The sequence below is a fragment of the Pseudomonas sp. A39 genome (assembly GCF_058145955.1).
Genome location: NZ_JBYVMD010000043.1, coordinates 1 through 48,512 on the forward strand (window position 1 = coordinate 1; position 48,512 = coordinate 48,512).

Here is a 48,512-nt window from a genome sequence, read left to right on the forward strand (position 1 = left end):
CTGTCGGATTACGGGCACACCGAGCGTGAGCGAGGTGCCGAGTGTTGGGGCAAGAGCGTTTTGCTTACTTTTGCGCTTTTCAAAAGTGAGCCGCCGTAAGGGCGGAACCCCTATCAGCCATCACCTAAAAAACGGATATGTACACCCAAAAAAAGGCCCAACCCAATGAGCCTGCTCCCCTACGCCTGGGCCAAATCCCAACGCATCCTCCTGCGCCCCGGCGAGAACGGCATGCTGCTGACCGTCTGCCCCTCAACCCCCGGCTGGTCGATCAGCGAGGTGCAGCGCCAGTTCGGTCAGTCGCAGGTTGAGCAGATACGCGATGACGAACTCGACGGCCTCCTGGCCAGCGCCTACGCCGACACTGGCAGCGCCGCCGCCGTGGTGGGCGCGGCGGAAAACGAGGTGGACCTCGACCGCCTCATGCAAGACATGCCCGAAATCACCGACCTGCTCGACACCCAGGACGGCGCCCCGGTGATCCGCATGATCAACGCGTTGCTCACCCAGGCCGCCCGCGATGAGGCCAGCGACATCCACATCGAACCCTACGAAACCCACTCCGTGGTGCGCTACCGCGTCGACGGCACCCTGCGGGACGTGGTCTCACCCCGCAAGGCCTTGCATGGCGCGCTGGTGTCGCGAATCAAGATCATGGCCCAGCTCGATATCGCCGAAAAACGCCTGCCCCAGGATGGGCGTATTGCACTGCGTGTGGCCGGGCGGCCCATCGACATTCGGGTGTCGACCGTGCCCACCGGGCATGGCGAACGAGTCGTCATGCGGCTGCTGGACAAACAAGCCGGGCGCTTGCAGCTGGAAACCCTGGGCATGGAGGCGCAGTTGCTGGCGCGCCTGGATACGCTGATCCGCCAGCCCCACGGCATCGTGCTGGTCACCGGCCCTACCGGCAGCGGCAAGACCACCAGCCTGTACGCCGCCTTGGCACGGCTGGACGCGAGCACCAGCAATATCCTCACCGTGGAAGACCCGGTGGAATACGACCTGCCGGGCATCAGCCAGATCCAGGTCAACGCCAAGATCGACATGACCTTCGGCCTGGCCCTGCGCGCGATCCTGCGCCAGGACCCCGACATCATCATGATCGGTGAAATCCGTGACCTGGAGACCGCACAAATCGCCGTGCAGGCTTCGCTCACCGGTCACCTGGTGCTGGCGACCTTGCACACCAACGATGCGGTGTCGGCGGTCAATCGCTTGATCGATATGGGCGTTGAACCGTTTCTGTTGGCTTCGTCATTGCTCGGCGTGTTGGCCCAGCGCCTGGTGCGCCGCCTGTGCCCGCACTGCAAGCAGGAGGACCCTGCGGCGCCCGGCACCTGGCGCCCGGTGGGGTGTGCGCAGTGCAACCAGATCGGCTACAGCGGGCGTACCGGTATCCATGAATTGTTTTGCGTCGACGACGATGTGCGCAGCCTGATCCACCAGGGCGCCAACGAGCAGGACTTGCGCCTGGCCGCACGCCGCGCCGGGATGTTCAGCATGCGTGAAGACGGCGAACGCTGGGTGCGCAGCGGTGCCACCGCGCCCGAAGAAATCCTGCGCGTGACACGGGACGCCTGATGAATCGCTATCGCTATGAAGCCGCCGATGCCAGCGGCAAAGTCGAGGCCGGGCATGTGGAGGCCGACAGCCAGAGTGCGGCCTTCGCCAGTTTGCGCAGCCGGGGTTTGACCGCGTTGCTGGTGCAGATCGAAGGCGGCCAGCCAGCGGCGGCGGGCAGCAGCCTGTTCACTGCCAAACTCTCAGACAATGATTTGGCCTGGGCCACGCGGCAACTGGCGAGCCTGCTGGGCGCCAGCCTGCCGTTGGAGGCGGCGTTGAGCGCCACGGTGGAGCAGGCCGAGAAAAAACACATCGCCCAGACCCTCGCCGGTGTGCGCGCCGATGTGCGTGGCGGCATGCGCCTGGCGGAGGCGTTGGCGGCGCGGCCACGGGATTTTCCGTCGATCTACCGCGCGCTGATCGCGGCGGGGGAGGAGTCCGGCGACCTGGCCCAGGTGATGGAGCGCCTGGCCGATTACATCGAGGAGCGCAACAACCTGCGCGGCAAGATCCTCACCGCGTTTATTTACCCCGGTGTAGTGGGACTGGTGTCCATTGGCATTGTGATTTTCCTGTTGAGCTACGTGGTGCCCCAGGTGGTCAGCGCGTTTTCCCAGGCGCGCCAGGACCTGCCGGGGCTGACCCTGGCGATGCTCAACGCCAGTGACTTTATCCGCGCCTGGGGTTGGCTGTGTTTCGCCGGGATCGTCGGCGGTTTCTGGAGTTGGCGCCTGTATTTGCGCAACCCGGTGGCGCGTTTGAATTGGCATAGCCGCGTCTTGCGCCTGCCGCTGATTGGGCGTTTTGTGCTGGGCCTGAACACCGCGCGGTTTGCCTCGACCCTGGCGATTCTCGGCGGGGCCGGCGTGCCGCTGTTGCGTGCCCTGGAAGCGGCGCGGCAGACCCTGTCCAATGACCGCCTGAGCCAGTGCGTCAACGACGCCACCGCCAAAGTGCGCGAAGGCGTCAACCTGGCCCCGGCACTGGCGGTAGAAAAGGTGTTCCCGCCGGTGCTGATCCACCTGATCGCCAGCGGCGAAAAAACCGGCTCGCTGCCGCCCATGCTCGAGCGCGCGGCGCAGACGCTGTCGCGGGACATCGAACGCCGCGCCATGGGCATGACCGCGTTGCTGGAGCCGCTGATGATCGTGGTGATGGGCGCCGTGGTGCTGGTGATCGTCATGGCGGTGTTGTTGCCGATCATCGAGATCAACCAACTGGTCACCTGAATACACGCGGTCAAAAAAGTGTGGGAGCTGGCTTGCCTGCGATGGCCATAGGTATCTAAACAACTTTCAAAGACTGAAAAGTTTCCCTGTAGTGAGCGGGCTTGTCCCGCGCTGGGTGGCGAAGCCGCCCCAAACCCAGGCGCTGCGGTCTTTCTGAAAAACCTCGGAGGCCTTATTGGGGCGGCTTCGCCACCCAGCGCGGGACAAGCCCGCTCACTACAAAGGGGTGTAGATACCTATGGCCATCGCAGGCAAGCCAGCTCCCACATTTGGATCAGGTTTCTTCAGTTGCGTTTTCCGGTACTCGATGCCGCCACGTCCAACCTCGGGTTCCTCATTCCGTCACATCTCGCCCCCTACGCGGCCTCCAGGCCCGCAAGCTGAAACCTCGCTGTCACTTCCCTCCAAACCGCTCAAAACCATGACCAAAACACCCGAGAATCTTTTTAAAAATCAAGCCCTTCCTCCCGAGGTTTTTTCCTTTTGCTGTCATCGGAAGCTGCGAAATTTCCTACCCATGGCCTCACCCCTCGCCACCCCCGCAAACCGGCTTGGGACCGAAGCCATGGCGTCATGCAAGAGCCATCTACCCCAACGTACAAACACGACGAAAGGAGATTCTTCATGTTTAAGCGCAACGTTCTCGCGGTATCCATGACCCTCGCTGCACTGTGCTCGGCACAGGCTGCAATGGCTGACATCAACGGCGGTGGTGCCACCCTGCCACAAGCGCTGTACCAGACCTCCGGCGTGTTGACTGCCGGTTTCGCCCAGTACATTGGTGTCGGCAGCGGTAACGGCAAGGCAGCCTTCCTGAACAACGACTACACCAAGTTCCAGGCTGGCGTGACGAACAAGAACGTGCACTGGGCGGGCAGCGACTCCAAGCTGAGCGCCACTGAGTTGTCGACCTACGCTTCTGCCAAGCAACCGACCTGGGGCAAGTTGATCCAGGTGCCATCGGTGGGGACTTCGGTTGCCATTCCTTTCAATAAAAGCGGTTCCGCCGCTGTAGACCTGAGCGTTCAAGAGTTGTGCGGCGTGTTCTCGGGCCGTATCAATACCTGGGACGGTATTTCCGGTTCTGGCCGTACCGGTCCGATCGTTGTGGTTTATCGCAGCGAAAGCAGTGGTACCACTGAACTGTTCACCCGTTTCCTCAATGCCAAGTGCAACGCAGAAACAGGCAACTTCGCCGTCACCACCACCTTCGGCACCAGCTTCTCCGGTGGCTTGCCTGCCGGCGCCGTTGCTGCTACTGGCAGCCAAGGTGTAATGACTGCCCTGGCCGCCGGCGATGGCCGCATCACCTACATGAGCCCTGACTTCGCCGCCCCTACATTGGCCGGTCTGGACGACGCTACCAAAGTGGCTCGCGTGGGCAAAAACGTCGCCACTAACACCCAGGGCGTTTCGCCTGCCGCCGCCAACGTGTCTGCCGCTATCGGCGCAGTACCGGTACCGGCTGCCGCTGATCGTTCCAACCCGGACGCCTGGGTTCCAGTCTTCGGTCCGGACAACACCGCCGGTGTACAGCCTTACCCAACCTCGGGCTACCCGATCCTGGGCTTTACCAACCTGATCTTCAGCCAGTGCTACGCCGACGCGACCCAGACCACCCAAGTGCGTGATTTCTTCACCAAGCACTACGGCGCCTCCAACAACAACGATGCAGCCATCACCGCCAACGCTTTCGTTCCACTGCCAACCGCTTGGAAAGCCACCGTTCGCGCCAGTTTCCTGACCGCGAGCAACGCCCTGAGCATCGGCAACACCAACGTCTGCAACGGTATCGGTCGTCCGCTGTAACCCACGCTTTCAACGACCTGCACCCCCTGATCAGCAACGGCCCGTGCCGTTGCTGATTTTTGCGTTTGTGCGGTTTTTCGACCCGTTACCAGCCCTCTATGAACTTTGCATGACAGAAGTTCAGTCGCGCCCCTCGCCAACCGCCTAACCCTCATACGTGAGCCTGTCTTGCTCCCTGCGTGATAACAAAGAAGGAAGAACCCCGATGGTCCGCTGCAAATCACCGGTCAACCTGAAAGCCCAAGAAACCGTGCTGCGCCTCAAGCCCCTGGCTCAGGCCATTGCCTTGTTGATGGTGGCCGGTAATGCCCATGCAGCCACGGCGTTCAGTTCCAGTTGGTTTGCCGAAAAAGGCGCGACCCAGGCGGCAACGGCGGCGCGGCTCAGTGCTGGGCAGGTGCCGGGTATTCCGTCGCTGAACGAGCAAGCGCGGGTCAACCAGCAGTTGGCGCGCTCCATCAGTACGCTGAACACCAGTGTGGCGGCGATTGCCGCGCAGCAGGCCGCGCAAGCGGCGGGACGCCAGGCTGCGTTCGGCCAGGTCTCGACGATTCCGGATGGCCTGGGCAAGGGCGGCCTGCAGGTCGACAACAGCCTGACCCAGGGCTGGATCAACGCCAAGAACCCGACCCAGAGCCAGTCCGGCGGCAAGACCACGGTGACCATCGAGCAGACCGCCGACAAGGCGATCCTCAACTGGGAGACCTTCAACGTCGGGCGCAACACCACCGTGGATTTCCAGCAGCAGTCCAGCTGGGCCGTGCTCAACCGCGTCAACGACCCCAATGCGCGGCCCAGTGAGATCCAGGGCCAGATCAATGGCGCCGGTACGGTGATGATCGTGAACCGCAACGGTGTGGTCTTCAGTGGCACCAGCCAGGTCAACGTACGTAACCTGGTGGCCGCCGCCGCGAACATCACCGATGAGCAGTTCACCCAGCGCGGGATTTATGTCGATGGCACGGGCTCCCAGCCGACCTTTACCGACGCAGCGGGCAAGGTCCAGGTGCAGCGCGGTGCATTGATCCAGACCCACAACCCGGCGACCTCCACCGATTCGGGCGGCTACGCCCTGCTGCTCGGTTCGGAAGTGGAAAACGCCGGCACGATCACTACCGCCAAGGGCCAGGCCACCCTGGCAGCCGGCGACAGCTTCTACATCCGCAAGGGCGTGGGCACCACGGGCAACGACCGCTCCACCACGCGCGGCAATGAAGTGGCGACCAGCCTCAAGGCCGGCAGCAGCGCCGGCAAGGTCACCAACAGCGGCCTGATCATGGCCTCTACCGGCGACATCACCCTGACCGGGCATCAGGTGCAGCAAAACGGCGTTGCGCTGGCCAGCACGTCGGTGGACACCCGCGGCACCATTCACTTGCTCAACGCTGCCAGCGACAGCACCGGCAGCGTGACCCTGGGCGAAGGCAGCACCACCGCGATCCTGCTGGACAGCAGCGGCAGTACCGCGCTGAACAGCCAAAAGGGCAACGGCCTGATCAAGCTCGACGGCACCCCCGCCAACCTGATTACCGGCGCGTTCAACAACCTCAGCGCCGTGGCCGACCGCACCGACCAGTCGCGTATCGAGATCGTCAGCGGCGGCACCGTGGACTTCCAGAAAGGCTCGACCACCCTGGCCACGGGCGGGCAGGTGGCGGTCAGCGCGGCCGGGCGCAGCCTGGTGCGTGATGGGGCGATGATCGACGTGTCTGGTGCCATCGGCGTCAGGGTGTCGATGGAGTCCAACAACATCAAGATCAACGTGCAGGGCAACGAGCAGCGCGATGCGCCGGTCAACCGTGACGGCGGCCAGTTGATCAACAATGACGTGTGGGTCGACCTGCGTGAGCTGGTGTTTGTGCCGGCCGGTACCAACGGTTACGCAACGGACCGCTGGTACACCGCCGGCGGCTTGCTGGAGGTGGGCGGTTACCTCGGCACCCAGGGTCACTCGGTGGGCGAGTGGATGGCCCAGGGCGGCACCGTGACCTTTACCGGCAAGGATGTCGTGACCCAGCAGGGCGCGCAGATCAACCTGTCGGGCGGCACCGTGGATGTGCAGGCCGGGTATATCCAGCAGACCTGGCTCAAGGGCCCGGACGGGCGCTTGTATGAGCTGTCCAATGCGCCGGGCGATATTCTCTATTCCGGGTTCTACAAGGGCTACGAAGACACCAGCAAGCGCTGGGGCCAGACCGATTACTACTACAACCCGATGATCGCCAAGCAACGCCGTTACGAGAGCGGTTACACCGTCGGCCGTGATGCCGGCAAGCTGGTGATCGGCACCACCAGCGCAGTGCTCGAAGGCCAGGTGATCAGCGACGTGTTCCAGGGCACCCGCCAGACCCAGGCCCCGAACATCAACCTCGACGGCTACCAACAGTCGCAGAAGGCCATGGCCCAGCGCGCGCAGTTGATCATTGGCGGGTACACGCCGGTCTACAACAAGACCACCGGTACCCTGCGGTATGCCCTGACCGGCAACGCCGACCAGGTACTGATCGACAGCAACACGCAGAAAATCGCCGACGGCCTGGACCTCACCACCGCCTTGCCGGCGGATCGCCAGGGCAAGATGGTGCTCGACAGTGATCAGCTCAATGGCTATGAACTGGGCGCGATCAAGGTCGGGGCCACCCGGCAGATCACGGTCAACGGCGCGCTCCAGGTGGCGGACGGTGGTGATATCACCCTGTTCGGGCCTGGCGTCAATATCACTGCCAATCTCACCGCCCACGGCGGCAGCATCAATGCCGGTAACATCCTCAACCAGGTCGATCCGCTCAAAGGCACTGTCCTCGATGCAATCGTGGCGGGGAATGGCGGCGTCAACCTGGCCTCCGGGGTCAAGCTGGACACCACTGGGCGCTGGAGCAACCTGCTGCTGGAACCGACCAACAACAGCGGCGTGGCTTATGTGAACGCCGGCAAGGTGTCGTTGCGCAGCACCGGCAACGTGAACCTGGCGGCCGGCAGTGTGGTGGATGCATCCTCCGGCGGCATCCTCGGCCTGGATGGCAAGCTTATCGGTGGCAAGGGCGGCGATGTGACCTTGGCGTCCCTCAGTAGCCTCGGGCTGGACGGCGAGATTCGCGGCTATGGCGTCAGCGGTGGCGGTACCCTGGCGTTGCAGGCGCGCAAGGTACAGATCGGCACCCGCGCCACGGCACCTGACGCAGGCACCGTGCAACTGGCGGGCGATTTCTTCAATAAGGGCTTCTCGGCCTATGACATCACCGGCAACGAAGGGCTGCTGGTCACGGACGGCACCCAGGTGGATGTCACCACGCCGGTCTACCGCGTGGGCGAGCAGACAGTGGCTGCGTCGAGTGGCAGCGACCCCGCCACCGCACTGGAACGCTGGACGCCAGCGCTCTACCAGGAAAACCCGACCCAAGGCGTCCTGACCCAGCGTCGCGGTGCCAGCCTCACGTTGACGGCTGGCTCCAAGGACTCCACCGCCGCACAACTGGCGACCACTGCCCTGACCGTGGGCCAGGGCGCGGTGATCAATGTCGACCCCGGCCAGGGCATCAACCTGCGCAGCGTTGGCCAGTTGACCCTGAACGGCAGCCTGAATGCCTGGGGTGGCAGTGTCAGCCTGGGCGGCCTGAGCGTGTCGCCACAGGCCTGGGAACAGCCGATTGCGGCTGGCCATGACCGCTCGATCTGGGTGGGAGAAAATGCGCTGATTGACGTTGCATCGCGAGCGGTCACGGCGGTGAGCAATCGGGGCAACGTGTACGGCCAGGTCCTCAATGGCGGCAAGATCAGCATTGGCGGCGATATCAACCTCGCCACCGGCATTGCCAGTGCCGGCGATGTGTTTGTGGTGGTCCGTGAGGGCGCGCGCCTGGACGCGTCCGGTGCCCAGGCGATGCTCGACGTGCCCGGTCAGGGCCGTGTGCCGGTATCCAGCAATGGCGGCAGTATCAGCTTTGCGTCGAACAACGGCCTGTACCTGGACGGCAGCTTCGTTGCCCGTGCGGGCGGGGCGGGGGCGGCGGGCGGCAGCTTGGCCCTTGCGCTGGAAAGCCCGTATTACCTCAAGGCCGGCGTCAACGACAGTGTGCTCAACGTGCGTGAACTGGTGCTCAGCCAGACCCATCAAACCAGCCCGAACGCCAACCTGGAATACGGCCATGGCCATCTCGGGGTGGACCAGGTCACCGCCGGCGGCTTTGACAATCTTGCGCTGCTCAGCAACGGCTTGCTGAGTTTTGACGGTGATGTGTCGTTGAACATGGGCCAGAGCCTGCGCCTGTACGGTGGCAGCTATAACCTCAGTGAAAGCGCCGCGGCCAATTCACGGGTCAACCTGTCGGCGCCGTACCTGCTGTTGGCCGGCCTGCTCGCGCCCGCAGAAACCGGCAAGGAGGCCTACACCCGTGCAGTGCCGGTTTTGCCCAATCCATCAGTGCTGGCCACCACGGCGCAGTTCAACGCCAACGCCAACCTGATCGACGTGCGTGGCAATGTGGTGTTCGGCAACAAGAGCTATCTGTTGCGGCCCGACAACAGCCAGGCCAGCCTTGAACGGCGTGGGTTTGATGATGTGCAACTGACCAGCCAGGGAGACTTGCGCTTCCTGGCGGGGGCCGGTGCGGATGTGATTGCCCAGGGCATCAGCACGCAATTAGTGACCGGTGGTGACATGACCCTGCGTGCGGCGCAGTTGTATCCGGCGACTGAAGTCGGCGCCCGGGTACTGGCGGGCTATGTGAATAATGCTGCCAGCAATGGCACAGGCTTCAATTATGATCCGACACGCACCCTGACCATCGCACGCACCGCCAATAGCAATGCCGCCATGCCTTACTCGGTCTTTGGTCGTCTGCAATTGGGCGGGCCGACCATCAAGCAGGGCGGGGTGGTGCGTGCGCCCCTGGGGCTGATCGAGATCGGCAACCTGGGTTCTACAGACGTGCAACTGCTGCCGGGCAGCCTCACGTCGGTGAGTGGCAAGGGCCTGGTATTGCCTTACGGCGGGACCGTGGATGGGCAGATCTACAAGTACAACGGCAAGACAGTAACGTTTATAGGCCAAGGTGGCGGCAACGTTGCAGGCAGTCTGAACGTCGGGGTGATTCTCGGTGGCCAGGCGGTGGAGGTGCTGCCGCAGGCGACGTTGGATCTGTCCGGCGGTGGTGAACTGCTCGGGGCCGGATTTATTTCCGGGCGCGGGGGGTCTACGGATGCACGTTACAACCCACTGGTACAGTTCGGTGCGAACGGCGGGTTTGTACTGCCGGGTCTGAGCACCAACCCGATCTATGCGATTGTGCCGGGCGTGCAACCGGGCTATGCCCCGGTGGCGCCGGAAGGTGGCGCGGTCGATCCGTTGATCGGCCAGCAGATCACAATCGGCGCCGGCGTGCCGGGCCTGGCGGCCGGCACCTATACCCTGATGCCGTCCACCTATGCGTTGATGCCTGGGGCTTTCCGGCTGGAGATCAACGGCCTGGCCGGGATGGGCGCCGACGGTGCGACCCAGGCATTGCGCAATGGCTCATGGGCCACGGCAGGGCGCTTGTCCATCGCCAATACCGGTATCAGCAACAGCACGGCCAGCCAGGTGATTCTCACGTCGGCCGATATGTTGCGTCGTTACTCCCAATACAACGAAACCGGCTACGCACAGTTCGCCGTGGCCGATGCCACCAGGCTTGGTATACCTCGGGCACTGCTGCCGGTGGATGCCAAAACCCTGCAACTGGCCCTGCGGCCAGGCGCAGGTGCGGATGCCTTTTCGTTCCAGGGGATCGGCCGCTTCGAGGCCGCTGATGGCGGTTACGGCGGTACCGTATCGCTGATAAACGAAGAAAAGGGCAGCTTGGGAAGGGACATCGAAATTGTCGCGGCAGGCAACGCGGCTACCGCCAATTTCAAAGGCATTACGGTGGATGCGGACAGCCTGAATGCAATGGGCGCGGCTCGCCTGCTGATCGGTGGAATGACCTATGTCACGTACGGCCAGGGTGGCAACTACATCAACCTCCCCAGCAGTATCACCAGTTCCATCATCCTGCGCGACGGCGCGAACCTGGCGGCACCGGAGGTATTACTGGTGACCTCCACCGGAAAAATTACACTCGAACAAGGCGCCTCGATCAACACGATAGGCCAGGGCAAGGCCAGCTACGACGCACGTGACGGCTTTATCTACAACCTGAGCAATGTGCTGGCGGTGTCCAACGGTTTGCTCAACGTAGTCGCCGCGCCGTCATTGGGCGAAGTCATCAGTGGGGGCATCCATTTAGGCGTGTGCAACAGCGCGCCCTGCAGCGGCCAGACAGCCCTGTATTCCGAAGGCAGCATCGTTACCTTGACCGACAGCTCCCTGCAGATGGGCGATGAGGTGCGCTATGGCACTCGTCACCTGAACCTGGGCGTGTCCAGCATCAACGTCGGCAGTCCCGAAGCCCTGGCCGCTGCAGCCGCCAACAATCGCCTGCCGGTAGGCATGACCCTCAACCAGCAAGTGCTGGAACGCCTGCTGCGCGGTGACACCCAATTTGGCGCCCCGGCCCTGGAAACCCTGCAACTGTCAGCGCGTGACAGCTTTAACTTCTACGGCACCACCACCCTGGACACTTATGACGCCGTGACCGGCAAGTCGATGCTGAGCAACCTGATGCTCTCCACGCCGGCGATCTACGGCTCTGGCGGCTTGAACGACGTGGCGACTGTCCACACCGCCAACCTGATCTGGCAAGGTGCCGTCGCGCCGCCTGTGGCGGCGGTGACCGGCGGTGCTGGCACCGGCAGCGGGCGCCTGGACATCAATGCCGAGCGTATCGAATTCGGCTATGGGGATTTTGCCCAGCCGAGCACGACCAAGACCTTCGACCGCCTCGCCTTGGGCTTTGCCAACGTCAACCTCATTGCCAGTGAGCGCATCACCGCCAACCACAAGGGCAGCCTCTCGGTGTACCAGAGCCAGGGCGCGTTTGATGCGATCAAGGGCTTTGCCTACAGCGGCGGCAACCTGAATATTCTCACGCCGCTGATGACCGGTGAAGCCGGTTCGGTCAACCGTATTACCGCCGGTGGCGCGATTGATGTCAGCGCCTCGGCTGGCGCAGTAGGCAAGGTGGACGGTATCGGCGGCGAATTGTCACTGCAAGGCGATAGCCTTCGCCTGGCCACTGCCGTGGTACTGCCCAGCGGCAAGGTGACCTTGGGCGCGCAGGGCGACGTGGTATTGACCGATGCCGCCTCGATTGATGTGTCCGGCCGGGCCATTGCCTTCAACGACCTGACCAAATACAGCGCAGGCGGCGAGGTGTTGCTGGAAAGCCGTGCCGGCAATGTGCAGCAGGCCGCCGGTTCGACCATCGACCTGTCGGCGCAGCACAACCAGGCGGGCAAGTTGCGCGCGGTGGCGGTGGACGGCGCTGCGGGGATCGTCGACTTGGCAGGCAAGATCATCGCTGGCAGCAGCGGTGACTACGATGCCGGTGGCACGCAGGTGCCCTACCTCGCGGGTGCGGTGGAGATCCAGGCCCAGCGCCTGGGCGGCAGCGGTACGCTCAGCGACCAGTTCGCAGCGCTCAACCAACGCCTCAACCAGGGCCAGGTCTACGGTGCGCGCAGCTTTCAGCTCAAGCAGGGCGACCTGACGATCGGTAATGACGTCAAGGCCAACAGCGTCAACGTCTCGATCGACAATGGCAGCCTGCGCGTGACCGGCCTGGTGGATGCCAGCGGCGAGCGCGTGGGCAGCATCAACCTGGCGGCCAAGAACGGCCTGAGCCTGGACGGCACGGCGGTGCTCGATGCCCATGGCAGCCAACTGCGGGTGGACAGCTACGGCAAGATCATCGATTCGCCCAACCGCGCCATCGTGGTGCTGGGCTCGGGCCTGGGCCAACTGACCCTGGCCGAGGGGGCGCGCATCGACCTGCGTCACGGTACTGCTGCTGCGACCGGCAATGACGGGCGCAGCCGTGGCACGCTGGAACTCAACGCGCCGCGAGTGGGCGGCAATGACATCGCCATTGACGCCCGTGGGCAGTTGACTATCCAAGGCGCGCGTTCGATTGCGCTCAATGGCATGAGAACCTACGACGATGCCCCGACCAAAACCGACGAAACGCCCAATGGCCGCCCGTACCAAGTGATTGATCAGACCTACCTGCAGGGCGTCAATGACGCGAATACGACATTCATCGACGCTGCGCGCGTTAACGACAACTTGCTGCGCAAACTCGCCGGCTTGAACAACGCCACGTACGGCGATGTTTTCCACCTGCGCCCCGGCGTAGAGATCATCAGCAAAACCCCGGATGGCGACCTGGTAGTGCAGGGCGATCTGGACCTCTCCAGCTATCGCTACGCCAGCCTCAAATCAACGGCCAAGACCGAGTCCGGCAGCCTGACCCTGCGTGCCGGTGGCGACCTGAATATCTATGGCAGCATCAACGACGGCTTTGCCGCGCCACCGGCCACCGACGATGACAATGGCTGGGTGCTGCGCGCCGGTATCGACTACACCGGCGGCAGCGTGGTGATACCGGGCAGCGGCGTGACCCTGGAGGTGGGCACCGTGTTCCCAGCGGGTGCTGCGCTTAATTTCGATGTACTGACCAACCCCCTGTTTTTGCCGCCGGGCACCCGATTACCCGTCGCGGCTACGCTCAAACAACCGTTGGTACTCCCGGCGGGTACGGTGTTGGCGGCGGCTGTTCGGGATGCCTCGGGCAATGTGCTGTTCGCGGCGGGCACGTTGCTGACTCAGAGCCAGACCCTCGCCATCGGCAGTGTCCTGGATGCCGGCAGTTTGTTGAGCACGTCAGCCAGTGTCGACGGCTTGATCTGGCCCAAGGGCGTGCCATTGGCCACCAAGGTGACCCTGACCGCCAGCCAAGTGCTGCCCCGGGGCGCCCTGTTGCCGTCGGGGACAGACGTGAAGCTGCCGGGCGGCGTGGAGTCGGTGACGTTGCGTGACGCCGGCCATCCGGGCAAGAACTGGGCAATTGCACCCATGCTGGAGGAGGGTGCGCAGTCGTGGTCGATTCGCCTGGTCGCGGGGGCCGATACCGAGGCGGCGGACAGTCGCCTGCTGCAACCGCATCCGGTAAGCGGCAATCTGCGATTGGCGGACAGTCACTATGGGGCGTTCGGGAAAGGAGCCCAGGTCTGGACCGAGGAGGGCTCTATAGGGTGGTTCGGCGATGACAGCATGGTAGGCCAACCGGTTGATTTCGACGCAATACAATACCCAGGTGTATGTGACGACTTCCCGGAATACTGCGTTGTCAGTGGTGAGGCCTATACGCTGCTGGTGGGCGGCAGTAGTCGCTTCAGCGTAATCCGCACTGGCGCTGCAGACCTTGACCTGCTGGCCGCCGGCAACCTGAGCATGGAGTCGCTGTTCGGCGTCTACACGGCAGGCAGCTCGTCCACCGGCACCTCGACCAACGATCCGTATAACCTCAAGCGAGCCCTGGGCAGCAATGGCAAGGTATTGGCTAACGCCGGGGGCAACGAAAAGCTGGTCAACGCAGACACCGGCAGTCTGTACCGTGCCTGGTACCCGGATACGGGCGGCAACTTGCTGCTTAAAGTGGGCGGCAACCTGACGGGTAATATCACCAGCCCGGCGCAGAATGGCGTTGGTCGTCCGGTACCGAGCGACCAGGGTCAGGATTCAGCCAACGTCGGCAACTGGCTGTGGCGTCAGGGCAATGGGCTCAGTGGGAGCCAGGCGCAAGCCACCGCCTGGTGGATCAATTTTGGTTCCTACGTCGCTACCGACCGGGCGGACCAGATGGTCGGGTTCACCGGGTTTGGCACCCTGGGAGGCGGCAACCTTAATGTTGATGTGGGTGGCGATGCAGGACTCATCAGCCCTGTCTCGTCAACAGCTCTGAACGTCAGTCGGCGCAGCCAAGGCCTGGTACTGGCAGTCGGCAGTACCGGTCGGGTCGGGGCCGATGGCAGTGTGCAACTGACGGGTGGCGGTGATCTGAACCTGCGGGTCGGCGGAGCGGTTAACCCCGCCAGCCAGACCTTTGTAGAGCACCTCAATGGTGCACTGGTGAGCCTGCGTGGGCACGTGCAATTGACCGGCGGCGCCCTGGGCAGTCTGACGCTGCGGTATGGCAATCAACGCAAAGACCAGAGTCCCAGTGAGGTACGCGCCTATGATCCGTTGCGCGCCACTTCGGCCTTTGCTGCGGGAGGTTTGAGCCTATTGCCGGGCGACGCCACTTTCAGCCTGTCCACCCGTGGCGACCTGGTGTTGCAGGACGTCGCCGACCCAGGGCGCGCGCCGCAGATGAACGCCTTGACCTACGTCAATAAGGGGGTCAACGGGATTGGGCAAAGCTGGTTCAGCCTGTGGACCGACCGCACAGCAGTGGACCTGTTCTCTGCCGGGGGCAACCTCACGCCCCTGACCCAGACCCTGGAAACCGATATGGCGGCGGTCTATCCCGCGACATTGCGTGCGGTTGCTGCTAACGGCAGTCTCTATTACGGCAGCGCCTCGACCAGTAATCCTGGCGACGTGCAGCCGCTCAGGGCGTTGGTACTCGCACCTTCGTCCAATGGGCAACTGGAATTGCTGGCCGGTGATTCGATCTCAGGCGGCGATCTGACGATCAGCCGCTCCAGTGCGGCACCCAATAGCCTGGCGACTATTCTGCGTCCGGCCTTCGCCGGTTTCCTGACTGATCAAAAAACGGCAATAGTGGGCAGTGGCAATCTTTCCAGCGATGGCAACATTGCAACCTTAACGGTTTCTCCACTGTTTGCCTTTGGCCCCAACACCGCCAGCATGGCTTGGGGTGATGCCCTGGAGCCCGCGCGTTTCTATGCACTGAGTGGGGACCTGCTGGGCGTCAACAGTGGGCGCGCCCTCACGATCACGGGGGTGGGTGACGCTCGGTTCGGGCAAACCTTTTACGAAGGCGCAGGCCCGGTATGGATGCAAGCCGGACGCGATATTGTCGGCAGCGGCACGCGCTTGAGCGGTGCCAGCGCAGGTGTCACGGATACGGGTCAATACACCTTTACCGGCAACCTGTTCGTGCACAACAGCCCCACCGATATCTCCATCGCCAGCGCTGGCCGCGACATCCTCTACAGCAGCTTTAACGTTGCCGGCCCCGGTACCCTGGAGCTGACGGCGGGGCGCAACATTCAGATGGAAGACAAAGTCGCGGTGAACAGTCTGGGCGCTGTCGCGGCCGGCGACAGCCGCCCTGGCGCAAGCATCGTCATGCAAGCCGGCATGGGCCCCAACGGCCCGGACTACCGCCGCTTCGTCGAGGCCTACCTGAACCCCGCCAACCTGGCGCAACCGGGTGAGTCGTTGCAGGGCAGCAAAGTCGCCAAGACCTACGAGAATGAACTGGTGTCCTGGCTCACCGAACGCTTCGGCTTCGCCGGCGACAGCGAACAGGCCCGTACCTACTACGCCGCACTGCCCGCCGAACAACAACGGATCTTCGCCCGTGACGTGTACTTCGCCGAACTCAAGGCCGCCGGCCGTGAGTACAACCAGGACGGCAGTGTGCGCCAGGGCAGCTATGTGCGTGGCCGTACGGCGATTGCCCGGTTGTTCCCCGAGACCGACGTGGCCGGCAACCCGATCACCTACAAAGGCGACATCACGATGTTCGGCGGCGCGGGCGTGCACACCAACTTCGGTGGCTCGATCCAGATGCTCACGCCGGGTGGCCGCCAGACGTTCGGCATCGAAGGCGCTGCGCCACCGTCGACGGCTGGCGTGATCACTCAGGGCGCAGGCGATATCCAGTTGTATTCGCTCGGCAGCATCCTGCTTGGGCAGAGCCGCATCATGACCACCTTCGGCGGCTCGATCATGGGCTGGACCAGCGAGGGCGACATCAACGCCGGGCGCGGTTCCAAGACTACCGTGGTGTACACGCCGCCCAAGCGCGTCTATGACCACTGGGGCAACGTGGGCCTGTCGCCGTCGGTACCGAGTACCGGTGCGGGGATCGCCACGCTGAACCCGATTCCGGAAGTGCCGGCGGGGGATATCGACCTGATCGCACCGATGGGCACCATCGACGCGGGGGAGGCGGGGATTCGGGTGTCGGGTAACGTCAACATCGCTGCCTTGCGGGTGGTGAACGCGGCGAACATCCAGAGCCAGGGCAAGTCGTCCGGGGTACCGGTGTCGGCCACCGTTAACACCGGGGCCATGAGTTCGGCCAGCGCGGCGGGGGCGGCGGCGTCCCAGGCGGCGGAAGATGCGGCGCGCAGTCAGCAGGCGGCGGCCAAGCAGGGTCGGCCGTCGATCATGACGGTTGAGGTGTTGAGCCTGGGCAGTGAGCCGTTGCCGCGTGAGCCGGAGCCGGCGCAGAAAACCTCCGGGTACAACCCCAGCAGCCCGGTGCAGGTGCTGGGCGCGGGGCCGCTGAGTGAGCAGGCGCGGGCGCGGTTGACGGATGAGGAGCGTCAGCAGATCAGTTTGTAAGGCTTTGGAAAGGACCTCTCGATGTACCGTTTGGGGCGATCAATGATCGCCCTGTTTTTTTGCGGTAGTGTTCGGTCTTGAGTTGGATAAAGACAGCAATGGTATTGATCGCAGGATGTGCTCTTTTGTCGACGTTGGTGGTGTGGGTGGGGTACATATCCGTTGTTTAGGTAACGGCTGAAATGGGTTCCGCCCTTACGGCGGGTCACTTTTGGAAGAGCGCCAAAAGTAACCAAAAACGCTTCGCCCCAACACTCGGCACCTCGCCTAGGCTCGGTGTGCCCTCACTCCGGCTTGAATCCGTGGGCCGCCGCCACGCGCCATCCATGGCGCGGGGCGGCTAACCCGGCGTCCTGCCGGGTTACCCACGGATTCAAGCCTGCGTTCGGCCAGCGTGTTTGACGGGGCGCCCCAGATCAAGATCAAAAGCAAGAGCACGGCGGCCTGGTAGCCGACCTGAGTGGTGTAGAGCAAAAGCAGATCTGAGTGATCCCTCGGCCCAGAGCAGCGGCCTGGAGCCGGCCGGGTTCTTACTGTCGATCTCGGTTAAGTGTGGGAGGGAGCAAGTCCCCTCCCACAGTTTGATCTCCATGCATCAGGTAGATATCAGCCTGCTTTTGATCTGGCTTGTGATCTTGATCTTAGGCGCCCAGCGTGTTTGACGGGGCGCCTAAGATCAAGATCAAAAGCAAGAGCACGGCGGCCTGGTAGCCGACCTGAGTGGTGTGGAGCAAAGGCAGGGCTGGTTGATTCCTCAGCCGAGAGTGGCGGCCTTAGAGCCGGCCGGGTTCTTACTGTCGATCTCGGTTAAGTGTGGGAGGGGGCTTGCCCCCGATGGCGGTGGGGCAGTCACAGATGCATGAGCTGACACACTGCTATCGGGAGCAAGCCCCCTCCCACAGTTTGATCTCCATGCATCAGGTAGATATCAGCCTGCTTTTGATCTGGCTTGTGATCTTGATCTTAGGCGCCCAGCGTGTTTGACGGGGCGCCTAAGATCAAGATCAAAAGCAAGAGCACGGCGGCCTGGTAGCCGACCTGAGTGGTGTGGAGCAAAGGCAGGGCTGGTTGATTCCTCAGCCGAGAGTGGCGGCCTTAGAGCCGGCCGGGTTCTTACTGTCGATCTCGGTTAAGTGTGGGAGGGGGCTTGCCCCCGATGGCGGTGGGGCAGTCACAGATGCATGAGCTGACACCCTGCTATCGGGAGCAAGCCCCCTCCCACAGTTTGATCTCCATGCATCAGGTGGATGCCCCGGTGTCAGGGCGGAACCCATACCAGTCACCCCCCAAATAACGGATATAGACACCACAAAAAATTGCCCCCCACCCAATCCAAAATGAAGCTTTCATGACAAAAGTTCGGTAGTCCCCAGCCACTCCCGTCTCTCCTGTGTAACGCGCTTGAGCCCACCAGAAAGGTGGGCTTTTCAGCCGCAAGCAGGATGCCAGGAGTGGGGCGATGGGAACTATGGAACGTTACTCGAAAGTGGGCATGCAGGAGCTCGACCAGCGCCTGTCGAAGATCGTCGAAGCGGCGCGCAAGAAGCCGGTGTCGGTCTATCGCTACGGCGCGCCTTGGGTATGGATCGTCTCCCAGGACGATTGGCAGGGCACCCGCAAGGAAGTCTCCAGCTACATCCCGGCCAGCCATTCCCTGGTGTTGCTGCGCCCGCAGATCGATGAAGTGCTCGACCAGCACCGCGACTGGCTGGTGGCCGAAGCCCCGATGTCGATCGCCCCGCAGACCGTGCTGCAGATTCTGCTGCTGCAATTGCTGTATTCGGTACCCAGCGAGCAGCAACTGCATGAACAGCTGAACTACAACCTGCTGTTCCGCTGGTTCGTCGGCCTGGACCTCAACCAGAAGGTCTGGAGCATCCAGGCACTGACCCGCGACATCGCCACGCTGCTGAACAACCCGCGTGCGGTGCAACTCATCCAGAAAATCATCGGTGACGTGTTTTGTGGCGCCTTGCTGCACATGCCGGAGTTCTCGCTGAACTTCGCCCTGTTGCACACCTGGCTGGCCCGCCACGGCAACACCTCGATCACCAGCAATTGAGCAGGCCTTGCGCCGGGCAATCGGCGGCGGCGGATAAAATCAGAATGTCAGGGGGCGGTGTGGAGCATCTGTTCAAATTAACGCTGGCGCTGTGTTGCGTGACGCTGGGGAGCGTGACGCAAATCGCGTTGGCCGAGGAAGAGGAAGCGGCGCGCAAGGTCGACGTCAACGAGTACTTCGTGCGTGGCAACACGGTGCTCGATGCGGCGACGATTGAGGAGGCGGTGTATCCGTTTCTCGGCCCGCAAAAGACCCTGGGCGATATCGAAGGCGCCCGCGATGCCTTGCAGAAGATCTACCAGTCGCGTGGCTACCAGTCGGTGTTTGTCGAGCTGCCGGAGCAGAAGGTCGATGACGGCATCGTCTACCTGCAAGTCAGCGAAACCAAGGTTGGCCGCGTGCGCGTGGTCGGCGCCAAGCACTATTCGCCGGTGGAAATCCGCGAGCAGGTGCCGGCACTGGAGGAGGGCGCGGTGCCGGACTTTGCCACGGTGCAGACCCAGCTGGCCGGGCTCAACCGCAGTGCCGGGCGCCAGGTTACGCCGCTGGTACGCGAGGGCCAGCGCCCGGGCACCATGGATGTGGACCTGCAGGTCGAAGACCAGAACCCTTGGCACGCCAGCATCGGCCTGAACAACGACTACAGCGCCGACACCGAGAAGCTGCGGTCGGTCGCGACCCTGGGCTACGACAACCTTTGGCAACTGGGCCACAGCATTTCCCTGACTTACTTCACCGCGCCCCAGGACACCGAGAATGCCAAGGTTTGGTCGGGTTCCTACACCGCACCGTTGAATGAGCGCTGGACCTTGCAGTTCTCCGGTTACCAGTCCGACAGCAACATTGCCACCATCGGCGGCAGCAACGTGTTGGGCAAGGGCCATTCCTACGGTGTGTCGGCCATCTACAACCTGCCGGCTGCCGGTAACTGGGCCAACTCATTCTCGTTCGGGATCGATTTCAAGGACTTCGACGAGGAAATGAAATTCGGCGCCAGCAGTGACCAGGTGCCGCTCAAATACGCGCCATTCACCCTGGGCTACAACGGCTATCGCTACACCGAGCAATCCCAATTGGGCCTCGGTCTGAACCTGATCGTCGGTACCCGCGCCTTCTTTGGCTACGGCAGCGATGCCGAGGCGTTCGACTACAAGCGCTACAAGGCCAGCGCCAGTTTTGCCGTGCTCAAGGGTGACCTGAATTACACCTACACCTTCGCCAACGATTGGCAGTCGGCGACCAAAGGCGGCTTCCAACTCGCCTCGGGACCGCTGGTCTCCAACGAGCAGTACTCGGCCGGCGGCGCCACGTCGGTGCGCGGCTACTTGGCGGCCGAGCGCACCGGGGACGAGGGCTACTTGCTCTCCCAGGAATTGCGCACGCCGTCCCTGGCCAAGTTTCTCGGCAGTTATGTGCAGGAGTGGCGCTTCTACGCGTTCGCTGAAGGCGCGCGCATGCGCCTGCACGACCCACTGCCCGAGCAAGAAGACGAATACAGCCTGGCCAGTGTCGGCCTGGGCACCCGCGCCAGTTTGAGCAAATGGTTGTCCGGCAGCCTGGATTGGGGTTACCCGCTGCTCGATGGACCGAACACCCAGAAACAGGACTCGCGACTGCACTTCAGTGTGCAGGCGACTTTCTGACTTTTTCTTCCGGAGACTTCACCCATGCAACGCCTATTCCTGAGCCTGTTGATCTGCCTGGGCTTCGCGCTCCCGGCCACCGCCCATGCCTGGTGGCAGGACGACTGGCACTACCGCAAACAGATCTCGGTCGACACCACCGCGCAAGGGGCCGCGATCAACCAGGCCCTGGGTCGTACCGCGCTGTTGGTGCGCCTGCACACCGGTAATTTCACCTTTGACGGGGTCAAGGATGACGGTACCGACCTGCGCTTTGTGAGTGCCGATGACAAGACCGTGTTCAACCATCAGATCGAAAGCTTCGACCCGTTGATGGGCATGGCGCTGATCTGGGTCGATGTGCCCAAGGTCGAAGGCGGCCAGCGCCAGGACCTGTGGATGTACTACGGCAACCAGAAGGCCCCGGCCACGGCCAACGGCCAGTTGACCTTCGACCCGAACTACACCGCGCTCTACCATTTTGATGGCGCCAATGGCACACCGGCCCGGGACACCACGGCTTACGCCAACACCGCGTTGAACGCCACTGGCGCCGCCATCGATGGCGTGATCGGCCGCGCCTTGCAGTTCGGCGGCCAACCCGTGATGTTGCCGGCCAGCCCGTCGCTGCAACATGCGGCAGGCGGCGCGTTCACCTTCAGCGCCTGGTTGCGCTTGGACCAAGCCAGTGGCGAGCAAGTGGTGCTGGCCCGGCGTGACGGCACCCATAGCCTGTTGCTGGGCTTGAACCAGGGCATGCCGTTTGTGGACATCGACGGCCAGCGCGCTGTCTCGACCCAGCCGCTGAACCCCGGCCAATGGCAGCACCTGGCGTTCACCGCCGAGGGTGAAAAGGTCACGCTGTATGTGAATGGCCGCGAAACCGCGACCCTCGCGGTGGCCATGCCGGCCTTTAACTCCCAGCTGGCCATCGGCGCCGACCTGCCGGAAGCGGGCAGCACGCACCTGCCATTCGCCGGGGCCATCGATGAGCTGCGCCTGTCCAAGGTGGCGCGTCCGGCCGCGCTGCTGCTGGCCGATGCCAGCGCCCAGGGCGCCGAATCGAAACTGGTGGCCTACGGGGTGGATGAAGAACAGTCCGGCTTCGGTTTCGGCAGCCTGGGCTTCTTGCTCAACGCCGTACCGGTGGATGCCTGGGTAATCATCCTGGTGCTGGTGGCGATGATGTTTCAGTCCTGGGTCATCATGCTGCGCAAGAACCGCCAGGTCAGCCGTTTAAGCAGTGCCAACGAAGTGTTCCGTGAGCACTTCGCGCAGATCGGCACACGCCTGGAGATGTACGCCGACGACGCCCAGTTGGGCGAGCGCCTGACCCATTCCTCGCTGTGGCGCCTGTACCTGGTGGCGGTCAAGGAGATCCGCACCCGTCGCGCCCAAGGCGCCGACACCTCATCGGTGTCGGCCGCGACCATCGAAGCCATCCGTTGCTCCATGGACGGCGTGCGCACCCGCGAAAACCAGGCGCTCAGTTCCAAACTCTCGACCCTGTCCAACGCCATCGCCGGCGGCCCGTACATCGGCCTGCTCGGGACGGTGCTGGGGATCATGGTGGTGTTCCTCGGCACGGCCATGGCCGGTGACGTGAACATCAACGCCATCGCCCCGGGCATGGCCGCAGCCTTGCTGGCCACGGCCATGGGCCTGTTCGTCGCGATCCCGGCGCTGTTTGGCTACAACCGCCTGATCACCCGCAACAAGGAAGTCAGTGCGGATATGCGCGTGTTTGTCGACGAGTTCATCACCCGCCTGGCGGAGATGCACGGCGAGAGCCAGCACAGTGAAGCCGCGCACCGCGCACCGCATCACGCATCGGTTCCTGCCTGAGGAGAATCGCCATGGCTTCCGTAAATGCCTCCCACGACGATGACGACGATGCCGCCGTCGACAGCATCAACATCACGCCCCTGGTGGACGTGCTGATGGTGGTGCTGGTGATGTTTATTTTGACCGCCACCGCCCAGGTCTCGGGCATCCAGATTCACCTGCCCAAGGCCAGCGCCTCGGTGTCGTTGTCGGAGGCCAAGACCAAGGCCATTTCCGTGAACGACGGCGGCCAGGTGTTCCTCGACGCCTACCCGGTCACCCTCGGCGAGCTGGAAGAGCGCCTGCGTATCGAGAAAGCGTTGAACCCGGACTTCCCGGTGATCGTGCGCGGCGACGCGATGGTGCAATACCAGAAGGTGATCGAGGTACTCGACTTGCTGCGCCGGCTGGAGCTGTCCCAGGTCGGGCTGGTCACCGGCAAACCGAGTCAGGGCTGAGTCATGACCGCACAGATCCCGATTGCGCCAATACCGGTGAAAAAGAAACCGCCGTTGCGCCCGTTGAAGTGGGGCGCCGGCCTGTTGTTGGGGGCCGTGGCGGCCTGGTTTTTGTGGCAGTGGGCCAACGACATGAGTGGCGTGCGCCGCGAAGCGCCGAAGGTGCCGACGATTATCCCGTTGCCGCCGCCACCACCGCCGCCGCCGGAAAAACCCAAGGAGCCCGAGCCCCAGGTCGAAGAAAAAGTCCCGGAGCCGGTGCCCAGCCCGGAACCCGAAGAGGTCAAGCCGGCCGAGGAAGCACCGCCTTCACCTAACGAAGACCTGGCCAACCCGATGCAGATCGACGGCGACGCCCAGTCCGGCAATGACGGTTTCAACATCGGCGCGGGTAAGGGCGGTGGCATGGCCGGCAGCGGTGGCGGCGGGCTGGGTACCGGCACGTACAAGCAGTATCTGGCCGGCACCTATCAACGGCTGATGCGCGAAGACCCGGAATTACGCAAGAAGGCTTTCTCGATACAGATAGACCTGTGGTTGGGCACCGATGGCCAAGTCACTAAAGCGCTGGTGGCCAAGTCCAGCGGTGATGCCGAGACCGACGCCCAGATGCTCGCGCTGATACGTGCACCGCGTGCCGCACAGAAGCCGCCGGCGTCACTGACGCTGCCCATGCGCCTGTCCCTCAAGGGCCGGCGCCCGGATTGACTGAACCTTTTTTAACGGATTTTTACAGGAGTTGCGTACACATGATTTCCCCCGTGAATCGACTGACCCTGGCGGTTGGCATGGTCATCGCGACCCTGGTTGGCCAGGCGGCTGCAGCCCCGGTTGCGCCTTCGGAAAACGTCACCATCAACCTGATCCGTCTGCTGGTGCAGCAAGGTGTGCTGACCCAGGCCACCGCCAATGGGCTGATCGCCCAGGCTGAAAAAGAGGCCCAGCAGGCACGCCAGGCCAATGCCGTGCCGGTAGTTGCCGCAGGACCGACCGCAGCGCCCGGCGATGTGCGTGTGCAGTATGTGCCGCAGGCAGTCAAGGATCAGATTCGCGACCAGGTCAAGGCCGAGGTCATGGCCACCGCCAAGCAGGAAAACTGGGCACAGCCCAATACCTTCCCCGATTGGATCTCGCGCATCAGCTTTGATGGCGATATTCGTTTGCGCGACGAGTCACGCTACTTTTCGGGTAATAACAGCAACAACATCACCGACTTCGCCAAGCTCAATGACACCGGGCCCTATGACGTCAACAAAAACTCCAACACTAAGTTGCCGCCCTTGCTCAACACCCGCGAGGACCGCGAGAACCTGTTCCGCCTGCGCGCACGCCTGGGCATGAAAGCGGTGATCTCGCCGGAGTGGACCGCCGGCATTCGCATCGCCACCGGGTCTGACAATAACCCGGTGTCGACCACCCAGACCCTGGGCGGCGGCTTCGGCAAAAAAGACATCTGGCTGGATCAGGGTTACCTGACCTGGAAAACCACTGACTACATGACGTTGACTGCCGGGCGCATCGGCAACCCGTTCTATTCCACCGACATGATGTATTCCAACGACCTCAACTTCGACGGCGTGGCCGCGATCTTCAACCACCGCCTCAACAGCGAGTGGGGGCTGTTCGGTACCCTCGGTGCCTTCCCGGTCGAGTACACCGCCGACACCGCCAGCACCAATGGTATCGACAAGGAAGACAGCGACACCAAATGGCTGTTTGGCGGGCAGATTGGCGCTGACTGGAAGATCAACCGCAGCAACCGTCTCAAACTTGCCGCCGCTTACTACCAGTTCCAGGACATCGAAGGCGAGCGTTCCAGCCCTTGCTCCACATGGCAGGGCGCGCCCGCCTGTGACACTGACGGCACGCGTGTTGCCTTCATGCAAAAAGGCAACTCGGTGTTCAACCTGCGCAACAACACCACCAACCCGACTGACCCGGCCAGGACGCCGGACCCTCAATTCGTCGGCCTGGCGTCCAAGTTCGATGTGCTGGACCTCAACCTGGTCTGGGACAGCGACCTGCCCAGCGATTTCAAGCTGCGCACCCAGGGCAACTTCATCCACAACCTGGCCTACGACAAGGGCGAAATGCTCAAGCGCAGCGAGGGCGAGATCGTCAACAACATCAACAGCAAGGGCCAGTTTGAAAGTGGCGGCAATGCGCTGATGGTGTCGTTCACCCTGGGCAGCGCGCTGGAGATGCGCAAGCGCGGCGACTGGAACGTGTTGGCCGGCTACAAGTACATCCAGCCCGACGCCTTGCCCGACGGCTTCAACGACTCTTCGTTTCACCTGGGCGGCACCAACGCCAAGGGTTACTTCATTGGCGCCAACTACGGCATCGACAAGAACATTTACGCCAGTGCGCGTTGGTTGAGCGCCTCCGAAGTGTATGGCCAGCCGTTCGAGGTTGATGTGATGCAACTGGAACTCAACACGCGCTTTTGATGCGCAGGGAGATGCCACATGAACATGCGAATCTGCGGGCTGTTACTGCTGCTGGTCACCACCGGCGCTGCGGCCGAAGGCATGGAGGAGCGCCTGCGCACGCAACTGCGCAGCACCACTCAGCAATTGCAGGCGCTGCAAAGCGAACAGGCCCAGGCCAGTGCCGCGCGTATTGCCGCCGAAAACCAAGCCAAGCAGGCCCAAGCGCAAATCAAGCAGCTGACGGCTGAGCTGGAGAAGACCCGTGGCGCAGCCGAGCAATTGGCCGGCCAGCAACAGAGCCTGCACAGCCAGGCGCAGGCCCAGGTGGCGGCCAGCAACGAGCAGATCGGCAAGTTCAAGAAGGCCTATGACGAACTGCTGGTGCTCGCCAAGGGCAAAGAAGCCGAGCGTGCCCGTTTGCAGGCGCAACTGAGCGAACGTGACACACAAGTGCAGCAATGTTCAGTCAAGAATCAACAGATGTACGGCGTGGCCCAGCAACTGCTCGCGGCCTACGAAAAGATCGATGTGGCCGAGGTGATGAGTATTCGCCAGCCGTTCGCCAGCAGCGCGCGGGTCAAGTTCGAGGAACTGGCCCAGGGCTTTGGCGACGATTTGTACAAGAGCCGTTTTGATGCACCCCAGACAACCGCCAATCATTGATAGACAGGGAAGAGATCACCATGAGCGAATTGATCACCAGCGTCACCACCCAGCGCCTCACCGAGTTGCTGCAGGAAGCCGGCTACCGGGTAAACCCGAGCGAACAAAATGGCGTCGTGCAATTGCTCAGCGCCAGCCAGGGCATCGGCTTTGCGGTGCGCTTCGGCAACCCGGCAGCAGAGCAGGGCAGCTATGTGGATTTCACCTACAGCTGTGCGCTGCGTATCCAGGGCGAGTTGCCCGAGGGCCTGGCCCAGGTGTGGAACGCGTCACGCCGCTTTGCGCGGTTGTCGGTGCAGGGCGAATTCCTGCTGATGGAAATGGACGTGGTGGTGGCCGGCGTCGGCGCCACACACCTGCGTAGCCAGCTGGAGTTGTGGGACCGCCTGTTGCAGGAATTTATCGTCTACCTGCGTGAATACAGCCAGCAGACCGCGCAGTTGCAGGCCGCAGCGGTGGGCGAAGAGGCACCCGTATTGTGAAAAAACCAACCCTGATGGTCGGCGCGGGTGCGCTGGCCTTGCTGGTGGTGGCGGTGGGCTTGAGTCTGCGGCCGGGCAGCGACCCGGTGGCGGCGCAGCAACCGGCGCCGGTGATCAATCCAGCCGCGAGCGGGCCGGCGGTGGCGCGCTTGGGCAACCAGCAAATCGACCTGCCTGAACTGAAAACCGTGTTGGCCAGCCTGCCGGCCGAATCCCGTGAGCAACTGCGCGGCAACCGTGGTGCGTTGGAAACCTGGATCCGCTCACGCCTGGCGCAGAAGGCCGTGCTTGAACAGGCCGACGCCCAGGGCTGGCGCCAGCGCCCTGAGGTAGAGCAACAGACCCGCGCCGCCACCGAGCAGATCGTGTTCCGCGACTACATGCTCTCGGTCAGCCAGGTGCCGGCGGATTACCCCAGCGCGGCTGAATTGCAGCAGGCCTACGACAGCGGCAAGGCGCAATGGGTAACGCCACCGTTGTACCGTGTGAGCCAGATTTTCCTCGCGGCGAATGACCCGCAAACCCTCGACACGGTACGTCGCCAGGCCCAGGAGCTGAGCCGTCGGGCCCAGGCCGCACCGGGTGATTTCGCCGCCTTGGCCACGCAGTTTTCCCAGGACACGGACTCCGCCGCACGCGGTGGCGACTCGGGCATGCAACCCCTGCAGCAACTGGTACCGGAAGTGCGCAGTGCGGTGTCGCGCCTCAAGGTCGGGGCCGTGTCGGACGTGGTGCAGAGTGCGGCGGGGTTCCATGTGCTCAAACTCACCGGCCAGCAACCGGCACGCACCGCGACCCTCGACGAACTGCGTGAGCGCCTGACCCAGGCCCTGCGCGCCCAGCGCCAGGAGCAGATCGCCAAGGCTTACCTCGAAGGCATGCTCAACACCGCGACCCTGAGTATCGACGGCGCCGAGCTGAACAAGGTGCTGGAGTAATACGCGTCAACCCGCATTGGATGCACAGACCACAAGACAGGGAGTCTCCCATGGCATTTCTAGAACCGTCTGCCCCCCAGGGGCCCGCCGCTTATCGCGCACCCGCCGAGGGCCGCAGCCGTTGGCTGGCCTTGGCCGATGAGATCGACCCGGAGGTGGCGCGCTACTTTCTGGTGAGTGCGCGCTGCGGGTGTTTCATGCAAGCGGCGCGCAGCTTGAATATCAAGGCGACGCTGCTGCGCAAGCGCCTGGCGCAGTTGGAAGAGCAGCTGCGGCATTCGCTGTTCAGCTACCAGGGCAATGGTTTGGTGCTCAGCCGTGACGGCCAGCAATTGCAGGCGCAGCTGATCGCGCTGGCCCATGAACGCCGCTTGCCGGTGACGGAGCAGCCATTGATTCGGCTGGCGGTGGCGGAGCCGATCCTGCATGACATCCTGGGTCGCGACCTGATCGCCTTGCTGCGCCGCAATGCCAGCGTGCGCCTGGAGATCATCTCCATCGACAGCCAGTTGTCCCTGCAAGCGGTGGATGTGGATGTGGTGCTGTGGTTGTCGGATGCCGACGGCCCGAGCCCCGGCCCGAGTTTTCCCACTGAACCGCCGCGAGCCCTGGCGCGCTTGCAGTATCTGCCGCATATCGCCAAGCGTTATTCGCGGTTGACGACACGCCCGGACAGTGTGGAAGACCTCGACGATTACATGCTGGTGCAATGGCAGCCCGATGCGCAGGTGGAGGCTTTGCAGGCCTGGAACCAGGTGGTGCAGCAACGCTTGGCGGCAGTGGTGCAGGTGCATGCGTATTCGCTGATGCTGGAGATGATTCGCTGCGGTGCGTGCATTGGGTTGCTGCCGCATTACATGAGCAGTTTTGACCGAGGCTTGGTGGCGTTGCCGGGGTTGTTGGAGGCGCGCATGCAGCGGCAGGTATGGTTGGCGGTGAATACGCAGGTGGAGGATGCTGAGGCGGTAAGGATGATCGTAGAGTTGATCGTGGGCACATTTGAAGGACGGCGCGAGTGGTTTGACTCCAACGCACCTACCTTGTAGTGAGCGGGCTTGCCCCGCGCTGGGTGGCGAAGCCGCCCTGAACCAGGCGCCGCTATTCCTTCTGAAGAACCGCGCTGTCCTTGTTGGGGCGGCTTCGCCACCCAGCGCGGGGCAAGCCCGCTCACTACGGTGTGCGGCGGGCCAGGCAAGGTGACAGAAAGGCAGGCGGGCCAATCCGAACTCAGCGTTGCAATGCACCCCGGAAGGTTGCGCTTAATGCGCGCAAGGTTTCCTTGGAGCGGCCATCGCTGATACGGCTGTAAAGCACCACTTCACTCACGGGTAGGGTGGGCAAGCCGTATTGCTCGCTCACGTCCACCGCGCCAGACGGTGCCACGCGGTGGGCGAGGGCGGCGACGCCGAGTCCGGCGCTGACGGCGGCGCCGACGGCCATGACGCCGCCGCCGACAAATACTTCGGTCCAGTCGATGCGCGCCGCGTCCAGTGCACGGGTCGCCAAGTGCCGCACGCCGCAGGGCGCGGCCATGGTCGCCATGCGCAGGGGCGTGCCGGGGCTGTGTTGCCAGGTGGGGGCGGCGAACCAGCCAAAACGTTCTACCGCCAATACTTCGCCGTCCTGGCGCTCGCCCTCGTTGCGCACGATCACGGCGTCCAGCTCATTGCGATCGAAGGCGGCGACCAGCTCGCGGGAGGAGGCAATGCGCACTTCGAGGATCACTAACGGGTCGTAGGCGGCCAGGCGGCTGAGCCAGGTTGGCAAGTCGGGACCGGCCACGTGGTCGCTGATACCGATCACCAGGCGGCGGAGTGCGTGGCTGGCCATATCGCCCAAGGCGCGTTCATGGGCGTTGAGCAAGGCGCGGGCGGCGACTATGAAGTGTTCGCCTTGGGGCGACAGCCGCACATGCCGGGGCGTGCGTTCGAGCAAGCGATAGCCGAGGCGTTCTTCCAGGCGCTTGAGCTTGAGGCTGATCGCCGCCTGGGAGGTGTCGAGGGCTTCGGCGGCGCGGGTGAAACTGGCGAAATCGGCCACCCGTACGAAAGCCTGGACGGTGTCGATGTCCAGCGGTTTGAGCGCGTCAGTCATATTGAATCCTTATCGCACTTATATCGGCTGATATCTTGTTGAAATCATCGCGGCTGCGCAAGCTGAATCCTCATCTTGCACAGGAGTTCTCGCATGTTTGCCAAACAGTATTCACACCGTTTGCCTGCCGACTACGACATGGGCGTGATTCGCCGCCGCGCTGCGCAATTGGGGCCATTGTGGGATAACGCCGAGGGGTTGCTGTTCAAGGCGTTTATCGCCCAGGAGCGCGGTGGCAATGTGTATTCGTCGGTCTACTTGTGGGCCGATCCGTTGCAGGCCGCTGACTTTTTACTCGGCGAGCGTTTTCAGAAAGTGCTCGACAGCTTTGGTCGCCCACATATCGAGAGTTGGTTACCGCTGGATGTGCAGTGGGGGCCGGCGCAGGGCGCGTTGAGTGTGTATCGCGAGGCGTGGCCGCTGGAGCCCGGAGCGGACCGCGCCAGCCTATTGGCTGAGGAGAAACGGCGTAATCAGCAGGTGGCGGGGCGCAGTGACACGTTCGCGGTGTGCCTGGCGCTGGATGTACAGGCTTGGCGGTTGGTTCGGTTTACGTTGTCGTCCGCAGCGCTGGACGAGGCGCGTCAAGGCACGGGTTACCACGTGCTCTACCTGGCACAAGGCGTTGCGCCCCAGCCATAACTGCGCCAGTCTTGAGGCCTTATCTTTTTGGTCTCAAGCACTCTGCAATGCACACCACTCGTTTGACGCTCATTTGCCACGCCGTCACGCCTTTGCAAAAACAGGGGCGTTTTCCTGATGACGAGGCGGTGGTGATGGATTGGCAAGGCTCGGCGTTGTCGCTGGCTGATCGCTATAAGAAAACCCGGCGCCTGTTATGTGGGCCTGAGGCCAGGACGCGGCAGACGGCAGGCTTGTTCGGCGATGACGGGGTGATCGAGTTCGCGTTGCGCGATGCTGATTTCGGGCAGTGGAAGGGCCAGGACATCGGCCAGTTGGAGAGTGACACGCTGAACACTTGGCTCACTGACGCCACGTGCGCGCCCCATGGGGGCGAGTCGGTCGAGCAGATCTGCTGGCGGGTGGGAGAGTGGATGAAAACCCTCGAATCCCAGCCCGGCCATGTCGTGGCAATCACTCATCCCTTTGTGATCCGTGCCGCGATGTGGCACGTCATGCAGTTTCCACTGTCGATGTTCTACCGGATCGACGTCGAACCGCTGTCCGCCACTGAGCTGCGTTTCAACAACCTCTGGCGCCTGCGCCTGGACACTCACGCCTAGGCGCCTGAACATGGCAAAATCCACGCCCCGCACTGAGAGCAACCCATGAAACGCATCCTGATCATCGGCATTGGCGCCGGCAACCCTGACTACATCACGATGCAGGCCGTGAAGGCGCTCAACCGCACCGACGTATTTTTCCTGATGGACAAGGGCCAGAGCAAAGACAAGTTGATCGACCTGCGCCGCGAGATCTGCGAGACCTACATCACCGAGCCGGGCTACCGCTTCGTCGAGGCCGATTGCCCCGAGCGTGTGCGCGGCGACATCGATTACACCACCGCCGTGCAGGACCTCAACCGCGACAAGCAGCAGACCTTCGAACGCATGATCAACGAAGAAATGGCTGACGGTGAAGTGGGCGCTTTCCTGGCTTGGGGCGACCCTGCGTTGTACGACAGCACCATTCGCATCCTGCAGGCGATCCTGGCCAGTGGCCGCTGCACCTTTGAGTTTGAAGTGATCCCCGGCATCACCAGCGTGCAGGCCCTGGCCGCCCAGCACAAAGTCCCGCTGAACCGCATCGGCAAGTCGGTCGAGATTACGACCGGGCGCCGTCTGGCGGCGGGGCAGGCCAGCGACGCCGACACCTTGGTGGTCATGCTCGACGCCGAAGACTCGTACCGTACGGTGGCGGCGCAGGATCTGGATATCTATTGGGGCGCCTACCTGGGCACCCCGGACGAGATACTGATCAGTGGCAAAGTGAGTGACGTGGCTGAAGAAATCGAACGGGTGCGCAAGGCGGCGCGCCTGCAAAATGGCTGGATCATGGACACTTATCTGCTCCGCAAACCCTGAGGTAACGTCCCATGCTCAAATTGTTTGCCCTGGCGCTGACCCTGGTGGCCGGTGCCGCTCATGCCGACGATACGCTGCATACCGACTTGCCGTTGTCGTACCTGGAACAGACCCAGGGCGATGCGCGCAACCAGCCGCTGGTGATCTTCCTGCACGGGTTTGGCAGCAACGAGGAAGACTTGTTCGGCATCAAGGATGCGCTGCCGTCTACCTGGACTTACCTGTCGGCCCGTGCGCCGATGCCGGTGGACCCGCACGGCTATCGCTGGTTTACCAAGACGCCCGGTGACGGCGATTACGATGGGGAGACCGCCGACCTGCAGCGCAGCGCCACGTTGATCGAGGATTTTGTCGGCAAAGCCACCACCAAGTACCACACTCAACCTGACCGGGTGTTCCTGGTCGGCTTCAGCCAGGGCGCGATCATGTCCTACGAGGTGGGCTTGCGCCGGCCGGAGCTGGTGCGTGGGATTGCGGCGTTGAGTGGCAGCGTGTTGCCGGTGCTCAAGGCTGAGCTGAAGCCGGATGAGTCACTGGGTAAATTGGCGATCTTCATCGGCCACGGCACGTTGGACCAGGCGTTGCCCTTTACCTCGGCGACCCGGGCGAATGAGGTGTTGACGGGGTTGGGGTTGAAGCCGGAGTTTCATGGTTATTCGGGAATGAACCATACCGTCAGTGCAGCGGAAGTGCAGGACCTCAAAGCCTGGCTGGAAAAAAGCCTGAATTAAACGCGGTCGAACACTGTGGGAGGGGGCTTGCTCCCACATTTGGACCGAGTTGTTGGGAAGACTGTTATTTCCCGCCGGTAATCAACTTCACCAGCGCCGCATGCCCCTTCGCATCATCCGCGCGCGAAATCGCCTGAATCACCAGCAAGTGATTGCCCGAACCGGCCAGGAACGTGGAGTTCAGCGTCTTGCCGCCGCCTTGGGTGGCGGTGCTGTCCACCTGGCGCAGGCCCAGGCCCTTGAAGGTCAGTTTTTTCTCGCCCTTTTTCTTGAAGTCAGGCAGCGCCGCGCCTTGGTCCTTGACGAAGCCGGCCACGGCGCCATCAAGGAATTTCGCGTCGTTATCCCCGATGGTTACCCCGTCGTTGCGCACGGTTTCGGCGACGATCACCACACTTTTCGTGGTCTGGTTAGCGTACATCGTGCCTTGGGTATCGGCGGTGCCATCTTCGGCTTTGCCGGCGGGCAGGGTGTCGGCAGCGTAGGCCTTGGGCAGGTTGAAGGTGAACTTGCCGCCCAAGGTGGAGATGGTTTGCGTGGTTGGCTTAGCGGCGGCGAACACGCTGCCGGCGGTCAGCGCGAGGACCAGCAAGGCGGCGGTCTTGGTGAAAGTGGCCATGAAGCGCTCCAGGGATGAACGAAATTGCGGCGTATTCTGTCAGAATTTTCGCAAAATCGTTCATCCGAAGCCTCACACCTTGTCGGACTCTTCCTCAAGCCGATCCATTTCAAACAGCCTTGCCAATTCAGCCCGGGCTTCCTGGGCGGTTTGCATGACTTTGGCGGCGTCGTCGTAGACCGCGTGTTGCGCGGCCAGTACCTGCAAGTCATGGTTTTTGAAGCGGGTGATGCGCGCATCGGCCTGGGCCTGGCTCAACCCCAGGCCGACCAGGGTGCGGCGGCTCATTTCGAGGCTGGAGTAGAAGGTCTCGCGAATCGGCGAGGCATCCAGGTCGACCAGGCGGTGCACGTGCTGGCGGTTACGTGCGCGGGCGATGATCTTCATGTGCGGGTAGAGGTTGCGCACCAGCTCGGCGGTCTTGATGTTGATCTCCGGGTCGTCCATGGCGATCACAAAAAACTCCGCCTGGTCGACTTTGGCCGCGTGCAGGATCTCGGGGCGTTGCGGGTCACCGTAGAACACCGGCATGCCGCCGAAGCTGCGGGTCAGCTCGATGGTTTCCACCGAGGTGTCCAGCGCGATAAACGAGATGTTCTGCGCGCGCAGGATCCGCGCCACGATCTGGCCCATACGGCCCATCCCGGCGATCACCACACGCGGCGCGTCGCTTTCGATGGTGCGGTATTCCTCGGGCACTTCCACGGTCTTGACCTTGGGCTTGAACAGCTTCGGGCACACCAACAGCAGCAGCGGCGTCACCGCCATGGACAGGGTAATGGTCAGTACGAGCACATCGTAGAGGTGGGGGTCGAACAGGCCTTGGTCGCGGCCGATCTTGAACACCACAAAAGCAAACTCACCGCCCGCTGCCAGCACCACACCCAGGCGCAGGGCGCTCTCGCGATTGAGATCACCGACCATACGGCCCACCGCGTACAACAGCGGCAGCTTCAGGCCGATCAGCAGCAGCGTCAGCCCGATCACCACCAGCGGCGAACTGAGCAGCAGGCTGAGGTTGGCGCCCATGCCCACGCTGATAAAGAACAGGCCCAGCAGCAGGCCCTTGAACGGTTCGATCTGGGATTCCAGTTCGTGGCGGTATTCCGAATCCGCCAGCAGCAGGCCGGCGAGGAAGGCGCCTAGGGCCATGGACACGCCCACCAGCTCCATCAACCAGGCGGTACCGATCACCACCAGCAACGCCGTAGCGGTGGAGACTTCACGCAGGCCAGTCTTGGCGACGATGCGAAACACCGGCCGCAACAGGTAGCGACCGCCGATGATCACCACGGCGATGCTGCCGAGGATCTGCAACACATGCTGCAGGCCCTGGGCTTCGGTGATCGGGTGATCGCTGCCGGCCAGCAGCGGCACCATGGCGATCAGCGGGATCGCAGCGATGTCCTGGAACAGCAAAATGGCAAACGCCAGGCGACCATGGGGTTGGTTCAGCTCTTTGCGCTCGGCCAGGCTTTGCAGGCCAAACGCGGTGGAGGAGAGCGCCAGGCCAAGGCCGAGCACGATGGCACTGTTCCACGACTGGCCAAACAGCCATAACGCGACAACACCCATCACCAGGCCCGTGAGCAGCACCTGGGCCAGGCCGACGCCGAATACCGCCTTGCGCATCACCCATAAACGCTTGGGCGACAGCTCCAACCCGATGATAAACAGCAGCAGCACCACGCCCAGCTCGGAGAACTGCGCGACACTTTGCGGGTTACCGATTAACCCCAGCACCGACGGGCCGATGATCACACCGGCGAACAGATAGCCCAGCACCGCGCCCAGTTGCAGGCGTTTGGCCAGGGGCACGGTCAGCACGGCGGCGAGCAGGAACACCACGGCTGCTTGTAACAGGTTGCCTTCATGGGGCATTGCGAACTCCAGGATCTTTAAAACCAATCAACAGGCGGGTATTAGAGCGCTTTTTACAGGTCGATAATTGTGTTTTTGCAGCGCGTGATCGTGCTGAGAGGCATTGCTGTCAGGGCGGAAGGATGTACAAACAATTTCCCAAGGGCGGCGGGTGGCGGCTCGTCCAGTTTATCTACTACGTTTTATGCTCTTGAGTTTATATTCCTTGGGTGGCATATTTGCATGGATTGGGACATTGAATACACGGATGAATTCGGAGACTGGTGGGCGGGTTTGGGGACAAAGGAGCAAGTGTCGGTATCCGCCAGCGTTGACCTGCTGGGGCTTTTCGGACCGGGCTTGGGCTTTCCCCACAGCAGCGATATCAAAGGTTCCCGGCACGGCAACCTGCGGGAACTGCGCCTACAACACGCGGGGCGCCCTTATCGGGTGCTGTACGCATTTGATCCACGGCGATGCGCGGTATTACTGATGGGTGGGGACAAGACCGGGCAGCACCGCTGGTATGACCAACACGTCCCGGTGGCAGAAAAGTTGTACGACGTACATTTGCAAACTTTGTGTAGAGAGGGCCGTAACCATGGCTAAGAAATTCGCCGAACTTCAAGCCCGCATGACGCCACAAGCGCGTGCTGAAGCCAAGCAGTTGTTCCAGCAACACCTGCAGCAAATGCCCCTGCATGAGCTGCGCAAAGCCCAGCAGTTGAGCCAGCAAAGCCTGGCGAAGGCATTGAACATCAACCAGGCGGCCGTCTCCAAGATGGAGCGGCGTACCGACATGTACATCAGCACGTTGCGCGATTACATCCGTGCAATGGGCGGCGAACTGGAGATTATCGCGACCTTCCCCGATGGCCAGGTCAAGATCGACAATTTCGCGTATTGAAGGTTGGCAGTCGCCCGGCCATGCGCCGGGCTTTTTCGGGCGGGCTTACTTTTCCGCCTGCATCACCGCGCCTTGGCTGGTTGGAGCCAGGTTCGCCGGCCGGCGATACAACCCCACCGCCAACCCGGCGATGATGATGCCGATCGAGATCAGGTTAGGCGTGGAAATGCGCTCGTCGAGCATCAGCATGGAGCTGGTGATGCCGAATACCGGGATCAGCAACGACAGGGGCGCCACGGTGGACACCGGGTACAGCTTGAGCAGCGAGTTCCAGCCCCAGTACGCAAAGTGCGTGGCCAAATACACCTGGAACAGGATCGACAGGATCGCCGTCAGGTCGAGGCTGGCTTGCAAACCTTCGAACGCGGCGCTGCCGTGCATCAGCCAGGCCGTGAGGAACAGCGGAATCGGCGGGATCAGGCTGGCCCACACCATGAACGAGAAGATCTCTTTCACCCCGGACTTCTTGATGATCACATTGCCCACGCTCCAGGCCACCGCACTGAGGACGATCAGCATCACGCCCAGCACGGCATGGTTGCCTTGCTGGGTGGAAATGATCCCTGCGAGGCCGATCAAGGCCAATACCGCGCCGATCATCTGCGCGCCACGGATCTTCTCTTTGAACAGCACAAAGCCCCAGCCCATGGTGAAGAACACGCTGAGTTGAATGATCAATGAGGCAATACCAGGGCTCACACCCACCTGGATGCCGTAGTTGATCACGCCCCACATGCCCAACCCGAAGATAAAACCGTAGGCGGCCACGTAGCTGAATTTAACGGCAGGACGCTTGATAAAGAACACCAGCGGCAGGGCGGCGAGGGCAAAGCGGATACCCGTGAGCACAAACGGATCGATGGCGCGCAGGCCCAGTTTGGTGATGGGGAAATTGACCCCCCACACCAGGGTGACGAGCACGGCAAGTGACAAATGTTTTTTCAGCATGGACCCTCCTTGGGTCAGGCGGCACAGCGCAATTGCGATGTGCCGCCGGAAAGTCAGTTCAAGGCGAACCGTTTTTGCATCAGGCACAGCCCGGCGATTTCCATCAGCAGATTGTCTGCCGAGGCGCGTTGGGCGGGGGACAAGCTTGGCAGGGTTGCCAGCAAGGCGCGTACTTTACGTGGCTCGAAGAACGGCACGTTGCTCAGTGCCGGGCCGCTCAACACGTCGTTGATCATTTCATACAGCTTCGATTGCGGGCTCTCGGACGCCGGCGGCGCGCGGAAGTATTGCTTCTTGCGGTCCAGCACGGCCTGCGGCACATACGGGCGCATGGCTTCGCGCAGGGCGTATTTCTCGGTGGCGCCGCGCACTTTCATGTTCACCGGCAGGCGGCAGGCGGCCTCGATCACTTGGTGGTCGAGCAGCGGTGGGCGGCCTTCCAGGCTGCCGGCCATTTCCATGCGGTCGCCCAGGGAGGTCAGCACCACGTTGGGCAGGCTCGACTTGGCGACCATGTACAGCGAGCGGTTGACCGGTTCCCAGCCGTTCAGCGCCCGTGGGCTCAGACGGTCGTAGAACTCGCGATAGGCGTCGGTATTGCTGAAGCGCTCACGGAAGTCATCGCTGTACAACTGCGCCAGAGGCCCGAACAACGCTGATTGGGTTTGCAGCCAGGACACGCCGTGGCCCAGTTCGTCCTGCACCCATTTCACATCGTTCTTGCCGCCGGGCAGGTAGCGATCTTCGCTGGCGTGCAGGCGGCGGGCGAGCTCGGCGATTGCCGTCGGGTCTTGGTTTTCGTGGTTGTACAACACCATGTCGCGGCGATAGTGCGGGTAGCCACCGAAGACTTCGTCGGCGCCTTCACCGGTCAATACCGCGCGCATGCCCTGGTTCTGCACGTATTTGCACAGCAGGTACTTGGCCACGCTATGGGCGTTGGCGAAGGGCATCTCGGCGTGCCACAGAGCGTTTTCGAAGTTGTCCGCCATGTCGGCGGAGTTCACCGACAGCACATTGAGGTGGGCGCGGTTATGCCGGGCGGCAATTTCAGCGTACTGGCGTTCGTCGTAGGCCTGCTCGCCTTCGAAGGACAAGTGGAAGGCCTGCAGCGGCTGGCCGGTCAGTTCGGTGGCGATGCCCAGCATGGCCGAGGAGTCCAGGCCGCCGCTGAGGCACACACCCACCGGCACATCGGCGTGCAAACGCAGGCGCACGGATTCTTCGATGGTGTGGCGCAGCGAGTCGATCATCTCGGCTTCACTGCGTTGCTCGGTGGCCTGGGCGTCGGGGAAATCCCAGTCCCAATACTGTTCGGTTTGCAGGCCGCTTTCGTCAGCGATGATCCAGCAGCCGGGTTTGACGCTGCGAATGTTGTTGAACACGGTACGGTCGCGCAGGATAAAGCCCCGGTTGGCGTAGGCTTCGTGGTCCCACTCTGCGGGCACGCCGGCGGCGAGCAAGGCTTTGATTTCGGACGCGAAGTACCAGGCGCCTTCATGCTCGGTGTAGTACAGCGGCTTGACGCCCACTCGGTCACGCACGGCAAACAGCTTTTTGCGCAGGCGATCGAAGATCAGAATGGAGAACTCGCCGCGCAGTTGCTTGAGGCCGCGTACGCCGTGACGGCGGTACAGGTGCATGGCGATTTCGCTGTCGGACGAGGTCTTGAAGCGGCAACCGTAGCCCTCCAGCTCCGTACGAATGCGTTGATAGTCATAGAACTCGCCGTTGACCATCATCACCAGGTCGCCTTCATCGGCGACGATCGGCTGGGTGCCGTTACCCAGGCCGACCAGGCCCAGGCGCACATAACCGAAAGCGGCCTGGCCCTTGGGGTCGAACCACTGGCTGGAGCTGTCCGGGCCACGATGATGGATCGCACGCAGGGCGGCATCGAACAGGTTGGGGTTGAACGCACGAGGTTGTTTGGCAAAGACGCCAATGTATCCACACATGACAATTACTCTATTGAATTTGTAGTGATCAGCGACACGCTGGGTTCAAACGGTGATGACCGGTTCGTTCATCCCATGCAGCTCAGGCAGCACCGCTTCGGGGCGTATACCGATGGAACTGAGGATCTCGGGCATGGCCGAGTAGTCCGCTTCGCCGGTCTCGGTGAATTGAGTCGGCAACAGCAGTGAGCGATCACCGAACACTTCAAGCAGCTGCGGCAGGATGATTCGCCACGCCGAAATCTCGCGCATCGGGAAGATCCGGATGGAGTTGGCGATGCCGCGGGTGAACAGCGTGGTTTGCTGCGGGGTAAAGTCACCCACCACCTGCTGCACGAACAGCGGGAAGATGTGTTTGTGCACCAGCTCGTCTTTTTTGTGCAGGGCCACCACGTGACGAAACACCGGCTGGATGTCCGGCGCGTCACTGAGGTCGGCCAGGTAGTCGCTGATAAAGGTTTCCGAGACCAGCGAGAACGCCAGGCGGTAGATTTTGAAGTCCGCCTCGGACATCGTGGCCTGGGCCTGGCTGAGGTGGCGGGTCAGCTCCAGCTCCGGCCATTTAATGCGCATGCCGCGCTGGGTAATCGCCAGCTCACACATGTTGATCGAGAACAGTGTGTGGTAGGCCTCATCCGCCAGGGTTTCGGAAATCGTCGCGGCGCTGGCCGAGCTCAGGCGCGAGCCCAGCTGCAGCAGGTCGATGCAGGACGGGCAGATGATTTCGGTTTCGATGGCGATGGTTTTCTGGTTGTAGATCACCCAGCCGGCCGACAGGATCAGCAACTTCAGGGCATGGGGGTAGTGTTGGTAGTGCGGGTCATGGGCGAAAGGTAACAGGGCCTCGAGAAAGTCCGGCGCTTGCAGGTCAAGCTGGATATCCGGGCGTTGGGAGTCGAGCTTGATCTGTGCGCGTTTGTGCCAGCTGCGTTCGATTTTGATCAATCGTTCATCGGTCGCGTCATTGCTGCGATAAAGATCGTCTTGAGTGCTGTGCTGAAACATGGTTTCACCGGTTGATAGTGAGTTGTGAAGGCCATCCATGGTTTGCCGAGGTGCGCTCGGCAACGTTCACGACCGGGAGTTACACCGCTGGCGCGGTCTGGATCTTGTCCTTCTTGCGATCCAGGAAATCCGCCAGGCGATCCTGTGTGCGGGTGTCGGAAGACACCACGGCGGCAATCAAGGCTTCCGTCATCAGCCCGTCCTGCTGGCTTTGATCAACAATGCGTGGCAACACATGGGTCACCGCGTAATTGGTCATGGGCAGGTTGCCGGCGATCTTGTGCGCCAATTCGGTGGCCTTGAGCACCGCCTGGCCGACCGGCACCAGGTACTGGGCCACGCCGCGCTCGTAGCTTTCCTTGGCGTAGAGCGTGCGGCCGGTGAGCATCATGTCGGTCATCAGGGCAATGCCGGCGATGCGTGGGAAGCGCACCGAGGCGCCGACGCCGACATACAGGCCGCGCATCGCTTCGGGCAGCGAGAAGAAGGCGCTGTCATCGACCACGCGCAGGCTGCAGGCGGTGGCAATCTCCAGGCCGCCACCGATGGCGGCACCGGTAATGGCGGCTACCACGGGCACCTTGCCGAACTGGATCAGTTCGAAGGTCTTGTGCCATTCGCGAAATGCCTGGACGTTATCGATGACCGACTGGTCGCGGATTTCCGACAGGTCCAACCCCGTGCAGAAATGCTGGCTGGTGCTGTAGAGCACCGCAGCACCAATGCCTTCTGGGATGTGGGTGAAGGTCTCGCGCAGTTCGTGCATGACTTCCAGCGACATGGCGTTGCGCTTCTGCGGGCGGTTGAGTCCCACCATCAAAACAGCGCCGTCCACGCGTACGTCCAAGTAGTTTTTGACAGTCATTTTCCGAATATCCCTTCGATATGAGCCCAACTTGGGGAGCGATGATTCTAGGTGGCGGTGTGATGGCCCGCTTGCTATGTCAGGTCATACTTTGACAAAATCGGGCCATGCCGCCGACCTTCACCTTTTCGCCTTACAAACCGGACAGCCCCGAAGCGGTGGTGACGTTGCGCGAGTACCCGTCTGGGACAGTATTTCCACGCCACACTCACCGACGCGGGCAGTTCGCCTACGCCTCCACAGGCGCGTTGAAAATGTTCACCGACCTGGGTAATTGGGTCGTGCCGCCCCAGCGGGCGATCTGGGTGCCGGGTGGGGTGTCGCATGAGATGCACATGCGCGGCGACGTGGTGATGCTCAACACCTACTTGGACGACGCCGCCGCCCGGCGCGCCGGGTTGCAGGACTATTGCCAGGTGTTTGGCGTCTCGCCGCTGCTGCGTCATCTATTGGAAGCGGCGCTGGCGATTGGGCCATCGGCCTCGCCCAGCGTGCGTGATTGTTGCGTGCTGACCCTGCTGATCGATGAAATCGGCACGATGCCCGAGTTGCCGTTGAGTGCGCCGCTGCCTTCGGAATCGCGCCTGGCCCGTTCTTGTCAGCGCTTCCTTGACGCGCCCACGCAGAAAATCTCGATTGGCGAGATGGCCGATTGGTCGAGCATGAGCCGGCGTACCTTCACGCGTAATTTTCGTGAATGCACGGGCATGACCTTTGTGTCGTGGCGCCAACAGGTCTGCCTGCTGGAGGCCACTGCACGGCTCAGCCATGGCTCGTCCATCACCGATGTGGCCTTCGAGCTGGGGTTCAGCAGCTCCAGTGCGTTCACCTCGGTGTTTCGCCGTAACCTGGGGGATTCACCGGCGCGTTACCTGGCCAAGTCCAAGGCCGCTTCCATCTTCTGAAAGGAAGAGGGGGCCAACGTGGTTAATGCCAGTCAGTTAAGAAGCAGCAAGAGCGAAAAGTAACCCGTGGCGATGGAGCTTGCTCCCGCTGGACTGCGTAGCAGTCCCAGTCTTTTGAAACAAAGCGCTGGGGCCGCTTCGCGACCCAGCGGGAGCAAGCTCCCTCGCCACAGGTACTGTGTGCATCCTTAACTGACTGGCATTAGCCAACGTGGTGCCTTTTCCCCCAGCGGTACCGCGCTGAGCCGCGCCCTTTGTTACTATCGTCGTCCCTTGTCACCAGGAGTCACCGCCCCATGCAGCACCAGTGGGATGAAATGCACCGCACCCGCAAGCCCACGTTCCTACTGTGCGGCGAGCCTCAGGGCGATGTGCTCAATCTCTATGTTCACGGTTATTCGGCGTTCTTCAACCGGCAACAACTGGGCAGCTTCAAGGCGCAGTTGGCGGGCATCGAAGGCTCGACCAACCTGATGCTGTTCTGGCCGGCGGGGCATTTCCTGGAAAACCTGTTTGCGCCCTTCAAGGACGTCATGGGCGCGATGCTCGGCGGTGGTAGCCTGGGCGCGGCGACCGTCGGCGTGGGCAAGGCGATTGCCTATTTTCTAGACCACTACAAAAGCGTCGAGGCGCGGGTGGACGAAGTCGCGAGGAGCCTGCTGCCTGAACTGGCTAACTACCTGCACGGCGAGTCCCTGGCAGTACGGCGTATCAACCTGATCGGCCATTCCCTTGGCGCGCGCATTCTGGTCAAGAGCCTGCTGGCCAACCCTGAGACCGCCCGCGAGCTGCCATTGGACAATCTGTTGCTGATGGGCGGGGCGATCTGCACATCGAGCCCGTGGGACGACGTCTCGGCGCCGCTTAAAGGGCGTGTGATCAATTGCCACTCCAGCAAAGACTGGGCCTTGGCGCTGAAACCGGACACTGAACGGTGTATCGGCCGCTATGCGATCCCGGTGACGCCGGCGCTCAAGGCCAAGGTCACCAACGTGCACTTGGCGACGTTCGATCACGCCGCCTATTGGCCGCAGTTGCAGACGGTGGTGCAGTACACCGACCTGCTGCACGAGCGACGCGGCATGATCCGTTCCGACCAGCGCAGCCCTGAGGTACGGTTTGCCGAAGAGGACGCGGAGCTGTTCCCGGCGCTGGTGCAGGCGCGGCCCGAAGAGTTGAAGTTCCTCGCCGAACTGATGGCGCAAAAACGCAGTGCATCTATAGACGGCAATGTTCGCGAGCCGCTCAAGCTGGCCATCGAGTTGCAGCGCATGGGCGGTGATAGCTTCATGAACATGGCCCGCGGGCACGGCGTGAGTTATCGCCAGATCGCCGAAGATGTGGTGCAACGGCTGGGTATCAAGTTCGACGAGTCTCTGGATACCGTCGAGTTGGCCGCGCTCGAGGCCCGGGTCGCCGAGAAGCTCATTGAGCAGTACAAAGACAAACTCAGCAACGCTGACCGCCAGGTGTTCGACGCGGAACTCAAGGCCGCCGCGCAGAAGGAGCAGGGGTTGTTCAGCCGGTTCGATGTCGGCCGATCGGCCACCACCGCGTTGAGCGGCACGGCGCTGGCGGGGCTGACCGGGTTTATCCTGCGTCGTGGTGCGGCCACGGCTATTCCTGTGGTCGGCCAGGCCCTGGCTGCGGCGATGCTGCTGGTGAGCGGGGTGCGTGCGTTTTCCGGCCCGGCGTATTCGATCACCACTCTGGCGGTGCTGGTGATTGGTGTGATTCGCCAGCGCATGGAGCGTGAAGCGCTGAACCAGGAAATGGACTTGGTGGTGCAAGTGGTAGAGACGTTCGACCTGCCACGGGAGACGGTGATGCGCACGGTCGCGTCCGACTGATAAGCTGCGTCTCTATCGAGTGTGTTTGCCTGGGATACCGTGTGAAATTCAGCCTGCCAAAAATCGCTACCGCCCCGTTTTGCCCGCCGGAAGTGGCCGGCTCCGTTGCCGTTGACCCCAAGGCTTCGTTCTTCAAGCGCGTGCTGATGTTCGCCGGCCCGGGCCTGCTGATTTCCATTGGTTACATGGACCCCGGCAACTGGGCCACGGCCATCGAAGCCGGCTCGCGCTACGGTTACAGCCTGTTGTTCGTGGTGCTGCTGGCCAGCCTGGCGGGGATGGCGGTGCAGTGCCTGTGCTCGCGGTTGGGCATCGCCACCGGCAAAGACCTGGCGCAACTGTGTCGCGAGCGCTATAGCAAGCGCTCCGCACGCACCCAATGGGTGCTCGCGGAAATCTCCATCATTGCCACCGACCTTGCCGAAGTGCTCGGCTGTGCGCTGGCTTTTCACCTGCTGCTGGGGGTGTCGCTGACCACCGGCATTGTCATCACTGCCTTCGATACTTTACTGATCCTTGCCCTGCAAAATCGCGGTTTCCGCCGCCTGGAAGCGATCATGCTGGCGCTGGTGGCGACCATCGGCGTGTGCTTCTTTATCGAGTTGGTATTGATCAAACCTTACTGGCCGGACGTGTTCAGCGGTTTCACCCCATCGCTGTCGGCCATCAGCGATGCTGCGCCCCTGTACCTGGCCATCGGTATTCTCGGGGCTACGGTAATGCCGCATAACCTCTACCTGCACAGCTCCATCGTGCAAACCCGCCTGATCGGCAAGGACCTGGCCAGCAAGCAGGACGCGGTCAAGCTGGCGCGCATCGACACCATCGGTTCACTCGCCCTGGCCCTGCTGGTCAACGCCGCGATCCTGGTGCTCGCCGCTGCCGCCTTCCATAAGACTGGCCACACCGATGTGGTCGAAATCCAGGACGCCTACCACCTGCTCGACCCCCTGGTGGGCGGCGCGTTCGCCAGCATCCTGTTCGGCATCGCCTTGCTGGCGTCCGGGCAAAGCTCAACCTTCACCGGCACCATCGCCGGGCAGGTGATCATGGAGGGCTACCTCAACCTGCGCATTCCCTGCTGGCAGCGGCGCCTGATCACCCGTGGGCTGGCGCTGATCCCGGCGTTCCTGGGGGTATGGCTGATGGGCGACGATGCCATCGGCAAGCTGCTGATCCTCAGCCAGGTGGTGCTCAGCCTGCAGTTGCCGTTCGCGCTGTATCCATTGATCCGCATGACCGGCGATAAACAGTTGATGGGGCCGTTCGTGAATCGGTTGCCGACACGGTTGTTGGCGTGGTTCCTGTTTGCGGTGATCAGTGGGGCGAATGCCTGGCTGATTGGCCAGTGGGTGTTCTGATCGAAGCGGTGCAGCCATTGAAATGATCTAAACCAGGATCGCCAAGGACGTGTATTGGGCGACTTGCGGATCGGCCGTCAACAGCTTCATCGGTTCGCTCATGGCTGTTGCCACGATGAGCCGATCAAAAGGATCTTTGTGATGATGCTCAAGATCCTTAACCGCGATGGCATGTTCTGAAGTGACGGGCAGTTCGACGAATCCGCTTTCGAGGCAGTACTCACGGATTTCCTCCAGATCTACAGTGAGTTTCCCCAGGCCGACCTTGATTGCCATCTCCCAGAATGTTGCAGCGCTGATGTAAATCTCTGCTGCATTCTCAATCAGCTTCCTGGCTTTGCTGGACAGCTTCGGGTCTTCAGTCAGCGCCCAGAGCAGGATATGGGTATCCAACAACACTCTCATGGACGGCTGCCTTCAAAGGCATCCAGTAGATCGTCAGGCAACGCTGCATCGAAGTCTTCGGGAATGACGAGCTTACCTTTCATAGCTCCGATTCGCCGACCCTTGGATTTCCCGAGGGGCACAAGCTGTGCCATCGCACGTCCATGCTTGGCAATGGTAATGACCTTGCCCGCGGCGGCCTCATCAACCAATTTCGACAGATTATTTTTAGCTTCACCCAGAGGAACGGTAATCATGTGGTTGTCCCCATATTTTGGCCAAATATAGCCAAAACTAGGTGCGCTATCAAAGACGGCACGACCGCCGGTTGAAGCGACTCGCTCATGGCGCGATATTTTCTGGTACGTGACTTCCATGGCAGATATCTCATGGCAGATCTCTCAAAAAGATGCCCTCAAAGTCTGCCGCAACATACCAAGGCGAGAAATACTGGCCCAAAAATTCAGAACGGACCTACCTATTGCTGTAGGGGGATTTACTTCGTAGCTGGGTTCTTTTCGACAGCTTGGTTCTCCTCGACCCTGACAGGTCACCGATCCCAATACGGCACCCCCCCAAAGCATTCCACAAAGTAATCAATCACCGTCCGCACTTTCAGCGACAAGCGCCGGCTGCCCGGCCACAGTGCCGCAATCTGCTGCGGCTCCAGGGTAGTCGCCACTTCATACTCCGTCAGAACCGCCTGCAAAGTGCCCGCCCGCAAGCCTTCGCCGATCAACCAAGAAGGAAACACCACCAGCCCCAGCCCTTGTTCGGCGGCGTGGGTCAGGGTGTCGGCGTGGTTACCGGTGATTGGGCCCTTGACGCTATAAGGCGTCCACTCAGCCTGACCCTTGCGGAAGAACCAGCGTTGCTGGCCGGTGATGCCTTTGTAGGCCAGGCACTGGTGGTTGATGAGTTCGTCAGGGTGTTGGGGCGTGCCGTGCCGAGCCAGGTAGGCGGGGCTGGCGGCGAGGCGAAAGCGCTGGGGTGCGAAGATGCGTGCCTGCATGCTGGAGTCGTTGAGCACGCCGATACGGAACAGGAGGTCGGTGCCATCTTGCAGTGGGTCGACGTAGGTGTCGGTTTGCTGGATATCCAGTTGCAGCTTGGGGTAGCGCCGGCACAATTCGCCCAGCCAAGGGGAAATGTGGCGCTGGCCGAAGACCATCGGCGCATTGATGCGCACCAGTCCGCTGGGTTCGCTTTCCTGTTCCTGCAGGGCCTGGCCGGCGGCTTCCAGTTGTTCCAGCATCAACCGCGCGTGCCGCCCGAGCAGGCGCCCGGCCTCGGTGGGGCTGACCGCGCGGGTGTGGCGATACAATAACTGTTGGCCGAGCGCCTGTTCCATCAACTGTATTTGCCGGGAAATGGAGGAGGGCGCCAGGCCCTCGCGGCGTGCCACTTCGGAGAAGCTGCCAAAGTCCAGCACGGCGACAAACAGGCGCAGCGCCTTGAAACTCAATTCATTCAAGCCTTGCATCACGTCTCCAGGCTGTGCGTTTTACGCAAAGGTGTTGTCGGCATGCTCCCATTTATCGCACAGGACGGCCACTGGATAATGCGCGCCATCCAATCCTTTGTTGATGTGCAGGTGATGTATGCAAGCAAGTTCTCTCGAAGGCGTGGCGCACGCCAAGCCGAAAAAAAATGGCCTGCGGCTGCTGTTATTGCCGCTGGTGATCCTGGCCGGCATGGGCCTGTCGGTGGAGGCGGGTTTGCTGGGGCCTTTGGGTGTGCAGGTGGGGCATTTGTGGGCGACGTTGAGCATCTTCGGTGTCGGTTCGGCGATCCTGTTTTTGCTGCTGCTGTTCAGCGGCCCGCAAAAGGGCCCGGCGCTGTCCGAGCTGCCGCGCTGGCAGTTGATCGGCGGTTTCCTGGGGCCGATCTACGTGGTGGTGCTGACGCTGGCCACGCCGCATATCGGTATCGCGATGACCATGATCGCGATTTTGTCCGGGCAGGTTGGCAAGAGCGTGCTCATCGACCATTTCGGCTGGTTTGGCGCGGCGCGCAAGCGGGTCAATAGCGAGCGCTGGATTGCCCTGGCGCTGATTGTGGTGGCACTTGTTCTGATTGCACGAGGTTAAGGCGATGAATCTGATTCTGTTACTGGTCGTGGTGGTTGCCGCAGGGGCGGTATTGAGCGTGCAGGCCGCCATCAATGGGCGCCTGGGCCAAACGGTAGGTGTATTGCGTGGCAGCCTGGTGACCTTCGTGGTGGGCGCAATTGTTACCGCGTTGCTGATTCTGTTCTTTGAACCCGCCCAGGCGGTGAGCCTGCTGGACGTGCCGAAATGGCAACTCACCGGCGCACTGTTCGGCGTGGTCTACATGATGGTGATGGTCGGCGCGGTGCCGGTGGTCGGTACGGCTGTTGCCACGGTCGCGGTCATCGTCGGTCAATTGGGCATGGGCATGCTGATCGACAACTTCGGCTGGCTGGGCAACCCGGCCATCGAACTGTCGGGCAGCCGGATCGTGGCAATGGCGTGTTTGGCGCTGGCGCTGGTGTTCATGTACCGCAGCAATACCCGCACCGACTGATGGTTTGAACCATCGACGACGGGCCGCAGTCACTGCTTAAGGTGCCGGCGCCCGCCGCACCGGGACGACCATGAAGAAGGAGTCTGACCATGCCAGATGAGACCTGTGCCTGCCCACACTGCAAGTGTGTGCTGGGTGTTGACGCGGTAATGAAGGACGGTAAAGGCTATTGCTGCCAGGGCTGTGCCGAGCACCATGCCCATGGTGAACCGTGTTCGGCGGCCACCGGTTGCGAGTGCGCCAAGTCGGCCAAGGGCTGAACGCAGTCAAAATGTGGGGCTGGCTTGCCGGCGATGGCGGTGAGTCAGTCACCTTGGATCATCGATTGACACGTCCTCATCGCAGCAGAGGTATCTACACAGCACTCTAACAACCACCCTAACCACGATGCGAAGCGAGTCGCTCTTGATCTCGCTTTTGATCTCAGGCGCCCCGTCAAACACGCTGGCCGGAATTCGACAGGGATTTGGGGGGTAAACCGGCAGGGATGCCGGTTTAGCCGCCCCGCGCCATGGATGGCGCGTGGCGGCGGCCCCCCAAATACCTGTCGGATTACGGGCACACCGAGCGTGAGCGAGGTGCCGAGTGTTGGGGCAAGAGCGTTTTGCTTACTTTTGCGCTCTTCAAAAGTGAGCCGCCGTAAGGGCGGAACCCATAGCAGCCGTTACCTAAATAACGGATATGTACCCGGTCTGATCCAACATCCAGGTGAGCTGTCAGGCCGCCAGCGGGAGCAAGCTCCCTCGCCACAGGTCCTGCGCCATACCCAGAGTGGTGTAGATACCGATGCCCGATGGCGCTGAATCAGTCACCTGATGAATCGACTGACACACCGCTATCGGGGGCAAGCCCCCTCCCACATTTGGATCGCGGTCTAACCGTTAGATGGCG

At 62.2% G+C, this 48,512-nt stretch carries 36 protein-coding genes; 26 read left to right on the forward strand and 10 right to left on the reverse strand.

Annotation, left to right across the window (positions count from 1 at the left end; genetic code table 11):
* Positions 1-165: 165 nt before the first annotated feature.
* The 14 genes from gspE (at position 166) to AC3ZU9_RS25350 (ending at position 28,588) form a co-directional block, all read left to right on the forward strand.
* On the forward strand, positions 166-1,584 hold the full coding sequence (gene gspE, locus AC3ZU9_RS25285; protein WP_012723646.1) for a type II secretion system ATPase GspE: 1,419 nt from the start codon (positions 166-168) through the stop codon (positions 1,582-1,584).
* Positions 1,584-2,795: a type II secretion system inner membrane protein GspF gene (gene gspF, locus AC3ZU9_RS25290; RefSeq protein ID WP_012723647.1), complete on the forward strand. Its 1,212-nt coding sequence runs from the start codon at positions 1,584-1,586 to the stop codon at positions 2,793-2,795. The genes gspE and gspF overlap by 1 nt, the downstream gene beginning before the upstream one ends.
* Before the next feature lie 624 nt (positions 2,796-3,419).
* Positions 3,420-4,604, forward strand: coding sequence for a substrate-binding domain-containing protein (locus tag AC3ZU9_RS25295; RefSeq protein WP_012723648.1), 1,185 nt, complete (start codon positions 3,420-3,422; stop codon positions 4,602-4,604).
* A gap of 205 nt (positions 4,605-4,809) precedes the next feature.
* Positions 4,810-17,061 (forward strand): filamentous hemagglutinin family protein, encoded by a 12,252-nt coding sequence (locus tag AC3ZU9_RS25300; RefSeq protein WP_490091499.1) that lies wholly within the window; start codon positions 4,810-4,812, stop codon positions 17,059-17,061.
* Between the two features lie 1,468 nt (positions 17,062-18,529).
* Complete coding sequence (locus tag AC3ZU9_RS25305; protein WP_043205185.1) at positions 18,530-19,123, forward strand: transposase; 594 nt, start codon at positions 18,530-18,532, stop codon at positions 19,121-19,123.
* Positions 19,124-19,182: 59 nt separating this feature from the next.
* On the forward strand, positions 19,183-20,766 hold the full coding sequence (locus tag AC3ZU9_RS25310; RefSeq protein ID WP_043205186.1) for a ShlB/FhaC/HecB family hemolysin secretion/activation protein: 1,584 nt from the start codon (positions 19,183-19,185) through the stop codon (positions 20,764-20,766).
* A gap of 24 nt (positions 20,767-20,790) precedes the next feature.
* Positions 20,791-22,590: a DUF2341 domain-containing protein gene (locus tag AC3ZU9_RS25315; RefSeq protein ID WP_490091500.1), complete on the forward strand. Its 1,800-nt coding sequence runs from the start codon at positions 20,791-20,793 to the stop codon at positions 22,588-22,590.
* A gap of 11 nt (positions 22,591-22,601) precedes the next feature.
* The gene (locus AC3ZU9_RS25320) at positions 22,602-23,027 is read left to right on the forward strand and encodes an ExbD/TolR family protein (RefSeq protein WP_010211136.1); all 426 of its coding nucleotides are present in this window, start codon (positions 22,602-22,604) and stop codon (positions 23,025-23,027) included.
* A 3-nt stretch (positions 23,028-23,030) separates the two neighbouring features.
* The gene (locus AC3ZU9_RS25325; protein ID WP_012723653.1) at positions 23,031-23,735 is read left to right on the forward strand and encodes an energy transducer TonB family protein; all 705 of its coding nucleotides are present in this window, start codon (positions 23,031-23,033) and stop codon (positions 23,733-23,735) included.
* 41 nt (positions 23,736-23,776) lie between these two features.
* The gene (locus AC3ZU9_RS25330) at positions 23,777-25,477 is read left to right on the forward strand and encodes a putative porin (protein WP_012723654.1); all 1,701 of its coding nucleotides are present in this window, start codon (positions 23,777-23,779) and stop codon (positions 25,475-25,477) included.
* 18 nt (positions 25,478-25,495) lie between these two features.
* Entirely contained in the window at positions 25,496-26,122 is a 627-nt protein-coding gene (locus AC3ZU9_RS25335; protein ID WP_490091501.1) for a DNA repair protein, read from the forward strand.
* Positions 26,123-26,142: 20 nt separating this feature from the next.
* A complete protein-coding gene (locus tag AC3ZU9_RS25340) occupies positions 26,143-26,604 on the forward strand; it encodes a YbjN domain-containing protein (RefSeq protein ID WP_012723656.1) in 462 nt (153 codons plus the stop codon).
* Entirely contained in the window at positions 26,601-27,542 is a 942-nt protein-coding gene (locus AC3ZU9_RS25345) for a peptidylprolyl isomerase (RefSeq protein ID WP_046036725.1), read from the forward strand. The genes AC3ZU9_RS25340 and AC3ZU9_RS25345 overlap by 4 nt, the downstream gene beginning before the upstream one ends.
* A gap of 50 nt (positions 27,543-27,592) precedes the next feature.
* Positions 27,593-28,588 (forward strand): LysR family transcriptional regulator, encoded by a 996-nt coding sequence (locus AC3ZU9_RS25350; RefSeq protein ID WP_012723658.1) that lies wholly within the window; start codon positions 27,593-27,595, stop codon positions 28,586-28,588.
* Positions 28,589-28,769: 181 nt separating this feature from the next.
* Here AC3ZU9_RS25350 and AC3ZU9_RS25355 read toward each other — a convergent pair whose 3' ends face one another.
* On the reverse strand, positions 28,770-29,636 hold the full coding sequence (locus AC3ZU9_RS25355) for a LysR family transcriptional regulator (RefSeq protein ID WP_490091502.1): 867 nt from the start codon (positions 29,634-29,636) through the stop codon (positions 28,770-28,772).
* 93 nt (positions 29,637-29,729) lie between these two features.
* Here AC3ZU9_RS25355 and AC3ZU9_RS25360 point away from each other — a divergent pair, with 93 nt between their 5' ends.
* The 4 genes from AC3ZU9_RS25360 to AC3ZU9_RS25375 are packed head-to-tail and all read left to right on the forward strand — an operon-like array spanning position 29,730 to position 32,412.
* Complete coding sequence (locus tag AC3ZU9_RS25360; protein ID WP_489096396.1) at positions 29,730-30,278, forward strand: DUF4865 family protein; 549 nt, start codon at positions 29,730-29,732, stop codon at positions 30,276-30,278.
* A gap of 47 nt (positions 30,279-30,325) precedes the next feature.
* The gene (locus tag AC3ZU9_RS25365; protein ID WP_046036724.1) at positions 30,326-30,880 is read left to right on the forward strand and encodes a histidine phosphatase family protein; all 555 of its coding nucleotides are present in this window, start codon (positions 30,326-30,328) and stop codon (positions 30,878-30,880) included.
* A 45-nt stretch (positions 30,881-30,925) separates the two neighbouring features.
* Complete coding sequence (gene cobF, locus AC3ZU9_RS25370; RefSeq protein ID WP_102060594.1) at positions 30,926-31,681, forward strand: precorrin-6A synthase (deacetylating); 756 nt, start codon at positions 30,926-30,928, stop codon at positions 31,679-31,681.
* 11 nt (positions 31,682-31,692) lie between these two features.
* Entirely contained in the window at positions 31,693-32,412 is a 720-nt protein-coding gene (locus tag AC3ZU9_RS25375; RefSeq protein WP_122811654.1) for an alpha/beta hydrolase, read from the forward strand.
* A 64-nt stretch (positions 32,413-32,476) separates the two neighbouring features.
* On the opposite strand, the gene AC3ZU9_RS25380 is transcribed toward AC3ZU9_RS25375, so the two are convergent.
* Complete coding sequence (locus AC3ZU9_RS25380) at positions 32,477-33,031, reverse strand: DcrB/PsbP domain-containing protein (protein WP_490091503.1); 555 nt, start codon at positions 33,029-33,031, stop codon at positions 32,477-32,479.
* A gap of 72 nt (positions 33,032-33,103) precedes the next feature.
* Positions 33,104-34,912 carry a monovalent cation:proton antiporter-2 (CPA2) family protein gene (locus AC3ZU9_RS25385; RefSeq protein WP_490091504.1) on the reverse strand — a complete coding sequence of 603 codons (1,809 nt, stop codon included), beginning with the start codon at positions 34,910-34,912 and terminating at the stop codon, positions 33,104-33,106.
* A gap of 222 nt (positions 34,913-35,134) precedes the next feature.
* Here AC3ZU9_RS25385 and AC3ZU9_RS25390 point away from each other — a divergent pair, with 222 nt between their 5' ends.
* Entirely contained in the window at positions 35,135-35,500 is a 366-nt protein-coding gene (locus AC3ZU9_RS25390) for a type II toxin-antitoxin system RelE/ParE family toxin (RefSeq protein WP_012723666.1), read from the forward strand.
* Positions 35,493-35,798 (forward strand): XRE family transcriptional regulator, encoded by a 306-nt coding sequence (locus AC3ZU9_RS25395; protein ID WP_012723667.1) that lies wholly within the window; start codon positions 35,493-35,495, stop codon positions 35,796-35,798. Before AC3ZU9_RS25390 ends, AC3ZU9_RS25395 begins: the two co-directional genes overlap by 8 nt.
* A 45-nt stretch (positions 35,799-35,843) precedes the next feature.
* On the opposite strand, the gene AC3ZU9_RS25400 is transcribed toward AC3ZU9_RS25395, so the two are convergent.
* The 4 genes from AC3ZU9_RS25400 to AC3ZU9_RS25415 all read right to left on the reverse strand — a co-directional run bounded on the left by AC3ZU9_RS25400 (position 35,844) and on the right by AC3ZU9_RS25415 (position 40,574).
* Positions 35,844-36,746, reverse strand: a complete 903-nt coding sequence (locus tag AC3ZU9_RS25400) for an amino acid metabolite efflux pump (RefSeq protein ID WP_012723668.1) — start codon at positions 36,744-36,746, stop codon at positions 35,844-35,846.
* A gap of 53 nt (positions 36,747-36,799) precedes the next feature.
* Positions 36,800-38,704: an asparagine synthase (glutamine-hydrolyzing) gene (gene asnB / locus AC3ZU9_RS25405; protein ID WP_046036720.1), complete on the reverse strand. Its 1,905-nt coding sequence runs from the start codon at positions 38,702-38,704 to the stop codon at positions 36,800-36,802.
* 45 nt (positions 38,705-38,749) lie between these two features.
* Entirely contained in the window at positions 38,750-39,709 is a 960-nt protein-coding gene (locus AC3ZU9_RS25410) for a diiron oxygenase (protein WP_046036719.1), read from the reverse strand.
* Between the two features lie 79 nt (positions 39,710-39,788).
* Positions 39,789-40,574: a crotonase/enoyl-CoA hydratase family protein gene (locus tag AC3ZU9_RS25415; RefSeq protein WP_043205189.1), complete on the reverse strand. Its 786-nt coding sequence runs from the start codon at positions 40,572-40,574 to the stop codon at positions 39,789-39,791.
* Between the two features lie 107 nt (positions 40,575-40,681).
* Here AC3ZU9_RS25415 and AC3ZU9_RS25420 point away from each other — a divergent pair, with 107 nt between their 5' ends.
* From AC3ZU9_RS25420 to AC3ZU9_RS25430, 3 genes are all read left to right on the forward strand, one after another.
* Positions 40,682-41,479, forward strand: a complete 798-nt coding sequence (locus tag AC3ZU9_RS25420) for an AraC family transcriptional regulator (RefSeq protein WP_012723672.1) — start codon at positions 40,682-40,684, stop codon at positions 41,477-41,479.
* A gap of 296 nt (positions 41,480-41,775) precedes the next feature.
* Positions 41,776-43,329, forward strand: a complete 1,554-nt coding sequence (locus tag AC3ZU9_RS25425) for a DUF726 domain-containing protein (RefSeq protein ID WP_490091505.1) — start codon at positions 41,776-41,778, stop codon at positions 43,327-43,329.
* A 41-nt stretch (positions 43,330-43,370) separates the two neighbouring features.
* A complete protein-coding gene (locus AC3ZU9_RS25430) occupies positions 43,371-44,690 on the forward strand; it encodes an Nramp family divalent metal transporter (protein ID WP_102060589.1) in 1,320 nt (439 codons plus the stop codon).
* A gap of 27 nt (positions 44,691-44,717) precedes the next feature.
* Here AC3ZU9_RS25430 and AC3ZU9_RS25435 read toward each other — a convergent pair whose 3' ends face one another.
* The 3 genes from AC3ZU9_RS25435 to AC3ZU9_RS25445 all read right to left on the reverse strand — a co-directional run bounded on the left by AC3ZU9_RS25435 (position 44,718) and on the right by AC3ZU9_RS25445 (position 46,557).
* The gene (locus AC3ZU9_RS25435) at positions 44,718-45,095 is read right to left on the reverse strand and encodes a type II toxin-antitoxin system VapC family toxin (protein WP_012723675.1); all 378 of its coding nucleotides are present in this window, start codon (positions 45,093-45,095) and stop codon (positions 44,718-44,720) included.
* A complete protein-coding gene (locus AC3ZU9_RS25440) occupies positions 45,092-45,451 on the reverse strand; it encodes a type II toxin-antitoxin system Phd/YefM family antitoxin (RefSeq protein WP_224795909.1) in 360 nt (119 codons plus the stop codon). Before AC3ZU9_RS25440 ends, AC3ZU9_RS25435 begins: the two co-directional genes overlap by 4 nt.
* 173 nt (positions 45,452-45,624) lie before the next feature.
* Positions 45,625-46,557: a LysR family transcriptional regulator gene (locus AC3ZU9_RS25445; RefSeq protein WP_064054414.1), complete on the reverse strand. Its 933-nt coding sequence runs from the start codon at positions 46,555-46,557 to the stop codon at positions 45,625-45,627.
* A gap of 118 nt (positions 46,558-46,675) precedes the next feature.
* Here AC3ZU9_RS25445 and AC3ZU9_RS25450 point away from each other — a divergent pair, with 118 nt between their 5' ends.
* The 3 genes from AC3ZU9_RS25450 (at position 46,676) to AC3ZU9_RS25460 (ending at position 47,881) form a co-directional block, all read left to right on the forward strand.
* Positions 46,676-47,164, forward strand: a complete 489-nt coding sequence (locus AC3ZU9_RS25450; protein WP_043205192.1) for a DMT family transporter — start codon at positions 46,676-46,678, stop codon at positions 47,162-47,164.
* A gap of 4 nt (positions 47,165-47,168) precedes the next feature.
* On the forward strand, positions 47,169-47,621 hold the full coding sequence (locus tag AC3ZU9_RS25455; RefSeq protein ID WP_012723679.1) for a DMT family transporter: 453 nt from the start codon (positions 47,169-47,171) through the stop codon (positions 47,619-47,621).
* An 89-nt stretch (positions 47,622-47,710) separates the two neighbouring features.
* Complete coding sequence (locus tag AC3ZU9_RS25460) at positions 47,711-47,881, forward strand: metallothionein (protein WP_012723680.1); 171 nt, start codon at positions 47,711-47,713, stop codon at positions 47,879-47,881.
* The last annotated feature ends 631 nt before the right edge of the window (positions 47,882-48,512 follow it).

Coding starts and splice junctions, on each gene's coding strand:
- AC3ZU9_RS25395 (WP_012723667.1), top strand. CDS start 35,493: ATGGCTAAGAAATTCGCCGAACTTCAAGCCCGCATGACGCCACAAGCG.
- AC3ZU9_RS25355 (WP_490091502.1), bottom strand. CDS start 29,636: ATGACTGACGCGCTCAAACCGCTGGACATCGACACCGTCCAGGCTTTC.
- AC3ZU9_RS25425 (WP_490091505.1), top strand. CDS start 41,776: ATGCAGCACCAGTGGGATGAAATGCACCGCACCCGCAAGCCCACGTTC.
- AC3ZU9_RS25460 (WP_012723680.1), top strand. CDS start 47,711: ATGCCAGATGAGACCTGTGCCTGCCCACACTGCAAGTGTGTGCTGGGT.
- asnB (WP_046036720.1), bottom strand. CDS start 38,704: ATGTGTGGATACATTGGCGTCTTTGCCAAACAACCTCGTGCGTTCAAC.
- AC3ZU9_RS25400 (WP_012723668.1), bottom strand. CDS start 36,746: ATGCTGAAAAAACATTTGTCACTTGCCGTGCTCGTCACCCTGGTGTGG.
- AC3ZU9_RS25420 (WP_012723672.1), top strand. CDS start 40,682: ATGCCGCCGACCTTCACCTTTTCGCCTTACAAACCGGACAGCCCCGAA.
- AC3ZU9_RS25295 (WP_012723648.1), top strand. CDS start 3,420: ATGTTTAAGCGCAACGTTCTCGCGGTATCCATGACCCTCGCTGCACTG.
- AC3ZU9_RS25455 (WP_012723679.1), top strand. CDS start 47,169: ATGAATCTGATTCTGTTACTGGTCGTGGTGGTTGCCGCAGGGGCGGTA.
- AC3ZU9_RS25335 (WP_490091501.1), top strand. CDS start 25,496: ATGAACATGCGAATCTGCGGGCTGTTACTGCTGCTGGTCACCACCGGC.
- AC3ZU9_RS25330 (WP_012723654.1), top strand. CDS start 23,777: ATGATTTCCCCCGTGAATCGACTGACCCTGGCGGTTGGCATGGTCATC.
- AC3ZU9_RS25340 (WP_012723656.1), top strand. CDS start 26,143: ATGAGCGAATTGATCACCAGCGTCACCACCCAGCGCCTCACCGAGTTG.
- gspE (WP_012723646.1), top strand. CDS start 166: ATGAGCCTGCTCCCCTACGCCTGGGCCAAATCCCAACGCATCCTCCTG.
- AC3ZU9_RS25315 (WP_490091500.1), top strand. CDS start 20,791: ATGCAACGCCTATTCCTGAGCCTGTTGATCTGCCTGGGCTTCGCGCTC.
- AC3ZU9_RS25385 (WP_490091504.1), bottom strand. CDS start 34,912: ATGCCCCATGAAGGCAACCTGTTACAAGCAGCCGTGGTGTTCCTGCTC.
- cobF (WP_102060594.1), top strand. CDS start 30,926: ATGAAACGCATCCTGATCATCGGCATTGGCGCCGGCAACCCTGACTAC.
- AC3ZU9_RS25365 (WP_046036724.1), top strand. CDS start 30,326: ATGCACACCACTCGTTTGACGCTCATTTGCCACGCCGTCACGCCTTTG.
- AC3ZU9_RS25360 (WP_489096396.1), top strand. CDS start 29,730: ATGTTTGCCAAACAGTATTCACACCGTTTGCCTGCCGACTACGACATG.
- AC3ZU9_RS25445 (WP_064054414.1), bottom strand. CDS start 46,557: ATGCAAGGCTTGAATGAATTGAGTTTCAAGGCGCTGCGCCTGTTTGTC.
- AC3ZU9_RS25325 (WP_012723653.1), top strand. CDS start 23,031: ATGACCGCACAGATCCCGATTGCGCCAATACCGGTGAAAAAGAAACCG.
- AC3ZU9_RS25410 (WP_046036719.1), bottom strand. CDS start 39,709: ATGTTTCAGCACAGCACTCAAGACGATCTTTATCGCAGCAATGACGCG.
- AC3ZU9_RS25435 (WP_012723675.1), bottom strand. CDS start 45,095: ATGAGAGTGTTGTTGGATACCCATATCCTGCTCTGGGCGCTGACTGAA.
- AC3ZU9_RS25375 (WP_122811654.1), top strand. CDS start 31,693: ATGCTCAAATTGTTTGCCCTGGCGCTGACCCTGGTGGCCGGTGCCGCT.
- gspF (WP_012723647.1), top strand. CDS start 1,584: ATGAATCGCTATCGCTATGAAGCCGCCGATGCCAGCGGCAAAGTCGAG.
- AC3ZU9_RS25320 (WP_010211136.1), top strand. CDS start 22,602: ATGGCTTCCGTAAATGCCTCCCACGACGATGACGACGATGCCGCCGTC.
- AC3ZU9_RS25300 (WP_490091499.1), top strand. CDS start 4,810: ATGGTCCGCTGCAAATCACCGGTCAACCTGAAAGCCCAAGAAACCGTG.
- AC3ZU9_RS25380 (WP_490091503.1), bottom strand. CDS start 33,031: ATGGCCACTTTCACCAAGACCGCCGCCTTGCTGGTCCTCGCGCTGACC.
- AC3ZU9_RS25440 (WP_224795909.1), bottom strand. CDS start 45,451: ATGGAAGTCACGTACCAGAAAATATCGCGCCATGAGCGAGTCGCTTCA.
- AC3ZU9_RS25390 (WP_012723666.1), top strand. CDS start 35,135: ATGGATTGGGACATTGAATACACGGATGAATTCGGAGACTGGTGGGCG.
- AC3ZU9_RS25305 (WP_043205185.1), top strand. CDS start 18,530: ATGGAACGTTACTCGAAAGTGGGCATGCAGGAGCTCGACCAGCGCCTG.
- AC3ZU9_RS25415 (WP_043205189.1), bottom strand. CDS start 40,574: ATGACTGTCAAAAACTACTTGGACGTACGCGTGGACGGCGCTGTTTTG.
- AC3ZU9_RS25350 (WP_012723658.1), top strand. CDS start 27,593: ATGGCATTTCTAGAACCGTCTGCCCCCCAGGGGCCCGCCGCTTATCGC.
- AC3ZU9_RS25450 (WP_043205192.1), top strand. CDS start 46,676: ATGCAAGCAAGTTCTCTCGAAGGCGTGGCGCACGCCAAGCCGAAAAAA.